Source organism: Paraburkholderia piptadeniae (assembly GCF_900007165.1).
Classification (GTDB): Bacteria; Pseudomonadota; Gammaproteobacteria; order Burkholderiales; family Burkholderiaceae; genus Paraburkholderia; species Paraburkholderia piptadeniae.
In genome coordinates, this window is record NZ_CYGY02000046.1 from 1 (window position 1) to 57,671 (window position 57,671).

At 63.3% G+C, this 57,671-nt stretch carries 43 protein-coding genes (1 of these 43 running past the window's edge); 19 read left to right on the plus strand and 24 right to left on the minus strand.

Going from position 1 to position 57,671, the window contains the following annotated elements:
- The coding region (locus tag BN2476_RS23040) for a DUF1266 domain-containing protein (RefSeq protein ID WP_087736476.1) at positions 1-1,275 on the plus strand (1,275 nt) is incomplete at its 5' end.
- Between the two features lie 526 nt (positions 1,276-1,801).
- Here the strand turns inward: BN2476_RS23040 and BN2476_RS23045 are convergent.
- The 6 genes from BN2476_RS23045 to BN2476_RS23070 all read right to left on the minus strand — a co-directional run bounded on the left by BN2476_RS23045 (position 1,802) and on the right by BN2476_RS23070 (position 6,524).
- Positions 1,802-2,092, minus strand: a complete 291-nt coding sequence (locus BN2476_RS23045) for an H-NS histone family protein (protein WP_087736477.1) — start codon at positions 2,090-2,092, stop codon at positions 1,802-1,804.
- Between the two features lie 124 nt (positions 2,093-2,216).
- The gene (locus BN2476_RS23050) at positions 2,217-3,416 is read right to left on the minus strand and encodes a serine hydrolase domain-containing protein (protein WP_087736478.1); all 1,200 of its coding nucleotides are present in this window, start codon (positions 3,414-3,416) and stop codon (positions 2,217-2,219) included.
- A gap of 64 nt (positions 3,417-3,480) precedes the next feature.
- Entirely contained in the window at positions 3,481-3,684 is a 204-nt protein-coding gene (locus BN2476_RS23055) for a hypothetical protein (protein WP_087736479.1), read from the minus strand.
- Between the two features lie 356 nt (positions 3,685-4,040).
- The gene (locus BN2476_RS23060; protein WP_087736480.1) at positions 4,041-4,319 is read right to left on the minus strand and encodes a hypothetical protein; all 279 of its coding nucleotides are present in this window, start codon (positions 4,317-4,319) and stop codon (positions 4,041-4,043) included.
- 73 nt (positions 4,320-4,392) lie between these two features.
- Complete coding sequence (locus BN2476_RS23065; RefSeq protein WP_087736650.1) at positions 4,393-4,983, minus strand: hypothetical protein; 591 nt, start codon at positions 4,981-4,983, stop codon at positions 4,393-4,395.
- Positions 4,984-5,054: 71 nt separating this feature from the next.
- On the minus strand, positions 5,055-6,524 hold the full coding sequence (locus BN2476_RS23070; RefSeq protein WP_087736482.1) for a sigma-54 interaction domain-containing protein: 1,470 nt from the start codon (positions 6,522-6,524) through the stop codon (positions 5,055-5,057).
- A 332-nt stretch (positions 6,525-6,856) separates the two neighbouring features.
- Between BN2476_RS23070 and BN2476_RS23075 the strand changes: the two genes are divergently transcribed.
- Positions 6,857-8,260, plus strand: a complete 1,404-nt coding sequence (locus BN2476_RS23075) for a GntP family permease (protein WP_087736483.1) — start codon at positions 6,857-6,859, stop codon at positions 8,258-8,260.
- A 211-nt stretch (positions 8,261-8,471) separates the two neighbouring features.
- On the opposite strand, the gene BN2476_RS23080 is transcribed toward BN2476_RS23075, so the two are convergent.
- The 3 genes from BN2476_RS23080 to BN2476_RS23090 all read right to left on the minus strand — a co-directional run bounded on the left by BN2476_RS23080 (position 8,472) and on the right by BN2476_RS23090 (position 11,179).
- Positions 8,472-8,711: a DUF2442 domain-containing protein gene (locus tag BN2476_RS23080; protein WP_087736651.1), complete on the minus strand. Its 240-nt coding sequence runs from the start codon at positions 8,709-8,711 to the stop codon at positions 8,472-8,474.
- Positions 8,712-8,812: 101 nt separating this feature from the next.
- A complete protein-coding gene (locus BN2476_RS23085) occupies positions 8,813-9,067 on the minus strand; it encodes a DUF6723 family protein (RefSeq protein ID WP_087736484.1) in 255 nt (84 codons plus the stop codon).
- 90 nt (positions 9,068-9,157) lie between these two features.
- A complete protein-coding gene (locus BN2476_RS23090) occupies positions 9,158-11,179 on the minus strand; it encodes an acyl CoA:acetate/3-ketoacid CoA transferase (protein WP_087736485.1) in 2,022 nt (673 codons plus the stop codon).
- 585 nt (positions 11,180-11,764) lie between these two features.
- On the opposite strand from BN2476_RS23090, the gene BN2476_RS23095 reads away from it, so the two are divergent.
- The gene (locus BN2476_RS23095; RefSeq protein WP_087736486.1) at positions 11,765-14,095 is read left to right on the plus strand and encodes a putative bifunctional diguanylate cyclase/phosphodiesterase; all 2,331 of its coding nucleotides are present in this window, start codon (positions 11,765-11,767) and stop codon (positions 14,093-14,095) included.
- A 39-nt stretch (positions 14,096-14,134) separates the two neighbouring features.
- Here the strand turns inward: BN2476_RS23095 and BN2476_RS23100 are convergent, their stop codons facing one another.
- Positions 14,135-15,244 (minus strand): porin, encoded by a 1,110-nt coding sequence (locus tag BN2476_RS23100; protein WP_087736487.1) that lies wholly within the window; start codon positions 15,242-15,244, stop codon positions 14,135-14,137.
- A gap of 468 nt (positions 15,245-15,712) precedes the next feature.
- Here BN2476_RS23100 and BN2476_RS23105 point away from each other — a divergent pair, with 468 nt between their 5' ends.
- Positions 15,713-17,386, plus strand: coding sequence for a methyl-accepting chemotaxis protein (locus tag BN2476_RS23105; protein ID WP_087736488.1), 1,674 nt, complete (start codon positions 15,713-15,715; stop codon positions 17,384-17,386).
- Positions 17,387-17,571: 185 nt separating this feature from the next.
- Here BN2476_RS23105 and BN2476_RS23110 read toward each other — a convergent pair whose 3' ends face one another.
- Entirely contained in the window at positions 17,572-18,093 is a 522-nt protein-coding gene (locus BN2476_RS23110) for a methylated-DNA--[protein]-cysteine S-methyltransferase (protein WP_087736489.1), read from the minus strand.
- Positions 18,094-18,581: 488 nt separating this feature from the next.
- On the opposite strand from BN2476_RS23110, the gene BN2476_RS23115 reads away from it, so the two are divergent.
- From BN2476_RS23115 to BN2476_RS23135, 5 genes are all read left to right on the plus strand, one after another.
- The gene (locus tag BN2476_RS23115; protein WP_012403560.1) at positions 18,582-18,833 is read left to right on the plus strand and encodes a hypothetical protein; all 252 of its coding nucleotides are present in this window, start codon (positions 18,582-18,584) and stop codon (positions 18,831-18,833) included.
- 303 nt (positions 18,834-19,136) lie between these two features.
- A complete protein-coding gene (locus tag BN2476_RS23120; protein ID WP_087736652.1) occupies positions 19,137-20,126 on the plus strand; it encodes a DedA family protein/thiosulfate sulfurtransferase GlpE in 990 nt (329 codons plus the stop codon).
- A gap of 60 nt (positions 20,127-20,186) precedes the next feature.
- A complete protein-coding gene (locus BN2476_RS23125; RefSeq protein WP_087736490.1) occupies positions 20,187-21,890 on the plus strand; it encodes an FAD-dependent oxidoreductase in 1,704 nt (567 codons plus the stop codon).
- Positions 21,891-22,212: 322 nt separating this feature from the next.
- Positions 22,213-22,500 (plus strand): hypothetical protein, encoded by a 288-nt coding sequence (locus BN2476_RS23130; protein ID WP_087736492.1) that lies wholly within the window; start codon positions 22,213-22,215, stop codon positions 22,498-22,500.
- A 134-nt stretch (positions 22,501-22,634) separates the two neighbouring features.
- Entirely contained in the window at positions 22,635-23,852 is a 1,218-nt protein-coding gene (locus tag BN2476_RS23135; protein ID WP_087736493.1) for a winged helix-turn-helix domain-containing protein, read from the plus strand.
- Between the two features lie 18 nt (positions 23,853-23,870).
- On the opposite strand, the gene BN2476_RS23140 is transcribed toward BN2476_RS23135, so the two are convergent.
- The 3 genes from BN2476_RS23140 to BN2476_RS23150 form a co-directional block, all read right to left on the minus strand.
- A complete protein-coding gene (locus BN2476_RS23140) occupies positions 23,871-24,482 on the minus strand; it encodes a LysE family translocator (protein WP_173819653.1) in 612 nt (203 codons plus the stop codon).
- 140 nt (positions 24,483-24,622) lie between these two features.
- A complete protein-coding gene (locus tag BN2476_RS23145) occupies positions 24,623-24,880 on the minus strand; it encodes a hypothetical protein (RefSeq protein ID WP_087736494.1) in 258 nt (85 codons plus the stop codon).
- A 226-nt stretch (positions 24,881-25,106) separates the two neighbouring features.
- A complete protein-coding gene (locus BN2476_RS23150) occupies positions 25,107-26,006 on the minus strand; it encodes a DMT family transporter (RefSeq protein ID WP_087736495.1) in 900 nt (299 codons plus the stop codon).
- Between the two features lie 163 nt (positions 26,007-26,169).
- Between BN2476_RS23150 and BN2476_RS23155 the strand changes: the two genes are divergently transcribed.
- The 7 genes from BN2476_RS23155 to BN2476_RS23185 all read left to right on the plus strand — a co-directional run bounded on the left by BN2476_RS23155 (position 26,170) and on the right by BN2476_RS23185 (position 41,275).
- Positions 26,170-27,087 carry a helix-turn-helix domain-containing protein gene (locus BN2476_RS23155; RefSeq protein ID WP_235850931.1) on the plus strand — a complete coding sequence of 306 codons (918 nt, stop codon included), beginning with the start codon at positions 26,170-26,172 and terminating at the stop codon, positions 27,085-27,087.
- Between the two features lie 232 nt (positions 27,088-27,319).
- Positions 27,320-28,444 carry an aminotransferase gene (locus BN2476_RS23160; RefSeq protein WP_087736497.1) on the plus strand — a complete coding sequence of 375 codons (1,125 nt, stop codon included), beginning with the start codon at positions 27,320-27,322 and terminating at the stop codon, positions 28,442-28,444.
- Positions 28,445-28,748: 304 nt separating this feature from the next.
- Entirely contained in the window at positions 28,749-37,658 is an 8,910-nt protein-coding gene (locus BN2476_RS23165; RefSeq protein ID WP_087736498.1) for a two-partner secretion domain-containing protein, read from the plus strand.
- Positions 37,659-37,663: 5 nt separating this feature from the next.
- On the plus strand, positions 37,664-37,933 hold the full coding sequence (locus BN2476_RS23170) for a hypothetical protein (protein ID WP_087736499.1): 270 nt from the start codon (positions 37,664-37,666) through the stop codon (positions 37,931-37,933).
- Positions 37,934-38,008: 75 nt separating this feature from the next.
- The gene (locus tag BN2476_RS23175) at positions 38,009-38,362 is read left to right on the plus strand and encodes a hypothetical protein (protein WP_087736500.1); all 354 of its coding nucleotides are present in this window, start codon (positions 38,009-38,011) and stop codon (positions 38,360-38,362) included.
- 114 nt (positions 38,363-38,476) lie between these two features.
- Positions 38,477-40,264: a ShlB/FhaC/HecB family hemolysin secretion/activation protein gene (locus tag BN2476_RS23180; RefSeq protein ID WP_087736501.1), complete on the plus strand. Its 1,788-nt coding sequence runs from the start codon at positions 38,477-38,479 to the stop codon at positions 40,262-40,264.
- 132 nt (positions 40,265-40,396) lie between these two features.
- A complete protein-coding gene (locus tag BN2476_RS23185) occupies positions 40,397-41,275 on the plus strand; it encodes a hypothetical protein (RefSeq protein ID WP_143811023.1) in 879 nt (292 codons plus the stop codon).
- Between the two features lie 295 nt (positions 41,276-41,570).
- Here the strand turns inward: BN2476_RS23185 and BN2476_RS23190 are convergent, their stop codons facing one another.
- The 4 genes from BN2476_RS23190 to BN2476_RS23205 all read right to left on the minus strand — a co-directional run bounded on the left by BN2476_RS23190 (position 41,571) and on the right by BN2476_RS23205 (position 48,180).
- A complete protein-coding gene (locus tag BN2476_RS23190) occupies positions 41,571-44,594 on the minus strand; it encodes an FAD-binding and (Fe-S)-binding domain-containing protein (protein WP_087736503.1) in 3,024 nt (1,007 codons plus the stop codon).
- A gap of 69 nt (positions 44,595-44,663) precedes the next feature.
- Positions 44,664-45,413: a 2-keto-4-pentenoate hydratase gene (locus tag BN2476_RS23195; protein WP_087736504.1), complete on the minus strand. Its 750-nt coding sequence runs from the start codon at positions 45,411-45,413 to the stop codon at positions 44,664-44,666.
- Between the two features lie 17 nt (positions 45,414-45,430).
- Positions 45,431-46,717 (minus strand): MFS transporter, encoded by a 1,287-nt coding sequence (locus BN2476_RS23200; protein WP_087736655.1) that lies wholly within the window; start codon positions 46,715-46,717, stop codon positions 45,431-45,433.
- Between the two features lie 242 nt (positions 46,718-46,959).
- Positions 46,960-48,180, minus strand: a complete 1,221-nt coding sequence (locus BN2476_RS23205; RefSeq protein ID WP_087736505.1) for a pyridoxal-phosphate-dependent aminotransferase family protein — start codon at positions 48,178-48,180, stop codon at positions 46,960-46,962.
- A gap of 142 nt (positions 48,181-48,322) precedes the next feature.
- Between BN2476_RS23205 and BN2476_RS23210 the strand changes: the two genes are divergently transcribed.
- Entirely contained in the window at positions 48,323-49,048 is a 726-nt protein-coding gene (locus BN2476_RS23210) for a GntR family transcriptional regulator (RefSeq protein ID WP_087736506.1), read from the plus strand.
- An 83-nt stretch (positions 49,049-49,131) separates the two neighbouring features.
- Here the strand turns inward: BN2476_RS23210 and BN2476_RS23215 are convergent, their stop codons facing one another.
- From BN2476_RS23215 to BN2476_RS23230, 4 genes are all read right to left on the minus strand, one after another.
- Entirely contained in the window at positions 49,132-50,475 is a 1,344-nt protein-coding gene (locus BN2476_RS23215) for an MFS transporter (RefSeq protein ID WP_087736507.1), read from the minus strand.
- Between the two features lie 70 nt (positions 50,476-50,545).
- Complete coding sequence (locus BN2476_RS23220) at positions 50,546-51,499, minus strand: hydroxymethylglutaryl-CoA lyase (RefSeq protein WP_087736508.1); 954 nt, start codon at positions 51,497-51,499, stop codon at positions 50,546-50,548.
- Positions 51,496-52,689 (minus strand): CaiB/BaiF CoA transferase family protein, encoded by a 1,194-nt coding sequence (locus BN2476_RS23225; protein WP_087736509.1) that lies wholly within the window; start codon positions 52,687-52,689, stop codon positions 51,496-51,498. The genes BN2476_RS23220 and BN2476_RS23225 overlap by 4 nt, the downstream gene beginning before the upstream one ends.
- Positions 52,690-52,799: 110 nt before the next feature.
- Positions 52,800-53,726, minus strand: a complete 927-nt coding sequence (locus tag BN2476_RS23230) for a LysR family transcriptional regulator (protein WP_087736510.1) — start codon at positions 53,724-53,726, stop codon at positions 52,800-52,802.
- Between the two features lie 201 nt (positions 53,727-53,927).
- Here BN2476_RS23230 and BN2476_RS23235 point away from each other — a divergent pair, with 201 nt between their 5' ends.
- Together BN2476_RS23235 and BN2476_RS23240 are read left to right on the plus strand one after the other, a co-directional pair.
- Entirely contained in the window at positions 53,928-54,887 is a 960-nt protein-coding gene (locus tag BN2476_RS23235; protein WP_087736511.1) for a GlxA family transcriptional regulator, read from the plus strand.
- 51 nt (positions 54,888-54,938) lie between these two features.
- Positions 54,939-55,685: an SDR family oxidoreductase gene (locus tag BN2476_RS23240; protein WP_087736512.1), complete on the plus strand. Its 747-nt coding sequence runs from the start codon at positions 54,939-54,941 to the stop codon at positions 55,683-55,685.
- Between the two features lie 297 nt (positions 55,686-55,982).
- Here the strand turns inward: BN2476_RS23240 and BN2476_RS23245 are convergent, their stop codons facing one another.
- Together BN2476_RS23245 and BN2476_RS23250 are read right to left on the minus strand one after the other, a co-directional pair.
- Positions 55,983-57,386, minus strand: a complete 1,404-nt coding sequence (locus tag BN2476_RS23245; RefSeq protein ID WP_087736513.1) for an MFS transporter — start codon at positions 57,384-57,386, stop codon at positions 55,983-55,985.
- A 27-nt stretch (positions 57,387-57,413) separates the two neighbouring features.
- Positions 57,414-57,671: the end of an NAD(P)/FAD-dependent oxidoreductase gene (locus BN2476_RS23250; RefSeq protein WP_087736514.1), read on the minus strand. The gene runs 999 nt beyond the window's last position; only the last 258 of its 1,257 coding nucleotides appear in the window; the start codon falls outside the window, past its right edge — the gene reads right to left on this strand; its stop codon occupies positions 57,414-57,416.

The window sequence follows — 57,671 nt, forward strand, 5'->3', positions numbered from 1 at the left end:
CTACTGGAACTTCGGGCTAACGACTGGGGCATTGTTGATGATGCATCGGCGCGGCAAGTCATTCAGTCCGTTATCGTGATCGGGCGAAGGGGTCGTTTCCAAAACGACTTTGAGCGCCTTCGCCAAGGCTCCCCCACACGGAAGCTCGATTCATTAGATGGCAAGGACCTTGTACGATGGGAACAGGCGAAAGCACTATGGGAAAAGCAGGGTATGGCGCCAAGTCAAACCGCTTCTCTGGCGGCATACGACTACGAGCGTATCGCCTACCTCGCCCGTTCATGCTTTTCGTTGGGGTATCTGACCGAGACGGAGCTTTGGCGGTGCCTCGCATGGGTAAGCACGCAGTCCAGGTCAGCGTTCGCCAACTGGAACGACTATGCTGCCTCGTTCATCTTTGGTCGAGCCGCAACGTTCGACGACGGCAGTGAGAAATTTACGTTGAAGGGTATCGTCGCTGCCTACACATTGCTTCATGGTCAGCAAAAGTACCTCAAGCGCCCTCATCTTTGGCAACGGTATCTTCTGGACGGGATAACCGTCCCCTCCGATATCACCATGCCTGAGTACCTTGGCGTAGCATCGACAAGTCAAGCGAACGAGCCATTGTCGGGGTTGGGCGCTTTGTCAGCGCGCGTGAATGACGAACGCTCAAACGCACTGGCGATCGGTGCCAACCGGCCTGACGAAAGTGTTAGCTGGCTGGCCAAGGCGTGGAATATAGCCGATGCAGCGACCGCTGACAGAGCAATCGAGTGGCTGTTGAAGTCAGGATCGCGCGAGCGTTACGAGAATGTATTCAGCAGAGTGGTCGATTGCGGTGAGCTGTCGCAACTGGAAGATGTCAGTGCAACCCAATTCCTCAACGTCCGGCAAACGATTGAACGGATAGTGAAAGCCGGTATAAGCGAGAACGTCGTTATCGGTTGCCGGTCCATGCTGGCTTACGATCTGGAACGCGCGGCTTATATCGTGAGAGTAGCAGCGGCAACTGGTTACATCACGGAATCTAACGCTTGGTCGTACCTGCGTCGCCTGTCCCTTCACGCACGGAGACATTTCGTTTCGTGGGAAAACTATCTGGTGTCGTTCGTGTTGGCTCAAGCTTTTCTCAACAGCAACCCCGAGATGTTGCTGAAGATAATCCAGTCAGGTGCAGGGTTACTGAAGATCGAAAGTCCATTCGATGAGTACGTGTCGCCGTGGCGGAAGTACCCTATGCACTGTTTGCCAGGTGTCTCGAAGCAGGAAGCGGGAACCTGCGAATTTGAGTAGTTGGCCCGATTCGACTCGATGTTCGCGACGTCGGCAATTTGTTTCTAAGCCCTTCAGGTGGCGTTTGTGCCCGCAGGCAACGCAGCATTAGAACGTTCGCACACGCGCAAATTGCAAGGCGCGAAAGGGAGCGGTTCGTATCGATACAACCCCTCCTCGCTTGCCCAACGTGCAATCGCCAGTTGATCGATACGAAATTTCGAGTTCACAACGGACACATCTGGAAAGAAAGCAAAAAGCTCGATCGCCGTATAGCCGTTCCAGATACAGTGGATCTGACGGATCTCTTCGGGTAGGCTGCGAGCCGCCGACGGTGCGGGGAAGTTGCTTGACGCCCTGCCGGCCTCCCGCACGTGCCATATGAGGCAATGCCGTTGGCGCGCACCCGCAGATGCTTCGCGCAACGCCTTTTAAAGCTTCGTTCGATTACTCTGACAATACCATTGCGGGACAAGAAGTAACGAGGCGAAAAACATCGACGCGCCTATGCACGCGTGTCATGCATTAGCGAATAGCGAGGCGCAACTCATTCGCCGATCAAAAACTTCTCGCGATTCTTACCCGCAAGCCAGGCAGGCGCGCGGCCGCGTCCGCTCCAGGTTTCGCCCGTCTTCGGATTGCAATACTTCGGCGGCAGCGCAGCCTTGTGCGGCGCGCGCGCCTTCGTCGAGAACCCGAGCTCTTCCGCAGTGATGCCGTACTCGGCGATCTTCTGCTTGATCTCGGCGATTGCCTGCGTGACTTCCTGCTCGCGCGCCTGTTCCATCTCCTTCTGGAGCTTTTCGAGTTGCGCGGTCAACTGTTTGTATGTGGCCATCTGGCAAGGTCTCCATGCATGTCCGTACGGCAACTGTGACCGTGCCGGAAGTAAAAAGTGCCGGGTAGGAGTGTAGTGCCGTCAGAAAAGCATCGGTAGTGCGCGTTGTCAAAACATGACGAATCTAGTCGTCGATCGCATCGTACAGGCGACGCTCGAACTCGACGACCATGTCGAACGGTTCGACGGAGCGCCGCTGGATCAGCATCTGGCCGATCATGTTCTCGACGGGATCGGCGAACCAGCTGGTGCCGAATGCGCCTGGCCATCCGAACGATCCCGTCGACCGATAGCCGAGCGGCAACTGCTGCGCCGGATCGTCGACGATCGAAAGCCCGAGGCCGAAGCCCTGCCCTGACCACTGCACGTGTCCGATCGACGGCATCCGGCGCTGGTCGCGCGCGAGAAAGTTAGTGCGCATCAGGTCGACGGAGCGATGCGACAGCAGACGCACGTCGCCTACGCGGCCACGTCCGAGCAACAGGCGAGCGAACTGGAGATAGTCTTCCGCCGTCGACACGAGCCCGCCGCCGCCGCTCTGAAAGCGCCTCGGGTTGGCCCAGCGGCTCGCCTGCGGGCGGTCTTCGACGACGCGCCGGCGCGAGTCGGGATCGATTGCGTAGGCGGTGGCGAGACGCGAAAGCTGCGCATCGGGCACGCAGAACGCCGTGTCGCGCATGCCGAGCGGCTCGAAGATGCGCGTGCGGAAGAAGTCGCCGAGCGACAGGCCGCTGATCCGGTGGATCAGCACGCCGAGCACATCGGTTGCGATGCCGTAGTGCCAGCGCGAGCCGGGATGAAACATCAGAGGCAGCGTCGCGATGCGCGCGAGCCACGCATCCGGCCCATGGCCCGAATCGAATCCGTTGAACACGGAAGCGTAGGCATCGGCTAGCGGCCCGGTCGACGTGAAGTGATATGCGAAACCCGCGCGATGCGTGAGCAGATCGAGCACCGTGATCGGCGCGCGCGACGGCTCGGTTTGATCGAGCGCGCCGGCGGGATCGCGCAGCACGCGCGGCGCGGACAGTTCCGGCAGCCACTGCCCAACGGGCGCATCGAGCGTGAGGCGGCCTTCTTCGACGAGCATCATGATCGCGGCGCTCGTCACCGGCTTCGTCATCGACGCGATGCGAAACAGCGTGTCGCGCTGCATCGGCAGACGCCCGGCTTCGTCGCGCCAGCCGCGCGCGTCGAAGAGCCCGATCTCGTCGTTGCGCCACGCGAGCGTGACGACGCCCGCCACTTCGCCGCGATCGACATAGCCTTGCATTGCATCGGTCAAGCGGGCAAGACGCGTGGCCGAGAATCCTGCTCTGTGCATCGACGGTCCTCGTGGGCAGTGGGCGAGGCGAGCATTGCGCGATAACGCGAACGCCGCAGCGCGCTCAGCGCTTGTAGCGAACTTCGAGTGCGTGCAGCGCGTCGCTGAGCTTTTGAACACGCCTGACCTGCGACGGCACCAGCGCCGCCAGCGACACCGAATTGATCCGGCTGCGCCAGTATGACAGCGGAATGCCGTCGGCAGCCGAAATGCGCGATATCACGTGTTCGAGGTGCTCGATATCCTTTTCTATCTGTTCGTGATTCATTGCCTTCCCCGTGGTCCCTCGCAAGGCGTTATCGGATAGCACGAAATATGCCGCGGAAAATCTCGTGCGACCTGGTCTCTATGTCGTTGTGCTGCTGCACGCTTTCCAAAAATCGGATGAGCCGCGTGTCTGGTATCCAGCGCTGCTGAATTCCGCCGCCTTCTTTACCAGGCAATTTATACGAAGAGATCGTTGCGTTCCGTTAGGTGCCGCACGGAAATGCCTCGCGCGGCGTGCCCGTGCGACGTTTCGAAAGAGGTGGGTGCTACGGGGAGATTGCGGGCTGCGCGCGCTGTCCCGCGTCGCGAGCGAAACCAGCTACGGTCGAGGAAAACTGAATGGGAAAGACGCGCCGCTCACTTCCCGCGGCACGCGTACAACAGACTGCGTACGCCGTTGTTGGTCGTGGTGCGCATCGTATCGAACGCGCCGCCGCACATCGCCTGCGCCTGCTGCTCGCAGTTGTCCGAGCCGGCGGGGCACTGGACAAGCGTAGTCGGCCGGCCGTCCGGCGAGAAGAGCGGCGGCGCGCTGCTGCACGCGGCGAGCGCGCCCGTCATCGCCAGCGCGGCGGCAAGCGACGCGCGGCGGACCCAATGCGCCGGGCGCGCGCCGGATGTTTGACTGCGTTTCATGGAAGACCCCGTTGGCTACTTGTTTTTCGACGAACGCGATTGTGCCATGGCCGCCTTGCGTTGCGTCATCAGGCTACTGCGGCGGTGCATCGGGCTGTGTGTCGGGCTGTCGGTCGGGCTCCGCAAGCGTCTTGTAGGGCATCGCCCCGTGCGTGCCCGTCGCGATGCGCACAAAAACCTGTTCGACATCGGGCATCGCTTCCAGTTGCTGCTGCAACGCATGCCTGTCGAACGATGCGGGCGCGCATCCTTCCGCATAGACGAAGCGCCGCTGCACCGTGATCCACAGGCTCGTGCCGTCGAACGCATGCGGATTCGTGAAGCGCGCGTGAATGGCGTCGGCGATCTCCGGGTCGTACATGTACGAGTTCGGCTTCGTGCACTTGTGCGCGAGCCAGCACGTCGTGCCGCGTTCCGCACGATAGTGCGCGTCGTCCTCCATCTGCGCGCGCGTCATCATCGGACCCAGTGGCACGGGACAATCGGCGATCGCATGCGAGAGCGCGAAGAACGGATCGTTGTACCAGTTGCGCCTTTCCGTCGATGCAGCAGCCGAAGCAGCTGAACCAGCCATTGGCGCCTGCTGCGCATGCAGCACGTCAAAAACCGCGCTCGCGATGAACAGCATGATGCCCGCGCTGATGCCTGCGCCCCGGCGTGTCATGACAGCGTCTCCTTGCGTCGTGCTTTCCGTCGAATGACGATCGTACTGCGCGGCGCCGCTCGCGGCGAGCCTCACACGTCGATGCCGTAAGCCGCGATCTTCTTGTACAGCGTCGCGCGCCCCATGCCGATGCGCGCGGCCGCTTCCGTCACGCGTCCGTTGCAGGCGCGCACCGCATCGCAGATAAAGCGCTTTTCGAACGCGGCCATTGCATCGGCCCACTGCTGCGGCGGCGCATCGTTCGACGCCGCCGTCGCGGCCGCCGCATCCGCCGAAACCGATGCGGGCGGCTCGAACGCAGCCTGTCCGCGCAGCGGCCCGATGAACGGCGCGAGCGCGCGCGCATCGATACGCTCGCTGTCCGACAGCATCACCGCGCGCTCAAGCGTATTGCGCAGTTCGCGCACGTTGCCGGGCCAGTCATACGCGCAGAGAAGGCGCAACGCGTCGTCTTGGAGTTCGAAATGACCGCCGCGCACCTGCGTCGACAGATCTTCGAGGATCGTATACGCGAGCGCTTCGATATCCGTTTGCCGCTCGCGCAGCGGCGGCGCATGGATCGTCAGCACGTTGAGGCGGTAGAAGAGGTCCGGGCGGAAACGGCCTTCGGCGACGAGAGCGGGCAGATCGGCCGACGTTGCCGCGATGATCCGCACGTCAGCGCGCACGATGCGATTCGAGCCGAGCGGCTCGAATTCGCGGTCCTGCAGCACGCGCAAGAGCTTGCCTTGCAGCGGCAACGGCATATCGCCGATCTCGTCGAGAAAGAGCGTGCCGCCGTCAGCCAGCTCGAACTTGCCGACGCGGCCCTTGCGATCCGCGCCCGTGTACGCGCCCGCCGCCGCGCCGAAGAATTCGACTTCGAGCAGCGCGTCGGGAATGGCCGCGACGTTGACGGTGACGAGCGGCTTCATCGAGCGCGCCGACGCGCCGTGTATCGCGTGCGCGAGCAGTTCCTTGCCGGTGCCCGTTTCGCCGAGCAGCAGCACGGGCGAATCGACTTGCGACGCGCGCCGCGCCTGGCGCTTCACTTCGAGGCACGCCGCGCTCGTGCCGACGAAGCTCCCGAACGTGTACTTCGCGCGCCGCGCCTGCGCGAGCGACTGGCGCGTCGCGATCAGTTCCTGCTGCACGCGCGAATAGTGCGAGAAAAGCGGCGTGAGCGCCTTCATCTCGTCGAAGAGCGCGAAGCCGACGGCGCCGACCGTCTTGCCCGCGTCGTCCTTCAACGGCAGGCGCGTGACGACGAGCGGCTCGCGATCCGTTTCGAGAATGTCGAGCAGGATCGGCTTGCCCGTCATCACGACTTCGCGCATCAGGCTGTTCGGTATCACCGCTTCGCAGTCGCGGCCGATCGCCTGCTGCGGATCGGAAAAACCGAAGCGCGCCGCGTAGCGCTTGTTGATCCACACGACGCGCGCGTCGGCATCGACGATGAACGTGCCTTCGCTGAAGTTTTCGAATGTGCGGAAAAGCGAGTCCATTGCGCGGCGCAGGACGTCACTGTAGGTCGCGGGCAAGCCCGACCAGTCGTTCATCATGTTGACGCTGTCTCCGTGTAGTCTTTATTGTGATTGTCTCAATTTGTAGACGAATTATCTCACAATCGAGACCTGCAAGAACCCCGATGAATAGAGTATGCTTCGCCGAATCGAATCCGACAGACGGAATTTCGTCTCTCATTTGAGACGATTCTGTACAATCGTTCGAATTGCCGCGCTGGAAATGCGGCCGGTGGTGCGCCTGTTTATCGCCCGTCATGCCGTCGAGCCGCGTCTGACGGGCATGGCACGGAACCTGCGTCAGCGGGCTCCGGCCGTCGCGCCGAGCTTCGCGCGCGTCCACGTAGAACAACCAAGCTTTGGAGACTCAATTGGCTTTTGTCATCGTCCTCGCCGCCCTGGCGTTCCTGATGTTGGCCGCGTATCGCGGCTACAGCGTGATTCTCGTCGCGCCCATCGCCGCGCTCGGCGCGGTGCTGTTCGTCGATCCCGCTGCCGTCGCGCCCGTGTTTACGGGCATCTTCATGGAGAAGATGGTCGTCTTCGTGAAGCTGTACTTCCCCGTGTTCCTGCTCGGCGCCGTGTTCGGCAAGGTGATCGAACTCTCGGGCTTCGCCGCGTCGATCGTGCATTCGGCGATCCGTTATATCGGCCGCTCGCGCGCGAACGCGGTGATCGTCGCGGTCTGCGCGCTGCTGACTTATGGCGGCGTATCGCTCTTCGTCGTCGTGTTCGCGGTGTATCCGTTCGCGGCCGAGCTGTATCGCCAGAGCAATATTCCGAAGCGCCTGATGCCGGGCGCGATCGCACTGGGCGCGTTCTCGTTCACGATGGATTCACTGCCGGGCACGCCGCAGATCCAGAACATCATTCCGTCGACGTTCTTCAAGACGACCGCGTGGGCCGCACCTGCACTCGGTATCGCGGGGTCGCTGTTCATCATCGTCGTCGGCCTGACGTTCCTCGAATGGCGCCGCCGCTCGGCGATGGCGAAGGGCGAGGGCTACGGCACGTCGCTCGTCAACGAGCCGGAGCGCGTCGAAACCGACCGCCTGCCGAATCCGCTGCTGGCGATTGCGCCGCTGATTCTCGTCGGCGTCGCGAACTTCATGCTCACGCGCATGATTCCCGACTGGTATGGCGCGAGCTACACCGTTGCGCCCGACGTGCTGCCGGGCAACCACGGCGTGGCCGTGACGGCGACGATCAAGTCGGTTGTCGCGATCTGGTCGGTGGAAGGCGCGCTGCTGCTCGGCATTCTGCTCGTCGTCATCACCGCGTTTGGCCGCGTGCAGGAACGCTTCGCATCGGGCACGAAGGCGGCTGTCGGCGGCGCGTTGCTGGCTTCGCTGAACACCGCGTCGGAGTATGGTTTCGGCGGCGTGATCGCGGCGCTGCCCGGCTTCCTCGTGGTCAGCGATGCGCTCAAGAGCATTCCGAATCCGCTCGTGAATGCGGCTGTGTCGGTGAGCTCGCTGGCGGGTATCACGGGATCGGCGTCGGGCGGCATGAGCATCGCGCTCGCGGCGATGTCGGATCTGTTCATCAAGGGCGCGGAGGCCGCGCATATTCCGATGGAAGTGCTGCATCGCGTGGTCGCGATGGCGAGCGGCGGCATGGATACGCTGCCCCACAACGGCGCAGTCATCACGCTGCTGGCCGTCACGGGGCTGACGCATCGCGAGTCGTACCGCGATATTTTCGCCGTCACGGTGATCAAGACGCTTGCTGTGTTCTTCGTGATCGCGCTTTACTACGCGACGGGGCTGGTTTAAGGATTTACGCCGTCAGGGCGCGTGGCTTGCGCGCCTTTCCTGTTGTCATCGAGGCGACCCTTTGGGTCGCCTTTTGTTTTTTGCAGTCAATAGCGGCTTTGCGTTCAGCGCCGCTAATGATCAGCCGCTTCCGGGGCGCTGCCGCACGCGGCGCGTCCTCGCATTCGTCACACAGCCGCGCGTTCGCGCGAAAGCGAGAAAGTCACCACGGCTAATGGCGCATCGACTCCGGCAACGACAACAGCAGCGCAGTCACGTCCATGTCCTCGTCGAGTTCGGGCCAGAAAAGCTGCTGCTTGTCGAGCGAAATGGCGAAGTGCTCGCGCTCCGCGTCGGTTGCCGCGGCGAGCGTCGGAAACCAGTTGAGGGGAAATTCGACGGCACGGCCGTCGGACAGGTCGAGAAACAGGTGTGCACTGTCGAAATGCACATCGACGGCATCAGCGCGCATGATCGTCTCCGGCAAGATCCAATCAAACGATAGTCGGGCGATGCGCGCGCTTCAAGCGCATTGCGCGGGGCCTGAACAGAATTTCGCCGGCGCCCGCGCGCTCACATTTCGGGTCGCGCGAGATCGCCTTCGACGATATGCTCGCCGTACACCTGTGCCGCCGCGAGCGCTTCCTCTTTGGTGGGAAAAGGGCCGAGATCGGGCGCGCCGTCGAAGGGAAACAGCAGACGTCCGTCCGTCTTGCGCACGACGCGCAGCACGCCGAAAAAGCGCCGGTAGCCAGCAAGCTTCGAGCCCGCGCTGACTTCGAAATCGCTCTCGCTCTTGCCGGGAACACTGGGAATGAAACCGCTCATGATGGACTTCTTGAATGCGTAATCTGTCGTGCAGAAAGCGCTATTTTCGCATGGTCATCGTGAGCGAATCATGTCGGAGCGTGAGCATGCTCAACGGTGCGTGGACGCGTCGCCCGGACGTTCGTTGATATACGGCGCGACGTTGCGCTCCTCCAGCGCGTCGCCGAGCTTCATGCGCAGGAAGCTGCTCGTCGTGTAGCGCGTCACACCCGAATAGAACGTGTTGACGAGCTTCGTCACCATCGCCGAATAAGTGCCGATCAGCTCTGGATTGATCGAGAAGTTGTCGTAGTTGACAATTGCCTGCGGCTTGATCCGAACGCCCGACAGGCGCGACTCGACCTGCTGCCGGATCGCGTCGACCTGTTCCGCCGACGTCACCTGCAAGCCCTCGAAGTTCACGAAGAACATATTCTTCTCGGCGTCGTAATTGAAGCGCTCTTCGAGCGGCAGGCACAAAAGCATCGTGCGCAAGCCCATCGGCCCGGCGCGAAAGATGTGCTCGTCCATCAGCCGCGGCGGCCGCTCGATGATCGGCGTGAAGCCCATCTGCGCAACGATGTCGTTCTGCACGTCGATGCCGGGCGCGACTTCCGTCAGTTCGAGTCCGCGCGGCGTCAGCGCGAACACGCACCGCTCGGTGATGTACAGCACCGGCTGCCCGCGCTTTGCCGCATATTCGCCGCTGAACGTGCGGTGCTCGACTTCATCGACGAACTTCTGGCACGTGCCCTCGCGATTGATTCGCAAGCGGCCGTCCGCGATCGTCACGTCGAGATTGCCCGCGTTGAACGTGCCGACGAACACGACGCGCTTCGCGCTCTGGCTGATGTTGATGAAGCCGCCCGCGCCCGCGAGCTTCGGCCCGAACTTGCTGACGTTCAGATTGCCCTGGCGATCGGCCTGCGCGAGCCCGAGAAAGGCGACGTCGAGACCGCCGCCATCGTAGAAGTCGAACTGATACGGCTGATCGATGATCGCCTGCGTATTCGTCGCCGCGCCGAAATTCAGCCCGCCCGCCGGAATGCCGCCGATCACGCCGGGCTCGGTCGTCATCGTGAAGAGGTCGATCACGCCCTCCTCGTTTGCGACGTTCGCGATGCCTTCCGGCATGCCGATGCCCAGATTCACGACGCTGTTGGCCATCAGTTCCATCGCGGCGCGGCGCGCGATGACCTTGCGCTCGGTGAGCTCCATCGCGGGCACCGAATTCGCGGGCACGCGCAGCTCGCTCGCGAACGCGGGCGAATACGGTTCGGCAAATGTCTGCCAGTGATGCTCGGGCCGCGCGACCACGACGCAATCGACCATGATTCCCGGTATCTTCACCTGGCGCGGATTGAGCGTATTCGTATCGGCGAGCCGCTCGACCTGCACGATCACGATGCCGCCCGAATTGCGCGCCGCCATCGCAATCGCGAGCGCTTCGAGCGTGAGCGCCTCGCGTTCCATCGTGACGTTGCCGCTCGCGTCGGCCGTCGTGCCGCGAATGATCGCGACGTCGATCGGAAACGTCTTGTAGAACAGATGCTCTTCGCCGCCGATCTGGATCAGCTCGACGAGGTCCTCCGTCGTCCGTGTGTTCAGCTTGCCGCCGCCACGACGCGGATCGACGAAGGTGCCGAGGCCGATCGTCGACAGATGCCCCGGCTTGCCCGCGGCGATATCGCGGAACAGATGCGAAATGACGCCTTGCGGCAGGTTGTACGCCTCGATGCGTCCGTCGATCGCAAGCTGCTGCAGCTTCGGCACCAGTCCCCAATGCCCGCCGATCACGCGGCGCACGAGCCCTTCGTGCGCGAGATGGTTCAGGCCTTTCGCCTTGCCGTCGCCCTGGCCCGCCGCGTACACGAGCGTCAGATCGAGATGCGCGTTCGACGCGTCCGGTGTGCCCAATGCGCCCGGCCCGCCCGATGTCGCCGCGTTCGCATCGAAGAAGCGTTCTTCGAGCGCGATCGCCACTTCCTCCGCAAAGCCGACGCCGACGAAACCGCCCGTCGCGACGGTGTCGCCGGGCCGGATCAGTTCGACGGCGGCGCGTGCGCTGACCACCTTGTCGCGCGCGACGCTGCGCTCGGTGACGGGGAACGGGTACTGGAATACGGCGCGCATGGGGTCTCCTTGCTGGGTCTTCTTCCGTACGACGCCGTCGCGGCCGTGGAAATGCGGAGGTTGCGCGGTTGCGGCGATCGCGGCGCAACCGCCCGCCGTCGCGGCTTTTGCGGTGCCTGAACACGCAATTTAGCAAGCTGGCGCGGGATCGTCAGCATATATCGCCGGCGACGGCACGGCCGTTCAGCGGCATGCAGTCGTGCACACACGATGCGCTCCCGTTGGCTTTCGCAAGCAGGCGCAAAAAGATTAGGTAAGCAAACGTTCTTCATCGCGCTTCGTTGCACGTGCAACGGCAGACGATGTTATGGTTTGGCCCCGTAAAAACAGGCACAATTCGACAGGCTAAACAAAAACCACGGCGCGCCGTAAACAACTAGATCAGCGCCGCGTCGCAAGCGCAGCAATAATTACCGCCAAAGCGGCTGGCTCCATGACAGGCATCTCCTTTCCCGAACCTATCGATGCAGCACCCGCCGCGCATGGGCTTGCTCACGTGCGCGGCGCAGGCTCTATTGATCGGCGCGCCGCGCCGGCGGCGATCCCGCGCGATGTTTCTCGCGTCCTCCTGAAGGCGAGTCCGAGATGACGACGAGCCTTCCGTTGAAATGGCGCCGCAATGCGGCGAAAGCGTCGCGGCAAGATCAGCACTTTCTCGCGCTCGTGCTCGACGCATGGTCGAGCCGGCACTCGGTCGGGCCTGTGAGCTTCGCGATCAGCATCGCCACGGGGATCGGCGCGGGCGCGGCGGGCGTCGCGCTGCAAATGGCCTCGCGTTGGCCGGCCGTACCGCTCGCCGTGCAGGTCGGAATCGGCGCGACAGCGGGCGTGCTCGCGATGATCGCGACGCGTCAGCGCTTCGCCTCGCAAAAGGCGCGGCATGCGGCGGCAATGGCGCTAGCCAGTTCGTTCCTCGAGGCGAGCCGCGATTGCGTCAAGCTGCTCGATCTGCAAGGGCACATGCTGCGCATCAACGACTACGGCGCCACGCTGATGGAAGCGTCGTCGCCCGTCGAACTCGAAGGCGCCGACTGGCTCGGCTTCTGGAAAGGCGACGACCACGACGCGGCGATGGCCGCGTTCAAATGCGCGCTCGGCGGCACGGCCGCGTCGTTTCGCGGCAGCTGCACGACGACAGCGGGCCAGCCGAAGTGGTGGGACTCGCAGCTCATCCCCATCAAGGACCACAACGGCAAGGTGATCGCCGTGGTGTGCGCGTCGCTCGACATTTCGAACCAGACGCGGCTGCATGCGGAACTGCGCACGAAAAGCGAGCTGATGTCGGAGATGGAAGCGCACGTGCAGCTCGCGTTCTTCTCGTACAGCGCGAATTTCGAGTACTTCCATTACATCACGGCGGGCTCCTCGAACGTGTTCGGCATCGATCGCGAGGAGTTGCTCCGCAACCCGAACGGCTGGCTCGACCTCGTGGTGCCCGAAGACCGGGTGGCGCTGCAGGCGGAAATGGGCCGCATGATGGCAGAATCGTCGGAAGGACGCGCGCAGTACCGGATCAGAAAGGCCGACGGCACGGTGCACTGGCTGCGCGGCACCGGCTACCCCGTCCTCGACGACAACGGCAACGTGCTGCGCATCGTCGGCATTGTGGAAGACGTGACGGCCGAACAGGAACGCATCGCCGAACTGGACCGGCTCGCCTATACCGATTCGCTGACGGGCCTCGCGAACCGCGCCGCGCTGCTGCGCGAAATCGAAAGCCGGTGCGCGGCGCGCAAGCCGTTCGGCCTGATGTTCGTCGACCTCGACCGCTTCAAGGTGCTCAACGACACGCTCGGCCATCTCGCCGCCGATCATCTGCTGCGCGATGTCGGCGGCGTCATCCGCGGCTCGCTGCCCGACGATGCGTATGTCGCGCGACTGGGCGGCGACGAGTTCGCGGTGCTGATCGGCGGCGTCGTCGACAAGGCCGGGCTCGAAGCGCTCGCGCAGGCACTGCTCGGCAGCCTTTCGGCGAATCGCCTGCAAGGCGGGGCGGGCGCGTTCATCACGGCGTCGATCGGCATCTCGGTCTATCCGGAACACGGCAGCGACCACGATGCGCTGCTGTCCAGCGCGGATGTCGCGATGTACACCGCGAAGAAAATGGGCCGCAACGGCTATCAGTTCGCGGGCGAGGAAGCCGCGCGCACGATCGGCGACTTCGAACTCGAACGCGACGTGCCCGAGGCGCTCACGACGAACCAGTTCTTCCTGCATTTCCAGACCATTCACGAGCCGCACTCGCTCGCGGTGCACAGCGCCGAAGCGCTGATCCGCTGGCGGCATCCCGCGCGCGGTCTGATTTCACCGAGCGATTTCATTCCGCTGCTCGAAGAGACCGGTTTCGTGTCGGATGTCGGCGTGTGGGTGCTCGACCACGCGTTGCGCCAGCTGGCCGCGTGGCGTCAGGCGAGCGCGATGAATCTGGGCATTTCGGTGAACGTGTCGGCGCGGCAATTGGGCAGCGAGCAGATCGTGCGCGACGTCGGCCGCGCGCTCAAGCAGTACGGCATTCCGCCCGGCAAGCTCGAGATCGAGCTGACCGAGACGGCGCTGATGAAGAATCCGCAGCAGGCGCAAAAGTCGATCGTCGAGCTGAAGAGGCTTGGCGTGCGCATCGCGATCGACGACTTCGGCACGGGCTATTCGAGCCTGATGTATCTCGCCGACTTCGCGCCGCACACGGTGAAGATCGACCGGCATTTCACGTCGAAGATCGAGCATGACCCGACGACGCAGACGATCGTCGAAGGCATCATCGGGCTCGCGCACAAGCTCGGCATCAAGGTGATCGCGGAAGGCGTCGAAAACGCGGCGCAGCTCGACATCCTGCGCCGCGTGAATTGCGACTACGTGCAGGGCTTCCTGCTCAGCGAGCCGCAGGCGCCCGAAGGCCTGATGAAGCAGCGCGCGTGACGGCGTGACCACCGACGACGCGCCGCGCTTGCCCGCCCGTCAGAAGCGGTGCCGCAGGCCCGCGCCGATCAGCACCTGATTGTGATTCGACGACGGATCGGCCGTATTGATGACGGCAGGCGCGCCCGACGACGCGTGCTGATAGATCGCTTCCAGATAGGTGTCGGTGCGCTTCGAGAACTGATAGTCCGCCTGCACGCCGCCGTTATGCCAATGCGCGCCCGAGCCCTTGGTGTACGTGTACGAGCCGGCGAGCGAAATGGTCGGCGTCAGCTGGTAGATGCCGTTGACTTCGTAGTTTGAAAAGCCGATGGACGGCGCCGCCTCGCCCGTATCGATCACGACGACGCCCGCGTACGTCGAGCGCGACCAGGCCGCGGCCATCGTGAAGTCGCCGATCGCGTAGCTCACGCCGACGCCATACGTGTTCTGCGTCTGCGCGCCGGCGTCGAACACATCCGTCGCGCTGGGCAGCACAACCGGGGTATAAGCACCCGCCGCCGTGTTGCCACGCCCGTTCGCATGCAGATACGCCGCGCCCGCATTGAGCGTGCCGTTCTGGTAGCTCGCGCCGAAGCTGTACGCACGGTTGTTCGCGAACTGCCCGGCGGCATTCGAGAACGCGTACATGCCGCCCAACGTGAGACCGCCGAACGACGGGCTCGCGTACTTGACCGAGTTCGCGGCCAGGTACGAGTTGTTGGCGTTGTCGTTGTCGAACGGATGGGCGAACGCAGTGCCGCCCGTGCCGCCCGTCAGCGTGAACGGCGCGAAGTAGTCGTGGATCAGGTCGTACTGATGGCCGAACGTCACCGTGCCGAACTTCTCGTTGCCAAGGCCGACGTAGTACGGGTGATCGTTGAACATCTCGCCCGTCGTCACCGAATAGCCGCGCTCGAGCCGGAAGATCGCGCGATTGCCGCCGCCCAGATCCTCGATGCCCTGCAAGCCCCAGTAGCTGCCGTCGACGAGACCCGAAGTCGATTTCCACTGCGAGTGGCCGCCGACGTTGTTGATATAGGCGAGCCCCGCGTCCAGCTCGCCGTATAGCGTGACGCTGCTCTGCGCGTTCGCGCCTGTGCTGAGCGAGAGTAGTACGGCGGCTACGGCTGCCGCTGCGGCTGTCTTGTTGATCTTGTTCGCGGACATGCTCGGCTTCCCAAGGTTGAGTCGATTCGGATTCGAAGGCGACTTTTTATAGGAACGACAGCCATATGCACAAGTGGCGCGCATCAATTGTGTTGCAGAGCAACACACGCCGCGCCGTAATATAACTTACAAAACGCGTACAGAAAGCCAATTATCGAGTTCGCGTGAATCAGAAGTAAAGCGAAAACATTCCGCCGCGCACCGCCTGTCCGAACGCCTGTCGATGGAATCCAGCGAGGCTTCGGCAAAACGGACTTTCCCCAAAGCGTACGCTCAATGCGGGCTCAAAAGCGTTGTTTCCGTGCGACGGCCGACGCTTGCCGGATTTCGAAGGCCGCGCTAATGCCGCGTTGCACGCTTACCCGACTCGAATACCAGGAATACCTCAAGCCTCGGGGGGCGCTGCCGTTAAACCATGGAGATTTAATCGGATGCGCAGGCATCCGGCAGTCCAGGGCAAACAACGCAATGCGCAACAATCAACCGGTTACACAGAACGAGTACGACTACCCTTCGTCGCAGATGCTCGTGTCCGCGACCGACCTCAAAGGCAAGATCCAGTACTGCAATCCCGCCTTCATCGCCGTGTCGGGCTATCCGCGCGAAGAGCTGATCGGCCAGCCGCACAACCTGATCCGCCATCCCGACATGCCTGCCGAAGCGTTCGCCGACATGTGGACGACGATCCGCGCGGGCCATCCGTGGTCGGCGCTCGTCAAGAACCGGCGCAAGAACGGCGATCACTACTGGGTGCGCGCGAGCGTCACGCCCGTCGTCGAGAACGGCACGCCCGTCGGCTATCTGAGCGTGCGCGTGAAGCCGGGCCGCGAAGAGGTGCACAACGCGCAGGCGCTGTACGCGAAGATGCGCGCGGGCGAAGCGCATGGCTACCGGCTGCATCGGGGCGTGGTCGTGCGCACGGGACTCGTCGGCCGGCTGCAGGTGCTGATGCGTCTGCCCGTCGCGACCCGCGCGACGATCGGCTATATGGTCGCGCCCGTCGCGCTGCTCGCGGCGGGGCTCGCGGCGTGGGGCGGACTGCCGCCGATGCCGTTCTGGATCGCGTTCGGCGTGACGGCCGCGACGAGCGCCGCCGCTGCGTATTTGCTGTCGCGCCACCTGGCTCAACCCGTCGACTCAATGTCGACGTTCGCGACGCGCATGGCCGCCGGCGATCTGACCCAGGACCTGACGATCGCCCGCCATGACGACCTCGGCGATGTGCTGCAGGCGCTCAACCAGTTGAAGGCCAATCTCGCCGCGATCGTGTTCGACGTGCGCTCGCAGATCGGCGGCATGCTCGACGCCGCGCACGAAATTTCGACGGGCAACGTCGATCTCGCGCGCCGCACCGAAATGCAGGCGGCGTCGCTCGAAGAAACGGCGGCGACGATGGAGCAGCTGACCACGACCGTTCAGGCGAACGCCGACACGACCGTGCGCGCGCTCGATCTCGCGCGCGACGCGCAGGCGGCCGCTGCGCTCGGCGGACAGGTTGCGCAGCAGGTCGAGCAGACGATGGCGGGCATCACGGAAGCATCGAAGCGCATCGCCGACATCACGGGCGTGATCGACGGCATCGCGTTCCAGACCAACATCCTCGCGCTCAACGCCGCCGTCGAGGCCGCGCGCGCAGGCGAGGCGGGCCGCTCGTTCGCGGTTGTCGCGAGCGAAGTGCGCATGCTCGCGCAGCGCTGCGCGGCATCGTCGAAGGAAATCAAGCAGGTGATCGATACGACGGTGAGCGAGGTATCGCAAGGCACCGAACTGGTCGCGCGCACGACGGCGCAAATGGCGGTGATCGACGAGGCCGTGGCGCGCGTGTCGTCGCTGATCGTCGAAGTGGCGAATGCCAGCAGCGAACAGGCCGACGGCATCAGCCAGATCAATCAGGCCGTCTCGCATCTGGACAGCGCGACGCAGCAGAACGCCGCGCTGGTCGAACAGGCCGCCGAGACGGCGCAGCGTCTCGCGGAACAGGCCGATGTGCTCGACGAAGCCGTGCGGCTCTTCACGGTGTCGGGCGCGCCCGCGTCGCGCGCTCCGCGCAAGGCGCCCACTCGCGCGGCCGCTCCGCCGCGCAGCCCGGCGACACCCGCTCACACGGTTCGCGCCGGGTCCGGAGCAGACGTTTTGGTCTGATGGATCATCGTTACTCCCATCTCGACAGCGCGCTATTGTCCGATGAAGATACGACCGTCAGCGCCCAAGATTGTGTGCGGGCCGGCTGACCCGAGTAACAACGGCGTTTATGTAGCCCGCCCATTTCGTGGGCGGGCTATTTTTTCCGCTCGTTTGCGTTCGATATCCGTCTGTGCGCCGCGCGCTCAATCCGCAGCCAGCAACTCGAGCTGCTGAGGCGCTTTCGACAGTGGGCGTTCGAGCGTCAGAAGCGCTTCTTTCCGATGCAGTCCGCCCGCGTAGCCGGTCAGATCGCCTGCGCTCGAAATCACGCGATGGCACGGCACGACGATCGAGATCGGGTTGCGCCCGTTCGCGGCGCCGACCGCGCGCGACGCCGACAGCGGCAAGCCCAGCCGCCGCGCGATGCTGCCGTAGCTGGCCGTCTCGCCGTATGGAATCTTCACGAGTTGTTCCCACACGTCGCGCTGAAATGGGCTGCCCAGCATGCGCAGCCTCAGCGTGAACTGCTGCCGCTCGCCCGCGAAAAATTCGCCAAGCTGCTCGCGCGTCTGATCCAGCACGCGTGAAGGCGTGAGCGTCGTGAGCGCGGCATCCGCGGCGGGGAAATACTTCTGGCCGAAGAAAAACACGCCCGTCAGCGCATCGTCTTCCCCGCGCAGCAGAATATCGCCGAGCGGACTCGGCATCGACATGCATTGCTTCATGAGACCCTCCTGCAAAATCACTTAAGCGGCGCTCGAACGCGGCATCGATCCGGGAATGGTGGTTCGCGATTCGCCGCGATACTGCGTTCCGACGCGGCGCTCCGGTGCTACCCAAGCTGCCTTCCAACAGTACCGACTTTAGCGCGGCACGCCGCGACGCCGCCTCCTGAAACTTGCGCTAATACACTCAAACGTCACTGCCATGACAGCGCGCGAATGCGCGCCGCAAACGGGCGCGGCGGACGCGTCTGACGCCCGGCTCGAACGCGCCGCACGCGAGCGCGCGGCCCGTGCGAAAATCGCAGCATCCCGCCGAAAGCCGCACCAGCCCTGACTCTGCGCGCGGCGCCCGGTCCCTTTGATGCGCCGCGCTCGGCTCGCCCGCATAATCGCGGGAGTGTGAGCGCCACGCGACAGACGGCGCGCGGCGCTACCCCTTACAATGCCTGTTCGGCAACGTTGTTCAATCACGCAAGAGGGAATTTTCGATGCGCACCACCGGGTCTTCCGGGGCAATGGCCCTGCTCACCGAGCACGACGACGCAACGGGTCGCGAACTACGCTCGCTGCGCCTCGAATCGACAGAAGACGGTAAAGGCATTCTTCTGATCGAGGTCGATGAACGCAAGCCGGGCATCCACCGCGAGGTGCGTTATGAAATCACGCCGGCGGAACTGATCGCAGCCATCCGTGCGCATGGCGCCGAACTACCGGGCGAGCAGCACAATCACCGGCAATAATTCTCGGCAGTCAACAGTCGCTTCACAAAGAGCGCGCGGCGTCCGTATCACGAGCGCCGCGCCTCTTGTTTTTCGCGCAGCCGCCCTCATTTCGAGTGTTCTGTCGAACGTCGCATGACGCTGCACGACGCGCGACGGGCGCGCCGGACGCTTCCTTTCGAAGCGCTCGGCGACACGAGTTTTCCGCTTTTCCGCAGTATCCTCGGCGCAGACCGCACCTCTCTTGCACGCGGTGAAAATGCGTCCATAATCGTTGAGTCCACCAAGTCGTCTTCCGGCCCAAACGGCCGCGAAAGTAAGCCGATGCTACATGATCTCGTCGAGCAGTACGGGCCTGCCATCGTATTCGCCAATGTGCTTGCCGCGTCGATCGGGCTGCCCGTGCCCGCGATGCCTTCTCTCGTGCTGTTCGGCGCGATGGCCGCCATGCATCCTGGCTCGATCGGCGTGCAGGTGCTGCCCGTGCTCGTGCTCGCCGTGTTCGCCACGCTGATCGGCGACAGCGCCTGGTTCGCGGCCGGCCGCATCTACGGCGGCAACACGCTGAAAACGCTGTGCAAGCTGTCGCTGTCGCGCGATACCTGCGTGAAGAAGACCGAGCGCTTCTTCGGCCGCTGGGGCGTGCGCGTGCTGGCCGTTGCCAAGTTCGTGCCGGGGCTGTCGATCGTCTCCATTCCGATGGCGGGCGCGATGGGCACGCCGTACCGCACGTTTCTCGCGTACGACAGCATCGGCGCGACGCTCTGGTCGGGACTCGGCCTCGTGCTCGGCGTCGTGTTCGCGCAGCAGATCGACATGCTGTTCGCGGGCGCGAGCCGCCTCGGCAAGATGACGGCCGTCGTCGTCGCGGTGCTGCTGGCAATTTACTGCGCGTATCGCTGGTATCGGCGCCGTCAGCTGATCAGGAAGCTCGCGACCGCGCGCATGGATGTCGACGAGTTGTACAACCTGATGCTCGACAAGCGTTCGCCTGTCCTGTTCGATATCCGCTCGCACGAAAAGCGCAAGCTCGATCCGTTCGTGATCCCCGGCTCGGTGTTCGCCGACGAGCGCCAGCTCAATGAAATCGTTTCGAAGTATCCGCACGACCAGAAGCTCGTGATCTATTGCTCGTGCCCGAACGAAGTGTCGGCGGCATGGATGGCGAAGCAGTTGACGGAGGCCGGCTTCAGCGACGTCCTGCCGTTGCGCGGCGGCCTCGACGCATGGCGCGACGCGGGCCGGCACCTCGAGCCGCTCGCGGAAGAACCGGAGCCGACGGTCGCCGTCGGCATCACGCCGAAAACAGTCTGAACCGACAATGGCATCGGCTGCGGCCCGACCGGGCGCGCAGCCCTGCAAGGAGCGAATCCGATGGGTGTCACGCGAGAGGGCGAAGACTCGCAGCATGTCGTCATCAATGACGCACCGTTCTCGATGCTTTCGATGCGGCGTCATCAGATGTTCCCCGAACTCCAGCCGGACGAGATCAAGCGGCTGTGCAAGTTCGGCGAAGTGCGCCGTTTCGAACCGGGCGAGATGCTGTTCCGCACGGGCGAGCGGGGGCCGGGCATGGTCGTGCTGCTGTCGGGCGCGGTCAAGATTTATCAGCGCGACGGTCTTGGGCGCGAGCTCCTGATCAACGAGCATCGCAAGGGCTCGTTCCTCGCCGAGGTCGGCCAGCTGTCGGGCAAGCCGGCGCTCGTCGACGGCATGGCGCTCGAAGCCGGCGAAGCCCTGCTGATCGCGCCGGATCGCCTGCGCGCGCTGATCGTCGCGGAAGCCGAACTGGGCGAGCGCATCATGCGCGCGCTGATCCTGCGGCGCGTCGGGCTGATCGAGAAGGGCGCAGGCGGGCCGATCATCGTCGGCAAGAGCAACGACCGGCGGCTCGTGTCGCTGCAAGGCTTCCTGTCGCGCAACGGTCATCCGCATACGGTGCTCGACGAGCGTGACGAAGACGGGCTGCGCATCATCGAGCAGTTCGCGGCGGGCCCCAACGACATGCCGCTCGTGATCTGCCCGGACGGCTCCGTGCTGCGCCATCCGAGCGACCCCGAACTGGCGACGTGCCTCGGCCTGATCCCCGATCTCGATTCGGAATTCGTGTACGACGTGGCTATCGTCGGCGCGGGTCCGGCCGGGCTGGCGACGGCCGTGTATGCGGCGTCGGAGGGCCTTTCGGTGATCGTGCTCGACGGCCGCGCGCCCGGCGGGCAGGCAGGCGCGAGCTCGCGCATCGAAAACTATCTCGGCTTTCCGACGGGCATCTCCGGACAGGCGCTTGCGGGCCGCGCGTTCGTGCAGGCGCAGAAGTTCGGCGCGCACGTCGCCATTCCCGTCAGGGTCAAGTCGCTGCATTGCGACGAGCGTCCGTACCGGCTCGAACTCGCGTGCCAGGGCAGCATCCGCGCGCACTCGATCGTCATCGCGAGCGGCGCGGTGTACCGGCGCCCGGAGATCGAAGGCATCGACCACTTCGACGGACGCGGCATCTACTACTGGGCGTCGCCCGTCGAGGCGAAGCTCTGCAAGCACGAAGAGATCGTGCTCGTCGGCGGGGGCAACTCGGCGGGCCAGGGAATCGTGTATCTCGCGTCGCACGCGAAGCACATTCACGTGCTGATCCGGCGCAGCGGTTTCGAAGCGACGATGTCGCGCTATCTGATCGACCGTATCGCGTCGCTGCCCAATGTCACCGTTTATCCGGGCACGGAAATCGGCTGGCTCGAAGGCAACGAGGCGGGGCTCGCGCAGATCGGCTTGAAGCGTCCTTGTGCGGACGGCCGCGACCGCTTCGATTCGCGGCATCTGTTCCTCTTCACGGGCGCCGATCCGAACACGGACTGGCTGCGCACGTGCGGCGTCGAACTGGACGCGAAGGGCTTCGTGATCACGGGCGCGAATTCGACCTGCGATCTGACGACGTCCGTCGAAGGCGTCTTTGCGATCGGCGACGTGCGCGCAGGATCGATAAAGCGCGTCGCGGCTGCCGTCGGCGAAGGCGCGCAGGTCGTCGCGCAAATTCATCAGATGCTCGCGGAGCGCACGGGCGAAACGGTCGCGCTCGGCGCCTGATTCTTCCTCCCTTCCTCCCCTTCTGTCCTGCACCGGGTGGCGCTTGTCATCGCGCCGGCCGGTCGCGCCTTTTGCGGCAGGCCCGCCCGCTTACCGGTCGTTACATTCGCGACCGCCTGCTTGCACCTGTGATTCTTTCTTATCCGTAAGATTTAGTTAGCGTCTCGTCAGAAACGCGCGGCCGCTTCGGGCGCCGTCGACGGGGCTTTGCGAGCGGTGCATGGGACCTGAGTAACGTGCCGAGGCACCAACTCTAGTCGAGTTTGCGTGAGACCTGAGCAAGGCGCTGAGGCGCCTACTCAGGTCGACACAGGAGGACAGGATGAGCAAACGTGCGATCGTATTGGCGGCCGTCGGTCTCGCGGCGGCGTGCGCATCGACGACGGCTGCGGCCCATGTCGGCGTCGGCGTCTATCTGGGGCCGCCCGCTCCCGTCTACGGGCCGCCGCCCGTCTACTACGCGCCACCACCGCCCGTGGTCTATGCACCGCCACCGCCTGTCTACTACGGCGGCTATCGAGGCGACTACTGGCGCGGCCCGCGCTGGTACGGGCATGATCAGTGGCGTCATCGCGGCTGGGAAAGGCATCACGGTCACGGACGCTGGTGACGCTGGTCCGTAGGCATACGGATACGGGCTGAAGATGCAAACCGCCCGTGCGTTTTCTCCGATCACGCTACAGTAGCGAAAGTCCGGCATGGCGCAAGTCCATGCTGCTACTCGGCCCGCTACGACATAAAAGTGTGATCGCTCTCCCTCTTTCCGCCGCCCGCACGCTGCATCTGGCCGCACAAGGCCTGCTCACGCCGCCGCGCCGCAAGGCGACCAAAGCCGATGTGCTCGACGCGATCCGGCAGATGGCGCAACTGCAGATCGACACGATTCATGTCGTCGCGCGCAGTCCGTATCTGGTGCTGTTCAGCCGGCTCGGGCCTTATCAGCCGCAATGGCTCGACGAACATCTCGCGGAAGGCCAACTCTTCGAATACTGGTCGCACGAGGCGTGTTTTCTGCCCATCGAGGACTACGGCCTGATGCGCCACCGGATGCTCGATCCCTCCGACATGGGCTGGAAATACGCCGCCGACTGGCACGCGCAGTACCGCGTGGACATCGACAAGCTGCTCGCGCACATCCGCGCGACGGGGCCCGTGCGCTCCGCGGATTTCGCGCGCGAGGCGGGCAAGGGCAATGGCTGGTGGGACTGGAAGCCGGAGAAGCGGCATCTCGAAGTGCTGTTCGCGATCGGCGAATTGATGGTCGCCGAGCGGCGCAATTTCCAGCGCGTCTACGATGTGACGGAGCGCGTGCTGCCGCACTGGAGCGATGCGCGCGATCTGCAGTCCGCCGATGCCGTCGCGCAAGAGCTGCGGCGGCGCAGTTGCCGCGCGCTCGGTGTCGTGCGCGCGGACTGGGTCGCCGACTATTACCGTATGCCGCGCCGCCCCTACGCCGATGCGCTCAACCGGCTGGCTGACGAAGGCGAACTGACGCCCGTGCGCGTCGACGGCTGGAAACAGGACACGTTCGTGCATCGCGACTTCGCGCCCCTCATCGACGACGCGTCGAACGGCAAGCTCGCCTCGACGGTGACGACGCTGCTCTCGCCGTTCGATCCCGTCGTCTGGGACCGTAAGCGCGTCGCCGCGCTGTTCGATTTCGACTACGTGATCGAGTGCTACGTGCCCGCTGCGAAGCGCAAATACGGCTACTACGTGCTGCCGATCCTGAATCGCGGCAAGCTGATCGGACGCGCCGATGCGAAGGCTCATCGCGCGAGCGGCGTGTTCGAAGTGAGGTCGCTGCACCTGGAGCCGGGCGTGCGCGTGAGCGGCCGGCTCACGTCGGACTTGCAGCGCGCGCTGCAACGCTGCGCGGACTGGCACGGCACGCCGCAACTGCAGATCACGTCGGCGCCCGACGGCCTCGCTCAGGCGCTCGCCGCCTCCGACGACGATTGAGCGTGGACCTTCACTGGCTCAGTGCAATGCGGCCCACGCGAGCGACAACGAAAACATCCCGAGCACGACGGACGCGGCGCGCTGCATCTTCACCGGGTCGAGCCACGTGAGCTTGCCGCTGCCGAGCGCCGCGCCGAACGCGATCCACGCGAGCGCGATCGGCGCAAGCAGGCACGCGAACAAGGCCATCGCGAACGCGTAGCCCGCGAGGCTTTCGAAGGCGATCGGCGGAAAGATCGTGCCCGCGAACAGCAAGGCTTTAGGATTGAGCAGCGTCGCGACGAAGAGCGCGCGCGGTCCGTTCGCCGGAGCCATCGAATCAGGCAACGCGACGGCCGCGCGCCACATGTCGATCGCGAGATACGCGATGTAGAGACCGCTCGCGATGCGCAGCACCGAAGGCAGCCACGGCACCGTATGCGATGCGCGAGCGAGAAAGCAGCCCCATGCGGAAATCGACACGAGATAACCGGTCAGTTCGGCGCCGATCAGCGGCAGCGAGCGGCGCGCGCCCTGGCGCAAGCCGGCGGCGGCGAGCAGCGTGTTCGTGGGGCCGGGCGTGATCAGCACGACGACGATACCGAGCGCAAGCAGCGCGGCATCGCGAAGGGAAACCAGCGAGAAAAGCATCGGGAGAAGATGGGCGGTTCGAAACGAGCGCCCTTTGTATCACAGGCGGACGACGATGCCGAAATCCTGTGACCGGATGTTGCAGACGATGCATGTGGCGCCCGCGCAGCGCCACATGCGTGCAGGTGTTAAACCAGCCGTCAGCGGTCGAGCTTGACCCGCAATTCGCGGGCCGTTTCGAGCAGACCTTCGTAGCCGGAACGCGCATGTTCCGGCAAGTCCGGATCGCCGACCAGCGCGCCCAGCGTTTCGATCAGGCTGTAGAGGATGCCGCGCGCCGCGCTCACGGCAATGTTGCCCGACGACACCATTTGATGCACATGTGTCACGGCTGCATCGAGGTGTTCGAGGTCCGGCTGTTCGCCAGTCTTCTGCTTGTCCGGATCATCGCGCGTCATGATGAATCGTCACTCCTGTTCTGACATCGTGAAGGAATCGGTAATGTCGTTATATACCCATCGCGCACAGCCGTCCATTCGCACAGACGGCATGCATCGGCGGGTATTTGTTCGACTGGCGGCGATCAACGCCGGTTCACTCCACGCTCATCGCGTCCAGCAAAACATCAGGATCTTCGCGAGATGGCCGTCGCTGCTCGCCTCGCTGCGCCTCACCGATGAAGCCTCACGCGGTACGGGCACGCCGTACGAAGAGCCGCTGCGTCACGCCGAACGCAACGAGATTGCCCGCCACGACCAGCACGAGCCCGATGACGGCAAGCGCCGACCATCGATAGCCTTCGAACACCGTCGATACCGCAAGCGCGACGAACGGAAACAGCACCGTGCAATACGCGGCGCGCTCGGGTCCGATGCGGCCGACGAGCATCAGATACGCGGTGAAGCCGATCACCGAGCCGGGCACGGCAAGATAGACAAGCGCGCCGAGATAACGCGCGTCCGCTTCGAGCGCAAAAGGCAAGCCGGCGGCGAGGCTGCCGAGCGTCAGCACGCCCGCGCCGATCAGCATCGCCCAGCTGTTCGTGACGATGGGATGCAGGCCCATCGACTGCATGCGGCTCGACAGCAGATTGCCCGCCGAGAAGCACATCGTCCCCGCGAACGCGACGGCAAGACCGAGCCATGCCGCGTGATCGCCGAGATGCCCCGCCATCTGCTGCAGCGACAGGCAGACGATGCCCGCAAGCCCGAGCACCGCGCCGACGATCGCCGTCGGCTGCAACGGGCGGCCCATGAAAAGCCGCCCGTTGAGCGAGTTCAGCAGCGGCGCCGTCGAAAACACGACGGCCACAAGACCGCTCGGCACGACGCTTTCCGCGTAGTAGAAGCACAGGAAGTTCACGCAAAAGAGCGCGAGGCCCTGTGCCGCGAGAAAGCGCCACGCGGCACGCGGCGGCCACACGGGACGGCGCATCAACTTGAGCAGCGCGAACAGCACGATTGCCGCGAGCCAGAAACGGCAAGCAATCGACACAGGCGCCGGCACGACGCCGAGCTGCCACTTGATCGCGATCCAGGTAGTGCCCCAGATCAGCACGGTCACGACATACAGGAAGAGATTCATCGCCAGTGCGTCACACAATACGGTCTACGGTTTGCCCGACTATGCGCCCGTGCGGGTCCGTTCGATTGTCCAGAATTGCGCACTTTCGAGTGGCCGGCGAAGGCGCGACGCACCAGGCCGTATACTTGTCGAACGACGCCTCATTCGTTTCCGCCTCATTCACGTGAACATTTCGTCCATCGACACGACCGACCCCGCCGATCCGCCGTTCGGCCTGCATTCGGTCTGCCAGACGCTTAGCGAGTCGAACGCGACGCTCGAGCGTTTCGCGTGGCTCGGCGACAAGCTGGCCATCGCGATCTGGACGCGCGAGACCAAAGAGGCCGAGACGGTCTACGATCAGCCCGGCCATCACACGCTGTCGTGTTATCTGGACGGCGGCTATCGCACCGAGCGTCAAAAGCTGCCGGGGCGCTACGGCGCGCCGAGCCGCCTGTGCGCGCTGCCCGGCGATCACGAGTCGCGCTGGTGGGTGCGCGGCCATATGCACTTCATGCATCTGTATTTCCTGCCCGAGCACTTCACGCAGCGCGCGATCCGCGAACTCGACCGCGAACCGCGCGAACTGACGCTGGCCGATCGCACGTACTTCGAGGACGAGCGCATTTCGAGCCTGTGCCAGTCGCTCGCAAACGACGCATGGGACGACGCCGACGGCCGCTTGCGTGCAAACGAAACGTCGCACGAAGTGTTGAGCCTGCTGCTGCGCTCGCAGGGCGTGAATCGCACGGACGCCGTGCTCAAAGGCGGCCTTGCAGTCGCGACGCGCCGCCGTCTGCGCGATTACATCGACACGAATCTGACGCAGCCGCTCACGCTCGGCGAACTGGCCGCCGTCGCGAACCTCTCCGAATTTCATCTCGCGCGGATGTTCCGCACGTCGTTCGGTCTGCCGCCACACGCGTGGATCGCGCGGCAAAGGCTTGAACGCGCGCGCACGCTGCTGCGCACGACGGCGATGCCACTCGCCGAAATCGCGACGCAATGCGGCTACGCGAACGCGAGCCACTTCAGCCACCGGTTCCGTCAAGGCACCGGCGTGTCGCCCGCCGTCTATCGCCAGGCGCTGCGCGCGGGCTGAAGCTTCGAGGCTCGCGCCACTTTCAGGCGTACTCTGTTCCCTGGCTTTCCTCGTTGAACGCGTTGAGCGCGACGTTTTCTGACGCGTGCTCATCCGTCGGGGCGGTTCGTTGGGGTCGATTGACTCAATTTGTCCATTTGAGACAAAATAGTCTATAGTCGACACGAACCGGCGCCGCGCACGCCACACTTGCCGCGCCCTATGCCACTGCTTTCACTCGAGGACAGAACTCATGCAAATCAGGGAATTTGGAGTCGAACGCTGGATGGATCTCTACGAGCACCATTGCGAACTGAATCTGGCGGAAACGTGCGTGGAATCGCTGACGGTCGGCGAACTGCTGAAGATCGCGGGCAAGGAAGATGCGCTGCTCGGCGAAATTCTTCCGATGAAGCTGACGTATGGCGCGATCGACGGCAGCGAGCGGCTGCGCAGCAATGTCGCGTCGTTGTATGAGAAACAGCGTGTGCCGAACGTGCTGATCACGCATGGCGCGATCAGCGCGAACGCACTGGTCTACGAAACGCTCGTCGAGCCCGGCGATCATGTGATCTCCGTGTTGCCCACATATCAGCAGCACTACTCGATTCCCGAGAGCTACGGCGCGAAAGTCGACGTTCTGCGTTTGCGCGAGGAAAACGCGTTCCTGCCCGATCTCGACGAACTGAAGCGCATGGTGACGCCGACGACGCGTGTCATCGCGATCAACAATCCGAACAACCCGACGGGCTCGCTTATGGACCGCGCGCTCCTCGAACAGATCGCGCAGATCGCGCGCTCATGCGGCGCCTATGTGCTCTGCGACGAGGTGTATCGCGGCACCGATCAGGACGGCAACGGCTTCACGGCATCGATCGCGGATATCTACGAGCAAGGCATCAGCACAGGCAGCATGTCGAAAACGTGGTCGCTCGCAGGCCTGCGCGTGGGCTGGATCGCCGCGCCTGTCGACATCATCGAGCGAGTGCGGATTCATCGCGACTACAACACGATCAGTGTCGGCATGCTCAACGATCTGCTCGCGTCGATCGCGCTCGAAAACCGCACGTCGATTCTCGAACGCAATCACGGCATTCTGCGCACGAATCTCGCGCTGCTCGATGCGTGGATCGCGAAAGAGCCGCTGGTGTCCTGGGTGAAGCCGAAGTCGGGCACGACGACGCTGGTGCGTGTCGATGTGGATATGCCGTCGCGTGATTTCTGCGTCGCGCTGATTGAAAAGACTGGCGTGATGTTCACGCCCGGCAGCGCGCTCGATGCGGAAGGTTATGTGCGCATCGGCTATGCGAACAATCGCGATGTGCTGGTTGCGGGGCTTGCGAAGGCGTCTGAGTTCTTGCGTGATATTGCGCGTTGAGATTTTTTATTGTTAGTTTGCTTCGCCTTTCTTCAGCATCGGCGCAGACGCATACCGGTGAAGGCGTCGCTGCATGGCCCGCCAGGTTCGCAAGTCCAGTTGATTGAACACCGCTATTCAGCCCGCCCTAACCGCGGGCTTTTTTTTCGTCTGCCCGGTAAACGGAATTTACGCGGCTAGCAATCAGAGAACATCGATTTCTTTTGAAGAGTTGCGCCCGCGCTAGCGTTTGACAAACGTTGACAGAAACGCTGCGCGCTTTCGATTAGGTTTACGACCTTGTTTAATTCGTAAACCAAAATAAATGAACAATAATAATTACCGGCTTGTATTCAGCCGGATTCGCGGGATGCTCGTGGCCGTCGAGGAGACCGCAACCGCTACGGGAAAATCCGGCGAGACGCGGGCGGGCCGCGCGTCGGGCGTACAGGCGACGGGCTTGTCGCTGCGCAGTCTGGTCGCGCTGCTGATGGCCGTCGCGCCTCTGCTTGCGTTTGCGCAGATCGTGCCGGGCGGCGCGCATTCGCCTGGCGTCATCACAACGCAGAACGGTATCCCGCAGGTGAACATCAACAAACCCTCGGGCTCGGGCGTGTCGATGAACACCTACAACCAGTTCGACGTGTCGAACCGGGGCGCGATACTGAACAACTCGCCGACGATCACGAACACGCAGCTTGCGGGCTACGTGAATGGCAATCCGAACTACGGCCCAAACGACTCGGCACGCGTGATCGTCAACCAGGTCAACAGCAATTCGCCGTCTCAACTGCGCGGCTATCTCGAAGTAGCAGGCCACAGCGCCGAGGTCATCGTCGCGAATCCGAATGGGCTGCTTCTGGACGGCGCGGGTTTCATCAATACTTCGCGCGCGACCCTGACCACCGGCACGCCGAACTTCGCGCCGGACTGCTCAGTGTCGGGGTTCAACGTGACCCAGGGCAACATCACCGTACAGGGCGCGGGGTTCAACGCGTCGAACGTCGATCAGGTTGATCTGTTGGCGCGTGCCGTACAGGTCAACGCCGCGATCTACGCGAAGAACCTGAACGTCATCACGGGCGCGAACAGCATCGACCACGACACGCTCAACGCGACGCCGATTGCGGGCAACGGTCCCGCTCCCGGCGTGTCGATCGACGTGAGCAACCTGGGCGGGATGTACGCAAACCGTATCTGGTTGGTGGGCACGGAGAACGGCGTCGGCGTCTCGAACAGAGGCGTGCTCGCAGCACAGGCGGGCGACCTGACCCTGACGACACAGGGCAAGCTCGTCTTTGCGGGACAGACGAACGCAAGCGGTAACATCACGGCGAGCGCGCGCGATGGCATCGACAACAGCGGCACGACCTACGCGCAGCAGAACGTCAGCGCGAACACGTCGGGTGCGCTCACCAACAGCGGCACCCTCGCCGCACAGCAGAATACGACCGTCAGCGCGGGCAGCGTCGCGTCGACGGGCACGCTCGGCGCGGGCGTGAACAGCGACGGCACGATTGCGAGCGCGGGCGACCTGTCGGTTTCATCCAGAGGTGCAGTCACGGCAAGCGGCCGCAACGAAGGTGGCGGCAACACGACGATACGGGGCACGTCGGTCAGTCTTGCTGGCAGCAACACGTCGGCGAACGGTGCGCTTGTATTGACGGCAAGCGGCGGCGACCTGAACCTGGCGGTCGCGACGACGACGGCAGGCGGCACACTCAACGCGAACGCAGCGGGCACGCTGACGAACGACACAGCCAAGCTGTCGAGCGGCGCAGCGATGCAGGTATCGGCGGCGAATGTCTCGAATGCGGCCGGTCAGATGGTGTCAGGCTCGACGCTCGCGCTGAACACGGCGGGCGCGCTCGGCAATGCTCAGGGTGTCATTCAGTCGGCGGGCGGCGCGACCATCAACGCGGGCTCACTCGACGACACAGCGGGCCGCATCGTGTCGCTCAACGGCGACGGGATGAACGTCACGACCACGGGCGCGCTCGTCAATGGCGTGGGCGGCACGATCGGCACGAACGGCGAGCTGAACGTGAATGCGGGCACGCTTGCGAACCAGGGGCAAGTGAGCGCAGCGGGCGATGCAACCGTACGCGCGCAATCCATCGACAATCACGCGGGCGGCATGACGGCGGGCGGCGCGCTCAATGTTTCGTCAGGCGGCGCGCTGAACAATGTGGGCGGCGTGATTTCCGGTTCCGCGACAGCCGTCTCGGGCTCGTCGATTGACAACACAACCGGCCACATCGAGGGCGATACGGTCAATGTCGCAACGCCTGGCGACCTCGTCAATCGCGGCGGCAACATCACGCAGTACGGCACGGCGGGCCAGACCGTGAGCGCGGGCGGCGCGCTCGACAACACGGGCGGCACGATCGCATCAAACGCGACGAACCTGACGGTATCCACGAATGGCCTCGCCAACGATAACGGCGCAATCCAGCACGCGGGCACAGGCGCGCTCAATGTCAGCAGCACAGGCGCGATGTCGAACGCGTCGGGCCAGATCGTCACGAACGGCGCACTGAACGCAACGGCCGCAAGCCTGAACAACACCAGCGGCACGATGTCGGCGCAGCAGACAGCCCAGGTCATTGCGGCCTCGGGCATCGTGAACCGCAGCGGCGTGGTGTACGGCGGCAACGGCCTGACCGTCACCACCCAGGGCGACATCGACAACACAGACGGCTCGATGCAGACGGCGGGCGAGCTGTCCGTTTCAGGTCACATGGTGTCGAACGTCCACGGCACGATGGCGGCTAACGGCGCGCATGGCGCGGTCGACGTATCGGCGGCGAGCCTCGACAACTCGGCGGGCAAGCTGACCAACGCGGGCGATGGCGCGACAACCGTATCGTCCCTGTCGTCCGTGTTCAACAACGGCGGCACGCTCGGCGGCAACGGCGACGTGACGCTCTCGGGCAGCGATCTTGAGAACGTGGGCGGTGTGGTCGTCGCGGGCGGCGCGGCCAACCTGAACACCTTGCGCGTCACCAACGTCAACGGCACGCTCTACGGCGGCACGGCGCTGAACCTGAACCAGCCGAATGCGGTGGTGAACAACAACAACGGCGCGATCCTCGGCGGACAGGACGTGTCGGTCAATGTGGGGACGCTCCTGAACCCCGGCGGCTCGATCCGCGCTAACCGCGATGTCACAGTGAGCGGCGCGGTCACTGGCTCGGGCGAGATGATCGCGGGGCGCAACCTGTCGCTGGCCGTCAACGGCGACTACACGAACGACGCGGCGAACAACCTGCACGCGGACGGCGACATGTCGGTGTCGGCCACCGGCACGTTCACCAATACGGGTGTACTGGCGGCGAATGGTGCGCTCACGGCAACCGGCGCGAACGTCGTCAACACGACAACGGGCGACATCAATTCGTCGAACACGACCGTCAACGCAGCGGGCACGCTCAATAACGACGGGCGTATCGAAGGCGATACCGTCACGACGAACAGCACCGCATTCAACAATACGGGCGCGGTGATCGGCAACGACGTAACCGTGAACGCGACGGACGTGCAGAACACGGGCGCCGCAGCGGTGATCGCAGGCGCGAACAGCGTCCGCATCTACGCGCAGAACTCCGTCATGAACGCGGACGGCGCGCTGATCTACAGCGCACGCAATCTGGAAATCGGCAAGGACGGCACGCGTGACAGTTCGGGCATGCTCGCGAACCAGACGGGCACGCTCACGAACAGCGCGGCGACCATCGAGGCGGACGGCGATATCGACATCGCCGCGAACACGGTCAACAACCTGCGGACCGGCGTGCAGACGCAGGCGGGCACGCCGCAGGATGCAGGCTCGACCACGCTGACGGTCTGGACGGCCGGCCTGCCCATCGACAGCATGGGGGTCTACTACAGCCAGCTTCATCCCGAATGGCGATGGAGCGATGGCGGTGGCCTGGGCTATGGCGTCGTGGGCCACCTGATGCACCCGATTACCGTCACCGTGCCGAAGGACCAGGTCACGAACCTGGACACGACAGCTCAGACCTTCTCGCTGACCACGCCGATCACCGACACCTACGGCGACCCGATCAGCTTCGCCGGTCAACCGCAGACGCCGCCGCAGACGCGCACCATCACGAACAACCCGAAGCAGTGGTACAACAGCCTCACCGACAACGGCGACGGCACGTATTCGATTGTTTTCTGGCCGGACTTCGACCCGAACAAAAACATCCGGCCGGACCAGGTCCAGACGCGCAACGGCCTGAACAATGACGGCACGCACGATTACGCCGAAATCTCGCGCACGACCAGCACGATGACCACGACCGACCGGCTCGTGAGCGCGGGTAATGCGGCGACGATCCAGGCGCAAGGGGCAATCCGCATCAACGCGAATAACGGCAGCATCAACAACCAGTCGTCGACGATGGCGGCGGGCGGCGACCTGGTACGGCGCGCCAATGGCGGCAGCGTCAACGATACGGGCACCGTGCTCCAGCAGACGGTCGAGCAGGATACGAGTTCGATCTTCTACTGGCACCAGAAAACAGGCGGCAGCAATTTCACCACCCCGCCGATATCGGATGGCATCACGCAGTCGACGACCACCGTCGATGCGCTACCTGCAATCGCCACGTCGAACCAGAACGTCCAGACCGACGCGCAGACGATCGCGATCAACTCCGTGAACCGCCAGGGGCAGACGGTGGCCGGGTCGGGTGTGACGGGCGGCAGCGCGGACGGCACGCAGACGGGCACCATCAGCGGCCAGTCGTCACGTCCGCAGACAGTCGGCGGCGCGACGGGCGGCATACCGAACCTGAAACTGCCGACGAGCGGCCTGTACAGCTATAACACCGCGCCCGGTGCCACGTACCTGGTCGCGACCGATCCTCGTTTCACGCAGTACACGAATTTCATTTCGAGCGACTACATGCTCGGACAGCTTGGCCTCAATCCGATGGAAGTCGAGAAGCGCCTCGGCGACGGGCTCTATGAGGAAACGCTGATCCGCAACCAGGTCACGCAACTGACGGGCCGCACGTTCCTCGCGGGCTTCACCGACAACCTCGACGAATACACGGCGCTGATGAACAGCGGCGTCGCGTATGCGAAGGCGTTCGGGCTGGAGCCTGGCATTGCGCTGACGCCCGCTCAAATGTCGCAACTGACAACCGATATGGTGTGGCTCGTCTCCCAGGATGTGACGCTGCCGGACGGCTCGCATCAGACGGTCCTCGTGCCACAGGTGTATCTCGCGCAGTCGGGCACGGTCGACCTCACGCACAGCGGCGCGCTCGTCGCGGGCAATGCGATCAATCTGAATGCGAGCGGCGACGTGAACAACAGCGGCCACGTGTCGAGCAATCTCGCGACGACCGTGATCGGCAACAACATCACGAACAGCGGCATCATCGGCAGCGCGGGCACGACGGCCGTTGCAGCCGTTCAGGACGTGCGCAACACGAGCGGTCGCATCGGCGGCGGCGATGTCATCGTGCAGGCCGGTCGCGATGTCATCAACGAAACGCAGACGACCCAGGCATCGAAGACGTACAGCGCGGGCAAGCTGACGGGCAGCGTGACGAGTACGGGCGTCGATGCCATCGGCACGATTTCTGCGACGAACAGCGCGACCGTCATCGCGGGCCGCGATGTGGAGCTGAACGGCGCACTGGTTCAGGCGGGCGGCAATGCGGCCGTTGCTGCGGGCCGGAATATCAACGCGGGCACGACGACGCTCACCACCACCAACGACCTGACCAGCCATGACGACCAGTTCGGCTATCACGACTCTGTCAAGCAGAACCTGGGGAGCGCCATCGTTGCGGGTGGCAGTGTGACGACCGTATCGGGGCGCGATACGACACTCACGGATGCGACGGTTCGCTCGGGCGGCGACACGGCGATGATCGCGGGCGGCAACCTGACCGTCACGGCGGCGAAGGACACGTACACGCACAGCGAGAAGTCGCTTGCCGACAGCACGAGTCAGTACACGAGTTCGAGCTATGACGAAGCGGTACAGGGTTCGAACGTCAGCGCAGGCGGCAACATCACGCTTGCAGCCGGTCAGAACGGCGGTGGCAATCTGGCCGTGCTCGGTTCGACCGTCGCGACGGATGCGAACGGCGGCGGCGTCAGACTCGTCTCAACGGGGGACGTGACGATTGGCAGTGTGAGCGAGACGCACGATGCGCAACGCTGGTCGCATGACGAGCATTCGGGGTTTATGTCGAAAGACACGACAACGGATGCGGCCAGTTCGCATCAGGTCATCGCTAACGGCTCGACGGTATCGGGCGATACGGTCACGGGCGCGGCCGGTCACGACATGACCATCAGCGGGTCGACGGTCGCGGCGACGAACGATGTCACCCTCGCGGCGGCGAACAACCTGACGGTCAACACCACGCAGGACACGAGCGAGTCGAGTCACTTCCACCAGGACGTCAAGACGGGCCTCGGCAGTTCGGGCGGCGTCGGGATTTCCTACGGCAAGGTGGACCAGAAGGACACGACGCACGACAGTTCGGTGACGAACAATGCGAGTCTGATTGGCAGCACGGACGGCAGTGTTCACCTGTCGGCGGGTGCGGATTTGCACGTTACGGGGAGCGACCTGATTGCGGCGCAGAACGTCACGGGCACGGGCGCGAACGTGACGATTGACGCAGCCAGGGATACGGCCCACCACGACGAAACGCAGGAAGTATCAAAGAGCGGATTCACGCTCGCGGTGAAAGCGCCCGTTCTCGAGGCGCTTTCGAACACGATCGACCAAGCGCACGCGGCGGGCCACAGCCAGGAAGATCGCGCGGCAGCGCTCCACGGCATTGCGGCGGCGAGCGGCGCATACGATTCCGCTGTTACTGGAGCGGCGGCAATGAATCAACTCGCCAGCGGCAAGACGCCCGACGCGAAGATCGAACTCAGTTACGGCAGCAGTCACAGCACGAACACATTCAGCGAGGACAGCACGACGAACCGGGGTTCGAACGTGACAGCGGGCGGCACAGCCGCGTTCGTCGCCACAGGCGACGGGCAGGCCGGAAGCGGCAACGTGACGGTTGCCGGTTCGGACGTGAACGCCAACGACGCGATTCTCGCGGCAAAGAACCAGGTGAATCTCGTTAATACGGCCGATACCGACTCAACGCGCAGCACGAACCAGTCGAGCAGCGCGAGTGTCGGCGTGTCGTATGGCACGCAGGGCTTTGGTGTCGATGCGTCGGCGTCGAAAGCGCACGGCAACGCGAACAGCGACGCGGCGATGCAGAACAACACGCACGTCAATGGCGCGCAGAGCGTGACCATCGTGTCGGGTGGCGATACCAACATCATCGGCGCGAATGTGAACGGCAAGGAGGTAACGGCCGACGTTGGCGGCAATCTGAACGTCGCGAGCGTGCAGGACACGATGACGAGCAGCGCGCATCAGCAGAGCGCGGGCGGAGGGTTCAGCGTCAGTCAGGGCGGCGGCAGCGCGAGCTTCAGCGCACAGAACGGCAACGCGAGCGGCAGCTACGCGGGCGTGAACGAACAGGCCGGGATTCACGCGGGTTTGGGCGGGTTCGACATCAACGTGAAGGGCAACACGGACCTGAAAGGCGCGACGATTGCAAGCGACGCGGACGCATCGAAGAACACGCTGACGACGGGCACACTAACCTGGTCGGACGTAGAGAACCATTCGGAATACAGCGCACACAACGCGGGTATCAGCGCAGGCGCGGGCGTGGGTGACGGCGGCAATAACTACGCGACGCACGGCCCAACGTCAGGCAAGAACACGGGCGGCGCGCTCCCCGTATTCGCGAACGACAGTGGCCGCGAAAGCGCGACGACGCGAAGCGGAATCAGCGCGGGCACGGTCAATGTAACGGACGGCGCGCACCAGACGCAGGACATCGCGAGCCTGAACCGTGACACGTCGGCCACCAACGGCACGGTTGCGAAGACGCCGGATCTGAATAATGTGCTGGCGAACCAGTCCGACCTGATGGACGCGACGACGGCCGCAGGCGAAGCCGTGGCACGACGCATTGGCGACATTGCTGATTCACAGCAGAAGGCGGCGCAGGCGCAGGCCGACGCAGCGAAGCGCGCGGGCGACATGGACGCATACAACAAGTATCAGGCAGAAGCGGATTCCTGGGGCGAAGGCGGGTCGAACCGGATTGCATTGCACGTCGCGGGCGGCGCGCTCACGGGAGGCCTCAGCGGCATGAGCGCTATTGGCGGAGCTGTCGGTGCAGGCGTTGCGGCAAAGATGGCGGGCCAGCTCGACGAACTGGCGCATACGTTCAGCAACGGACAGGACATCGATCCGGGCCTGGCTGCCGGGAACCTCGCGACCAATATCGTTGCGGGCACAGTCGGGGGACTCGTGGGCGGCGGTGCCGGAGCGGTGACGGCGGCCAATGTGGATCGTTACAACCGGCAATTGCGTCCACAGGAAAAGACGCTTGCGAAACAGATCGCTGACAAGAGCGGTGGAAAATACACGCAGGACCAGGTCGAAGACCAGCTGCGAATCATGGGAATGTGTTCAAACGGCACGTGCCAATCGGGCGCACCCGATACGCTGATCGGTCAGGAACCAACAGATTCGGGCGCAAAATGGGCATATGCTGGAACCACGTCGGACGGGAAACCAATCCGGACCCAACTGACGGTCGCCGTTGATCCGCAATTGCAGTCGTTCATCATGGCGAGTTACAACACTGTGGCACCTGGGAACGCCCCGAGTGCAATGACATACATTCCTTCTCCTATACAGCAGAAAACCGGACCGCAAGGTACTACCATGAACACTGCCGGTTCGATCTGTCCTAAAGGTGATTGCGGAGTAGCGAATTCAACAGTGGGCGCACCCTCGCGACAACAAATTGCCGATGCTGCCGGTTTTGGTGCAGCGCAAGCCGATCGTGTTTCGGCTATGGCGACCGCGCTTGCTGCTTCTGGAACACCAATTCCCTATGTCTCGGTGCCTGCGGAATCGGTTGCAATTGGTGCATCCGCAACCTCCTGGCTATTGAATGGTGTTCAACAAATCGCGACTCCCGATGTTGGCAGCTACTCTATATCGAACGCCATTAGCCAAGTAACGGGTGCGATGATGTCAGCGTATCCGTTGGCTGCCCCAATAATCAATGAATTTGGCAGCATCACTAGCAACAGTGGAGCAGCTCAAAGTGCGCAGGATTGGGTTAACGCAGTCTGGGCGAAGGTCGCCAAGAAATTTCACTGAGGAAAATGAAAATTAAATTCATTGACGACGGAAACATTGCGGGTTGGGCGAGACTGAGCCTCATAGGGCTGGGTCTTGCTATGTTCTTTGGTGGGTTGGCGATCGAGTCTCTACCAAAGTACGTAGCTCTTGTGCTGATCGTCCTTGGAATTCCCGTGTCGGCGATCGGTGGCTACGCGTCACGCGCGAAGGCGTTGGGCTTAAAACCGTTTGACAACAGCTACAGAAAGGCCCGCGACAGCTATAAGGCTAAGGACGACGAAGAGAAGAAATAGCTCTCTCGCGGCAGGGGCAGTGACCGCTTGCCCCATCCTTCGGATTTGCCCCCCGAAAAACTATGGAAACTATATATGTTTAAAAAAATATCAACCGTGATTCTTATCGCCGCACTGTCAGGTTGTGCCTTCAGTTCTGGTGAAAGGAGCGGCAATATGAAACTTGAGAACGCGACCCAGGAATCATTGGCTAGTCAGTTCAAACCGGACGTCGCAACACGAGATGACGTCGTCAACCAGTTCGGCCCACCCGACAAAAAGATAACGGCCGGTTCCTTGGAGGTCTGGACGTACTCGTATGCTTCCAGCGCCTATGTAATGGTGGCATTTGCTGCTGTCCCGACGGGTGCCAAGAAGGTCGCAAATTTTTACTTCGACGATAAAACGGGGGTGTTGAAGAAGGTCGAACTCGACACACATCGGGGATAAGGCATTGCGGCTGGAGCGATAACTGTTGCATCGCTCCAGTTTCTTGACGAATTGACGCGACAGATTGCAGCGCAAACGGCAGTACGACAAGCAGAATCAGGGACGAAATCAATAATGAGGATTACAAAAAAACTGGCGGCTTTGCCGCTCACAGCCCTGGTAACACTCGCGTCCGCGCAGCGCGCGCCGACGCCAGCAGACGATGCCGCAGCCGCTCGCGCGAACGCGGAACAGAACCAGCAACTACAGCAGCAACGCGACGCGCAGCAGCGCGCGCAGACGGTCAATGCGCCCGCCGTGCGCTCCACGGCACCGAAGGCCGAAGGCTTTCCCGTACTGCCCAATGAGTCGCCTTGTTTCCGTATCGACACGTTCGCGCTCGACGTGCCGTCGACGCTACCCGATGCGATCCGCAAGCGCGGCGCGTCCACGCTGCCGCTCGACCCGTTCGCCTTCGCGCGCGAATGGCTCGACCACTACAAGGGCCAATGGATCGGCAAGGCCGGACTCGACACGCTCACGAAGGGTCTCCAACAGGTCATTCTCTCGCGCGGCTACGTGACGACGCGTGTCCTGCTGCCCGAACAGGACGTATCGACGGGCACGCTGAAAGTCGCGCTCGTGCCTGGCGTCGTTCGACATTTGCGCTTTGCCGATCCAGAAACACGCGGCACATGGAAGTCGGCGTTTCCCGCACGCGACGGCGACCTGCTGAACCTGCGCGATCTTGAGCAGGGTCTGGAGCAGATGAAGCGCGTCGCATCGCAGGATGTGGACATGAAGATCGAGCCAACCGAAGCGCCAGGCGAAAGCGATGTCGTCATTGCGGTCAAGCGCGTGAAGCCCTGGAGCTTCGTCGCATCGGTCGACAACTCCGGCACGAAAGCAACGGGCAAGTGGCAAGGCAATATCAGTGTCGGCCTCGACAATCCGCTCGGTCTGAACGACGTGCTGACGCTCGGCGCAAACCAGGACCTGTCGTTTGGCAACAAGACGCTTGGCTCGCACGGCTTCAACGGCTCGTATTCCGTGCCGTGGGGCTACTGGACCGCGACACTGTCGGGCAACACGAACACCTACTATCAACCGCTGGCAGGCGTGAACCAGACGTTCGTGTCGAGCGGCAACGCGCAAACGGCCGCGCTGCGACTCGCGCGCGTGCTCTCGCGCAGCCAGAACGATGTGTTCGGCGTGGAGTTCCAGCTCTCGAAGCGCTTCGGCGAGAGCTTCCTTGACGGCACGACGATCCCGATTCAGGACCGCAACAACACGTTCATCGAAGCGGGCGTGACTGACCGCCATTACTTCGGCGCGGCACAGTTCGACGGCACGCTCGCGTACCGACAGGGCACTCACGGTCTTGGCGCAACAGGCGACCCTGACCCGAACCTATATGCGCCCACAGACGACGGCAAGCCTCGCACGCTTCCGACATACCTGTACAAAATGATCGTGCTCGACGCGAACCTGTCGATACCTTTCGCTGTCGCTTCACAGAACTTCCGTTATGTGACGACAGTTCACGGCCAGTTCACCAACGACACGCTGTTCTTCATCGACGACTTGACCATCGGCAGCCGCTACACGGTCCGCGGCTTCGACGGCGAAACGATGCTCGCCGCAGAAAAAGGCTTTTACTGGCGCAACGAATTGCAATGGCCAATAGGACAGACGGGACAGGCTCTGTATGCGGGGATCGACTACGGGCGCGTGTTCGGGCCGACCACGGCGTTTCTGGCGGGCACGCAACTGGCGGGCGCGGTCATTGGCATTCGCGGCAGCGTGCCGGCGAAGTATGCGGGGCTTTCGTATGACCTCTTTGCGGGAACGCCCATTTACAAACCGGCCGGGTTTCCCACGGCACGCGTGACGGTCGGGGCCCAGGCAACGGTGCAGTTCTGACTGCGCAGAAAACCAACGGACTGTCCTGTGTTTATTACACAGGACTCCACATTTAAAGGAGAAAGAAGGATGCTGTATCGATGGAACCTGAGACACGGAATAGCACGTAAGGGCGCTGCGTCCGCAGCATTAATGGTCGCAGTCGCGCTGAGTGCGTGCGGCGGTGCCAGCAGCGACAATCCGTCGTCAAATTCGAACGCTTCGAGTGCTTCGTCGTCAGCACCATCAGCGACGCCATCAACAAACGCCAGTTTCTTCGACGGCGTCTTTATGGATGGCAGCGGGACTGGCTACTATGAGTTTGGTGCGAACATGCCTCCTGCTGGAGGACTGCATCCCACAGGGACTGGACGAATCCGCTACTACGTGAAAGGCGATACTGATTCGAACTTCAGCGTGTCGCCTGAAACCATACTCGGCACATACGCCGCGGATGTCGATACGGGCTATATCACGGCTGAAGGGTTGTTCATGTCGCGCAATCCCAACTTCGGCGACATCGGCAGCAATTCCCGGATTTTCCAGCGGCTATCGCAGGGCTACCAGTTAGGTATGAACGGCATGTCCGCGCCGCTGTACGAGATTACGCTGACGGTTCAGGACGTGTCGGGCCAGCCAGTCAACAAGGTAGTCGGAATCGACGAGGCGGGAGGCAACGCCTTGAGCTTCCTGCTTGGCAATGACACTACGCCGATGCCAGCAGGCGCGCAGACCTATCGGCAGACAGCGAAGGTGCTGGTTCCACACCTGATGTTTGACCTCAGTGGCAACAACACGGGGTTCGGTTCGCTGGAACAGGCGCAGGCTCGCGTTGGCGGCACGATCCAGACCCTCGGCGGGTACAGGTATCTTTCACGGAATGGCACAGCGGGTGCCTATGTCGAGTACAACAGCGCAGTCTATTTCGCGACGGTGTATGGCGCGGGTGACATACGCGATGCAATGCCCCAGGGCTACAACCGGTTAGCGGCCGATTTGCTCGCCACGGACGAGCAGAAAACAGGGCTGTGAGCCGTGCAATTCAGCGTCATCTGACAGGCGCCGTGCAGGATGACTGCGCCTGTCCTCGCAAGTAGGGGGAACTTCGTGACATGCTGGAGTGGAGTTCTGGCACGAACGCCACTGTCACCGCTTTAGCGCGGGACCGGCCCTGTCCTAGCTGACACCAGTGACACGTCACAATGCCCTGGCTGTCGGACTTCATCACGCGCGCGTCGGTGTCATGGCGATCACGCAGTGCCGGATTGCGCAGAAAATTGAACGTGCAGAAATGGGCCGCACCCGAAGCCCGTTAGCGCCGCAACCACTACCCCAACGCCCGCGCCAACACCCGCGCGACATGCAACGCATCGACACCCGCGCCGTCGTGAATCTGATGACGGCAGCTCGTCCCGTCGGCGACCATCACCGTATTCGCGTCGATCTTGCGCACGGCGGGCAGCAACGACAACTCGGCCATCGCCATCGACGCGTCGTAGTGCTCCGCTTCATACCCGAAGCTGCCCGCCATTCCACAGCACGACGATTCGACCGTCGACACCTTCAACTCCGGAATCCACTTCAGCACCGTTTGCACGGGCGAAAACGCATCGAACGCCTTCTGATGGCAATGACCATGCACAAGCGCCTGATTCACGCCACCGTCTAGCGGTTTCAATTCGAGCTTCAGGCGTCCAGCCTTCTGTTCGCTGACGAGAAACTCCTCGAACAGCATCGCGCGCTTCGAAAGACGCTCCGCTTCTTCGCCGAAGCCATATTGCAGAAACTCGTCACGCAACGACAGCAGACATGACGGCTCCAGTCCGACCACGAACACGCCGCGCTCGACGAACGGCCTGAACGCATCGAGCATTCTGCGCGCCTCGCGCTTCGCTTCGTCGACGAGACCCGCTGCGAGGAACGTACGCCCACAACACAGAGGACGCTCCCCTGCGCGCGTATTGAAGTGCACCGTATAACCCGCCGCTTCGAGCACCCGTTGCGCGGCGCGCGCGTTCTCCGGCTCGATGCTGTTATTGAACGTATCGACGAATAGAAGCACTTCTTTCTGCGCTTCTTTCGACGCATTCAAAGATGCAGCCTTCACATCGGCGTTGCTCAGAAACGGCTTGACGAAGCGTGGCAACGAACGCTGCGGTGCAAAGCCCAACGCGCGCTTGACCCACCGCGAGTTCGCAGCGAATGTGAACGCGCCCGGCATGCTGGCCGCCATCGCAGCATAACGCGGCATGAACGCGATCATCTTCTCGCGCAAGCGCAGGCCGTGCTTTTGCGCCCATGCAGCGCGTGCCTCGATCTTGAACTTCGCCATGTCGATGCCCGTCGGGCAATCGCGCTTGCAGCCCTTGCACGACACGCACAGATCGAGCGTATCCTTCACGTCCTCGCTCGCAAGTCCTTCCGCGCCGAGCTGCCCCGACAGCGCGAGCCGCAGCGTATTCGCGCGCCCACGCGTCACATGCTGCTCGTCCTTCGTCACGCGATAGCTCGGACACATCGTGCCAGCATCGAACTTGCGGCAATGTCCATTGTTGTTGCACATCTCGACGGCTTTCGCGAGGCCACCCGCCAGATCGCTGCCCGTTCCCGGCGCCGTTTCCACGCCCGTCAGCGGATCGCGTTCGACATTCCACGTCGACCAGTCAAGCGCCGGCGTCAACGGATGCACCTTATATCCGGGCGCAAAGCGGAAGTTGCGCGCGTCGTCCATCTTCGGCGGACGCACGATCTTGTCGGGATTCATCCGGTTGTCGGGATCGAACAGCGCCTTGATCTCGCCGAACGCCTGATTGATGCGCGGACCGTACTGCCACGCGACCCATTCGCCGCGGCACAGTCCGTCGCCATGCTCGCCCGAATACGCGCCCTTGTATTCGCGCACGAGCGCGGCCGCTTCTTCCGCGATGGCGCGCATCTTCTTCGCGCCGTCGCGGCGCATGTCGAGAATGGGCCGCACGTGCAGCGTGCCGACGCTCGCGTGCGCATACCACGTCCCTTCCGTGCCGTTGCGATGAAACACGTCCGTGAGCCGGCTCGTGTATTCGGCGAGATGTTCGAGCGGCACCGCGCAATCTTCGATGAACGACACGGGCTTGCCGTCACCCTTCATGCTCATCATGATGTTCAAGCCCGCCTTGCGCACTTCCCACAGCGCTTTCTGTTCGGCGGCTTCGGGCATCTGCACGACGGAATCAGGCAAACCAAGATCGGCCATCAGCTCCGTCAACTGCTTGAGCGACGCAAGCTGCTCATCGCGATCCTCGCCCGCGAACTCGACGAGCAGAATCGCTTCCGGCCTTCCGACCAGCGCCTTTTCGATCACCGGCCTGAACGACGGGTTGCTCATCGCGAGCTCGATCATCGTGCGATCGACCAGTTCGACGGCAACGGGCTTGAGCTTCACGATGTGCTGCGTCAGTTCCATCGCCTGCCAGAACGTCGGGAAGTTCACCACGCCCAGCGTCTTGTGCGCGGGCAGTGGCGCGAGCTTTAGCGTCAACTGGCGGCTGAACGCAAGCGTGCCCTCCGAGCCGACGAGCAGATGCGCGAGATTTGCAAAGCCATCGTCGGTATAGGCACGCGGATTCTGGCAGTCGAACAGATCGATGTTGTAGCCCGCGACGCGCCGCAGCACCTTCGGCACCTGCGCGACGATCTCATCGCGCTCGCGCAGCGCAATTGCCTTCACGCCCTCGAGAATCTGCTGCAAACGCATGCCCTGCGGCGCGTTGCGCAGCGAAGCGAAATGCGCTTCTGTGCCGTCCGCGAGAATCGCGTCGATCGCTTCGACGTTGTGGACCATGTTGCCGTATTCGATCGAGCGCGAACCGCACGAGTTGTTGCCCGCCATCCCGCCGATCGTGCATTGCGCCGCCGTCGACACATCGACGGGAAACCAAAGACCATGCGGCTTCAGCCATGCATTCAGATGATCGAGCACGATGCCGGGCTCGACTGTCACCGTGCGCTTCTCCTTGTCGAAGTCGATGACCTGATTAAGCCATTTGCTCGTATCGACGACGAGCGCCTCGCCCACCGTCTGCCCGCACTGGCTCGAACCCGCGCCGCGCGCGAGCAGCGGCACATGCTCGCTGCGCGCGATGTCCAGCGCGACACGCAGATCGTCCTGATCGCGCGGCACGACGACACCGATCGGCGTGATCTGATAGATCGATGCATCCGTCGAATAACGGCCACGGCTTGCGGCATCGAACAGCACGTCGCCGCGCAATTCCTTGCGCAGCCGGTTCGCGAGCGGCGTGCCCATGCGCGCCGACGATGGCACGAGATGGATCGGTTTGACGAGCAGAGTGGAGTTGGCGTTCGACATGTGCTTCGGCCTGTGAGAATGCCTGGAAGGCGAGGCGTATAGGCGATAGGCGAGCCCTGAAAAACGGGACTATTCGAGCGTGACGCTGATGGGCGCAAGCCCTTCGATATGTCCGCGCGCGGTGCCCGCCTCCTGCGGAAAGAACATGCCCGTATAAGAGCCCGTCGTCACGATCATGTCGGGCGTCACGGCAATGCCGCGATGCTGCGTGCAGTGATTGACGAGCCACGTCAACAGGCGCCGCGGGTCGCCGCATGGATTCGATGGCGCCGCCTTCATGACGTCGCGCCCCTCGAACGTGAAGGCGAGTGTCGGCGCGACGAACGGAAAATCGCGCCCGTACTTCACGAACTCGCCGACGATCAACGCGCCGTGATTCTGCAAGTCCGCGAGTTGCGCGAGCTTGTCGACGTTGGGCCATTGCTCGAAGCGGCTCGCGACGATTTCGATCGTGGCCGCCATCGAGTCGATTGCGTCGAGCACTTCAACTTCATGATACGCGTCCTCAGCCGGTTCGAAACGCCGGTTGAAGCGGAGCGCGATTTCCAGTTCGAGGCCGAGCGGCTTGTAGCGAGCGCGCGGCAGACGCGCGCCGTCCGCATGCAGATCGGTCAATGGCAGCGGCGCGCCCTGAATCGCGCCCTCCGCGGATTTCGCGCCGATTTTCCAGCCGCCGATGCGCGCGCCGCGCAATGCCAGCAGCTCGTGCTGGATCGCGTAAGCGGCGCTTGCGTCGGCGGGAATCAGTTCGTTTGGGAGCGACGCGAGCGTCGTGTGATCGGCGCGCGCCTCAGCGAGTTGTCGGCTCAGCATGTTCATTCAGACGTTAGCAAGGTTCACGAGTTGAAGCGCGTGACAGGTTGCGCGCTCGGCTCTGCGCCGACTGCGAAACGGCTTTCCGGTTGCATGCGGAAAGCGAGCACGACGCCGATTGCCATCAACAGCATGCTGCCCACGAAAGGCAGTTCCCAGTTGCCGAACGAATCGATCAAATAGCCCGACAACACGGGCGAGATGATCGCCGCGAGCGCCGAGCCCGTATTCATCATGCCGCTCGCGGTGCCCGAGTGTTCCGGCGCGATGTCCATCGGGATCGCCCACATCGGCCCGATCGTCATCTCGGCAAAGAAGAATCCCGACGACAGACACGCCATCGACACATACACGTTGTGCGTGAGCATCAACGGCACCAGCGATGCGAGCGTAAGCAGCATGCAGATCGACACCATCCAGCTGCGTGCGCGCTTGAGGCTGCCCGTGCGCTCGAAGAGCTTGTCGGTGACGATGCCGCCCAGCGTATCGCCGATCACGCCCGCGAAAAACACCGCCGAAGCGAACACGGCCGACTTCTTTAGATCGAGGTGATAGCTGTGCAGGAAGTACTGCGGAATCCAGCTCAAGAAGAGCCACAACGTCCAGCCATAGCAGAAGTACACGACGGTCACGGGCGCCATGCGCTTGAAGAGCGCTTTCCACGGCACGTTCGCGGTTTTGGCTTTCGGCGCGGGCAGCACGTCGAGTTCCGCCTGCGTGATACGGCGATGTTCTTTCGGATGCTCGGTGAACGTCAGCGCCCACACGACAACCCAAAGCAAGCTGAACGCGCCGCAGATATAAAACGATTCGCGCCAGCCCCACGTCGTCATCACGAGCACGACCACACCGGGTGCAACGGCATTGCCGATGCGCGCCGCCGCGTGCGTGATGCCCTGCGCAAAACCGCGCTTTTCTTTCGCGACCCAGCGCGACATCGCAGCCGTCGCGGCAGGAAACGTTGCGCCTTCGCCGAAGCCGAGCAGCACACGCGCGACGAGCAGCGAGATCAGGCCGCCCGCGAAGCCCGTCAACAGCGTGGCGACGGCCCAGACCGCGCCGCACGCGAGCAGCGTGCGCTTCGCGCCGAAGCGATCGCTGACCCAGCCGCCGATGATCTGGAACACGAGATACGGATATGCAAAGGCCGAAAAGACGAGGCCGACTTCCGTATGCGAAAGATGAAACTCCTTGCCGAAGCCCGCAGCCGCCGTACTGACGTTGACGCGGTCAAGGTAGGTGATGAAGTACATGATGCATAGCATCAGTAAAACGATACTGGTCGCACTGTTCACACGAAATCGCTTCATCGTCTGTCTCCGTTGCTTGCGACGGCGCGCTCGCGCGGCTTGTTCAGCCGTGATGCCGTGCGAGCCGCCGTCTGCGTGGTCTGCCGTTTGCGTTGATCGCGTCTGTGGTGCTGTTCGCTTGCGTGCTTCTTTCTTGTCGTTGTGTGTCGCGCTGACGAGGCGCGTGGGGTCACTACGCCATCGTCTTCGAATGAAGGAAGCGGTGTGGTTCGCTTCCTTCATCGCTGATGCTTATCGGCGAATCACGCGGCCGCCTTGAGTTTCGGGGTGTTCGGCTGCGACATCAGGAACTGCATCGCGGCGGGCAGACCGCTCGCCGCCACGGGCACGCGCGCGAGTTGGAGGCCCATTTCGACGCCTGCGAGCGTGGCCATCAGCGTGAGGTCGTTGCAGTCGCCCAGATGGCCGATGCGGAACATGCGCCCCTTCATCTTGCCGAGGCCCGTGCCGAGCGACATGTCGAAGCGCTCGTAGATGACCTTGCGCACAGCATCGGCATCGATGCCGTCCGGCATCATCACGCCCGTCAGCACGGGGCTGTAGAGAGACGGATCGACGCATTGAATCTCGAGGCCCCACGCGCGCACTGCGCGTCGGCATGCCTCGGCAAGACGGTCGTGACGCGCGAACACGTTGTCGAGCCCTTCGCCGAGAATCATGTCGAGCGCTTCCGAGAGCCCGTACAGCAGGTTCGTGTTCGGCGTGTAAGGCCAGTAGCCGCTCTTGTTCATTTCGATGATTTCGGCCCAGTCCCAGAACGCGCGCGGCAGCTTCGCGTGTTTGCTAGCCTCGATCGCCTTCTGCGAAACCGCGTTGAAGCTGATGCCAGGCGGCAGCATCAAGCCCTTCTGCGAGCCGGACACGGTCACGTCCACGCCCCATTCGTCGTGGCGATAGTCGGCGCACGCGAGGCCCGAGATCGTATCGACGAGCAGCAGCGCCGGATGGGCCGCCGCATCGATCGCGCGGCGCACGGCGGCGATGTCGGACGTGACGCCCGTCGACGTTTCGTTGTGCACGACGCACACGGCCTTGATCGCATGCTGCGTGTCCTCGCGCAGACGCGCTTCGATCATCTGCGGCTGCACGCCGCGCCGCCAGCCCTCGATACCCGGCAGGCCGAGGAACTCCGGCTTCAGGCCGAGGTTGTCGGCCATCTTCTTCCATAGGGTCGCGAAGTGGCCCGTCTCGTACATCAGCACGTGATCGCCGGGGCTCAGCGTGTTCGACAGCGCTGCCTCCCACGCGCCCGTGCCCGACGCCGGATAGATCACGACGGGCTGCTGCGTCTTGAAGATCTTCTTGATGCCTTCGAGCACTTTCAGGCCCAGCGCGCCGAACTCCGGACCGCGATGGTCGATGGTCGGATAGCTCATCGCCCGCAGGATGCGGTCGGGCACCGGGCTCGGACCCGGTATCTGCAAAAAGTGGCGGCCTGCGGGATGAAAGTCGAGCTTCCGCATCGGTCGATTTCCTAGATTGAATTTTGCATGCAAAAAACTATAGCAACGGATCGTAGTCGCCCCAAGGCAGTGTTTACCCGCGTATTTCCTCGGAAGGGCTTGCATGATTTAAAATCGGCGCATATCGCGTGAGGATTTTTGTATGCAAAATTCGGACATTGACGCAGGCGTGACAGCGCCTCCCCTGATGCCGAAGGTCGAACGCCAGCGTCTGCACGACACAGTGGTCGAACACATCCGGCGCTTCATCGTCGAAGGCGTGCTGGAGCCGGGCAAGAAGTTGAACGAACGCGAGTTGTGCGAGACGCTCGGCATTTCGCGCACGCCGCTGCGCGAGGCGCTGAAGGTGCTCGCGGCGGAAGGGCTGATCGATATCGAGCCGAATCGCGGCGCGTCGGTGTCGAAGATGTCGGAAGCGGAGATACGCGAGACGTTCGAGTTGATGAGCGGGCTCGAAGCGTTTTCAGGCGAGCTGGCCGCGGAGCGCATGACGGCTGCGGAGCTGACGGAAATCAAGGCGCTGCATTATGCGATGCTCGCGTGCCGCACGCAGAACGATCTGCCCGGCTACTACAGCCGCAATCAGGCGATTCACGACAAGATCAACGAGGCCGCGCGCAATTCGGCGCTGCGTCAGACGTATGTCGCGGTGAATCGCAGATTGCAGGCGCTGCGCTTTCGCTCGAACTTTCAGACCCCGAAGTGGGATCGCGCGATTCACGATCACGATGAAATGCTGAAGGCACTGGAAGCGCGCGACGGCAAGCGTCTTAGCGCGATCTTGCGGCAGCATCTGCTGGATAAGCGAGATGCCGTGTTGCAGATGCAGTCGCGGGAGGATGCGGCAGCGGGGAAGTTGAAGGCTTGATTTGAACGCTTGAAATGCAGGCTTGCAATGAAGAACGCACGGCGTGTTGCCGTGCGTTTTTTTATCCTCGGATCACGAACGCATCACCCGTTTGCCTGCCCCGTATGATCCTTCTGACGCAGCGACTGCGGCAGACCATACAGAACGATCAACGCGCAGATCAGGCTCAACGCGCCGATCACATACAACGCAGGCGTCGTGCTTCCCGTCACGTCGCGCACGCGCCCCACCATCACCGGGCTCACGATGCCGCCCAACTGTCCCAGCGTATTGATTAGCGCGATGCCGCCCGCCGCGCCCGCGCCCGTCACGAGCTTCGGCGGCAGCGCCCAGAACGCGGGAATCGAAGCGATCACGCCCGCGCCGAGCACGGCGAGCGCCACCACGAGCATCACGGTCTGCTTGTCGAAGAAGCCCGCGGCAAAGAACCCGACGGCCGCCATCACCAGCAGCGCGCTCACGAACTTGCGGCGCTCGCCCGACGCGTCCGACATCCGCCCGACCACCACCATGCAGATCGCGCCGCAGATATACGGCACGGCCGTCAGCAGACCGATGATCGTCGGGCTTTGCGTGCCCGCGCTGCGGATCAGATGCGGCGCCCAGAAATTGAGGCCGTAAGACGCGATCTGAATGAGGAAATAGACGAGGCCCAGCGTCAGAAAACCAGGCGTGCGGATCGCGCCGAGCAGCGAGTGACCGTGCGCCGTCGGCTGCGCCTGCTGCGCGACCTGAGCCGACAGGTACGTCTTCTCGGTGGGCGACAGCCAGCCTGCATCGTCGATGCGATCCTTCAGCACTTTCAGTACGAGAATGCCGAGCACGACGCACGGCAAGCCGCCCAGCATGAAGAGCCAGTGCCAGCCGCGAATGCCGAACACGCCGTCCATCTGACCGAGCACGAGCCCTGAAATCGGTGCGCCGACCAGACCCGAAAACGCCGATGCAAGAAACAGCAGCGACGTGATACGTCCGCGATAGCTCGCCGGAAACCACAGCGTCAGATAGTAGAGCACGCCCGGTGCAAAGCCCGCTTCCATCGCGCCGATCACGAAGCGCAGTCCATAGAACTGCCATTCGTTCGTGACGAAGACCATCGCCGCCGTCGCGAGACCCCATGAAATCATGATCCGCGCGATCCACTTGCGCGCGCCGACCTTGTACAGCAGCATGTTGCTCGGCACTTCAAAGAGCACATAGCCGATCACGAAGAGACTCGCGCCAAGACCATACGCGGTATCGGAAAAGCCGAGATCGCTTTGCAACTGGAACTTCGCGAAGCTGATGTTGATGCGGTCGAAGAATGCGAACAGGTAGCAGATCATGATGAGCGGCATCAACCGCCACGCTACCTTCTTGATGATGTCGGCTGTCGCCGATAGTTTGTCGTCGCGGCTGTCGGCCGCTACTGCGCCTGGTGTGCTCATGCTTGTCTCCACGCCGGATTCGGCGATGCCGTCCGGTCGTCAGTGTTGTTGTCGAAGTAAATGAAATGCTTCAGATGGCGCGCACGTAATCGGGCACGGGATGCACGTCGCAATTGCGGCCGGCCTTCATCAGTTGCCCCGGCACGTCGTGACCGAGCAATGCGGGCAGCGTGCGCGACAACGCGATCAGCTTCTGCAAGTCGATGTCCGTCGGAATGCCCATTTCGTCGCACATGTTGACGAGGTCTTCCGTGCAGATGTTGCCCGACGCGCCCGGCGCGAACGGGCATCCGCCAAGCCCGCCGAGCGCCGCGTCGAAACGGCGCGCGCCCGCTTCGTACGCAGCCAGCACGTTCGCGAGACCAAGACCGCGCGTGTTGTGAAAATGCAGCGTGAGCGCGTCGGCAGACACGCGTTGCAATACGCGCTTGACTAGCCGCGCGACCTGGCGCGGATTCGCCATGCCCGTCGTATCGGCGAGCGTGATGCCGTTGATGCCCATTTCACGGTACGTGTCGACGATCGACACCACGCGGTCTTCGTCGATCGCGCCTTCGAACGGACAGCCAAATGCCGTCGCGACCGTCGCGTTCAGCGACACAGTGAAGTGCCGCGCGAGCCGCACGATATCGCCGAACCCATCGAGCGACGCTTCGCAACTCATGCGCATGTTCGCGCGGTTATGCGTCTGGCTCGCGGACATCACGAGGTTCAACTCGTCGGCGCGAGCAGCGAGCGCGCGCTCGGCGCCCGTCACGTTCGGCACGAGTGCAACGAAGATCACGTCTTCGCGTCGCTGGATCTGCGTGAAGACCGCTTCGCCGTCGCGCAGCGCGGGAATCGCTTTCGGCGAAACGAACGAGCCTGCCTCGACGCGCGTAAAGCCCGCCGTCGACAGCTGATCGATCAGCGCGATCTTGTCGGCAGTTTCGACCCATGTCGGCTCGATCTGCAAGCCGTCGCGCGGCGCGACTTCCTGCACGATCAGCTTGTCGAACCGAATATCGTCGTTGTCAAAGTTCATTGCACGGCTCCTTCGCGGCGCAGCCGCTCGATTTCGCTTTGTCCATAGCCGAGATCGGCCAGCACGCTCGACGTGTGCTCGCCGAGCGTCGGCCCTTGCCAGCGCACCTCGCCCGGCGTCTCCGAAAGCTTCGGCACGATGCCCGGCATCTTCACCGATGCGCCGCCCGGCAAGTCGGCCTTCAGCAACATCTCGCGCGCCTCGTAGTGCGGATCGGCGACGATGTCGGCAACGGAGTAGATGCGGCCCGACGGCACTTCGGCGCTTTCGAGCGCGGCCAGCACGTCGTCGATCGAATGATGCGACGTCCACGCGGTGATCGCGGCATCGAGCATCGCGGTCTGCGCGACGCGGCCATCGTTGCGGGCAAGCGTGGGATCGTTGGCGAGATCGGGGCGGCCGATCACATGCATCAGCCGCTTGAAGATGGGGTCGCTGTTGCCCGCGATCACGACGAAGCCGCCGTCCTCCGTTCGATACGTGTTCGACGGCGCAATGCCCGGCAGCGCGCCGCCGCTGCGTTCGCGCACATGGCCGAGCAGATCGAATTCGGGCACGAGGCTTTCCATCAGGTTGAACACGCTCTCGACGAGCGACACGTCCACCACCTGTCCGTCACCCTGCCCCGTCTTCACGCGCAGCACCGACATCAACGCGCCGATCACGCCATGCAGCGACGCGAGCGAATCGCCGAGGCTCACGCCGACGCGCGCCGGTGCGCCATCGACATCGCCCGTCGTGTAGCGGATGCCGCCCATCGCTTCGCCGATCGCGCCAAAGCCCGGACGATCTCGATACGGGCCCGTCTGCCCGTAGCCGGAAATGCGGACCATCGTGAGCTTCGGGTTGATCGCGTGCAGCACGTCCCAGCCGAGGCCGAGCTTTTCGAGCGCGCCAGGGCGCAGGTTTTCGATGACGATGTCGGCGTCGGCGGCGAGACGCTTGACGACGTCGGCGCCTTCCGCCGACTTGAGATTCACGCAGATCGACTTCTTGTTGCGCGATTGCAGATACCACCAGAGCGATGTGCCCTCATGCAGCTTGCGCCATTTGCGCAGCGGGTCGCCCGTTTCGGGTGCTTCGATCTTGATGACTTCCGCGCCGAACTCGGCGAGCAGCCGCGCGGCGAACGGCGCCGCGATCAGCGTGCCGATTTCGACGACGCGGATGCCCTGCAACGGACCACTCATGATGTTGTCTCCAATCTGAATTCATGTTGGAGACAAGGTTAGAAGCGCGGCCGCCAGAGCGTCCAACCGCATTTCGCCAACGACCGTTCGCGGTTCGCGAACGGTCGGCGCTAAGCCTTGCCGGACAAGGCTTCGACGGAACGCAGATGGTCGAACAGGAGCATTGCGACGGGCGAAAGACGCGCCGCGTTGCGCGTGACGATGATGAGGTCGCGCTCGGCCCAGTCGTCCTCGAGCGCGACGCTGACGAGGCCCAGAGGCCGCCCCATGATGCGGTAGACGTTGATCGGCAGCACGCCGACGCCCATGCCCGCCTGGATCATCCGGCACACGGCGTCGAAGCCCGGCACGTGGATGCGCAGCCTGAGCGGCTTGCCCGCCTGGCGCGCGGCCATGTGCGTGCGCGCGTTGATCGAACTGGCCGAATGCAGGCCGACGTGATCGCTGTCGAGCGTTTCCGCGAACGCGACGCTCGTGCGTTCCGCGAGGGGATGATCGTCGCGCATCACGACACACAGTGCGTCGTGCCGATAGTGCGTCGCTTCGAGGCCGCGCGCGTCCGCTTCACCGGAACAGATGCCGAGATCCGCGAGACTGTCAGCGACCGCTTCGACGACGCCGCCGCTCGGCCGCTCTTCGAGATCGATCTTCACGCGGTCGTTGACGGCAAGAAACGCGCGCAAATCTTCAGGCAAGAATTCGACGATCGCAGAGAGGTTCGCCATCATCCGCACATAGCCGCGCACGCCGCTCGCATGTCCCGCGAGCTCGATGCCAATGTTCTCGATGCCGCGCATCACGCGGCGCGCGTGATGCAGCAGCGTTTCGCCCGCAGGCGTGAGCGTCATGCCGCGCGCGTTGCGCTGAAAGAGCGTCGCGCCGACGGCCTGCTCGAGTTCGAGCAGACGCTTGCTCGCCGCGGATACGGCGATGGCCTCGCGTTCCGCGGCGCGCGTCAGCGTGCCTTCCTCATAGACGGCGATGAAGAGTTGCAAGGTCGTGAGGTCGAGGCGGCGGTGGAGGTTCTTCAGGGTCATGGCGAATACGATGACGCGCAGTGTCGAGGCTGCAATGCGTGATATTGTGCCGCGAATTGTGCCGTGACCCCGCTTCGAATGCTCACGATGGAAACCTATCCGCTCTTCGCGCCGCGCGGCATGGCCGCCTGCGAGTCGGCCTGAAAAGCGGATTTGCTATCCTGTGCGCTCTTTTCAACGCGTTGCCTGCGAGGTCATCGAATGCCGAGCGTCGCCATAGCGATCTTTCCAGGCGTCCAGGCGCTGGATGTCGCCGGTCCCGTCGATGTCTTCTCCGAAGCGAACGGTTTCATCGACGGCAACGGCCGCTATCAAGTGACGCTGCTCGCCGCCGACAGCAAGCCGTTGCGCGCATCGAACGGCATCACGTTCATCGCCGACGAAACGTTCGACCAGAAGCGCCCAGACTTCGATCTCGCGCTGATCGCCGGCGGCCCCGCGTTGCCCGAGAGCGCGCCCGATCCACGCCTGACGGACTGGCTTGCGAACGTCGCATCGCGATGCAGGCGCTATGGCTCGATCTGCACGGGTGCGTTCGCGTTGGGCCACGCGGGCCTGCTCGATGAGCGCAACGTGACGACGCACTGGCAGCACGCGCAACAACTCGCGACGCAATTCCCGAAAGCGCGCGTCGACTTCGATCGCATCTATCTGCGCGACGACCGGCTCGTGACGTCGGCGGGCGTGACGGCGGGCATCGATCTCGCGCTGGCGCTCGTCGCCGAGGACCACGGCCCGCAAACCGCGCTGAAAGTGGCGAAACGTCTCGTCGTGTTCTCGCAGCGGCAAGGCGGGCAATCGCAGTTCAGCCCTTACCTCACTGCGCCCGCCGACGAAACCTCGCCCGTCGCAAAGGTGCAGGCGCACGTGATGGCGCACATCCGCGAGAACTTCACGGTCAAACAGTTGGCTGACGTCGCGGGAATGAGCGCGCGCCATTTCGCGCGGATCTTCGTGCAGGATACGGGCGTGACGCCGCATGAGTTCGTCGAGCGCGCGCGGATGGACGCGGCACGCAAGCTGCTGGAAAGCAGCGGCGTGGCACTCAAGACCATTGCGTACGATTGTGGCTTCGGCACGGCGGACCGCATGCGCATCGTGTTCACGAAGCGCATTGGCGCGACGCCGAAGCAATACCGCGAGCGCTTCCGGCAAGAGTGAGTGCCGCGTGAGAAAATGTTTGGCACATCCACGGCTCTTTATAATCTCGACATGAACGCTACCACTTCCGTTCGCGCCATCGTCACCGGTCATACGCGCGGCCTCGGCGCGGCGCTCGCCGAACAACTGCTCGCGCAAGGCATCGCCGTGCTCGGCATTTCGCGCTCGCGCAATGACGCACTCATCGGGCGGCAAGATTTCGAACAGGTCGAAGTCGATCTGTCGAATGCCGAACACCTCACGCAATTCCTCTCCGGCGACACGTTGCGCAACTTCCTGAAAGGCGCGCAAACGGCGCTGCTGTTCAACAACGCAGGCACGGTGCAACCGATCGGTCCCGTCGAAGTGCTGGACGTCGCTGCGATCGCGCAAGCCGTCACGCTGAATGTTTCCGCGCCGTTGATGCTCGCAAGCGCATTCGCCGCCGCGAGTCCCGATGCCGGCGACCGCCGGATCGTCCACATTTCCAGCGGCGCCGCGCGTCATCCGTACTCGGGCTGGAGCATCTACTGCGCGACGAAGTCCGCGCTCGATCATCACGCGCGCTCCGTCGCGCTCGACGAGAACCGGGCGCTGCGCATTTGCAGCGTCGCGCCGGGCGTCGTCGATACGAACATGCAGGCGGAAATTCGCGGCACAGGGCTCGACAAGTTCCCGATGCGCGAGAAGTTCGAGGACCTGAAGCGCAGCGGCAAACTGTCGACGCCGGAAGAGTCGGCGGCCAAGCTGATCAGCTACGCGTTGAGCGATACGTTCGGCGCCGTGGCGACTGCGGATGTGCGGGAGTTGCCGCAGTAAGCGCAGTCGCGTCGCGAAAAAGCGAAGTCCCGAAAAGCCTCACCTTTGCGTGAGGCACGCGTCGTTCGTGGCGCTTGTTGTCCGCTTGTTGTCCGCTTGCCCTGCTTCAAAGAAGCGTGAAATGGCCTTCAAATAGGGGCTTTTTCACGCTTTTTTCGTTTTGCCACCTCGCTTGAGGTGCGGGAGAAGCGCATTGGAAAGCTCACTCCCGAATACGCTCACCTTAAAACGACTTGGGCCACGATTCGCAAACCAGCCGCGAACCGTGGCCCGACACTCCACTTCCGCAAGAGAAGCTCAAGCCTCCAACTGCTCCAACACCTTCCCCTTCGTCTCGATCCCCAGAAACTGCACGGTCAGCGCAGCGAGAAACGGGACCGCAGCGAGCAGATAAAACGCCACATCGAGATTGCCGCCGACCATCGTCTTCGAAACGAGCGTCGGCGCAAAGATCGCCGCGAGCTTCAGCCACGCGCCGCCGACACCACACCCGAACGCGCGGATGCTCGTCGGATACAACTCGGGCGTATACACATAAGCGGTGATGAAACCGCACGCGAGCCAGCCGAGCGCAAAAGCACAGCACGTCGCCACGACATACACGGAAGCGTTGTGCAACACACCCGCCAGCGCCAGCGACAACGCGCACAGCATGAACGACCAGTTGATGATCGGCTTGCGGCCCACCTTGTCGACGAGCACAGCGCACAGCAGCGAGCCGAGCACGCCAAGCACAGAAGCCGCGACGGCGAGATTCAGCGCGAGTTGCAACGGCGCGTGATAGACGGTGCGATAGATCGTCGGCAGCCACGTCGAGAGGCCGTACTGAATCACGCCGCACGTCATCCACAGCATCGCGACAGCCGCCGAGCGCTTCCAGTAGGCCTTGCCGAACAGATCGCGCATCTTGCGCTTCGGGTGACGCGCGGCCATCGCTTCGAAGTCTGCCGGGTCGGCCATCGGCGGTAGCACGCCCTTCGCCGTGCGCTCGAAAGCGTGCACGGCATCGGCGGCTTCGCTCATGCGGCCGCGTTCGGCGAGCCAGCGCGGCGATTCCGGCACGAGCTTGCGCAGCACGAAGAACAGGATCAACGGCGTACCGCCGATAAAGTACATCGCTTCCCAACCGAAGCGCGGCACGATCCACGCGCCCAGCGCATTCGATGCAAGCAGACCGACGGGGAACACGATCTCGTACAGCAGCACGAAACGCCCTCGCCCATGCGCGCGGCAGATTTCGTTGATGTACGTCGCGGCCACCGGCAGCTCGCCGCCAAGGCCGATGCCCTGCACGATGCGCAACACGAAGAACACGGCAAACGTCGGCGCGAAACCGCACGCAATGCTGGTGATGCCGATCACGCCCGAGCTGAGCGCAATCGCCTTCACGCGGCCATGACGCTCCGCGTACCACGGGAACAGAAACGCGCCGATCAGCTGGCCGACCGAACTCGCGCCGATCATCAGGCCCACGTCCCAAGGCGTCAGATGCCATTTGCCGATCAGGATGGGCAGCGTCGCCGCAATCGCGATGACGTCGAAACCATCGAAAAACGTCGCGAGGCCAATCAGGATTCGCGCGCGCACCAGCAGTGCGTTCGCGGGCAATCGTTCGAGCCGCGCAATGATCGATCCGCGCGTCGCGGGACCCGAGACACCGGCGCTGCTCCGTGCCTCAAACGTGTTGTCGATAGTGCTCATGCGTCGTTTCTCCGCCGCGTAGTGTGGTTAGGCAAGCGCCTTGCCGGCATCGGCCAGGGCCGCGACATCGACCGTGCGTCCCTGGCTCATCCATTTGCGCGCGAGCTTCAGGTCGCGCGGCGTGTTGATCGCGATCACGCCGCGCACCGCACCGTCCGCGACATGAAAGAGCGTCGCGCGACGCGCGCTCACGTCGCCGCGCACGACGAGTTGCGCATCGGCGGGAATGTCGCCGAGAATTTGCAGGTTCACGTCGTACTGATCCGACCAGAACCACAGAATCTC

Excerpts from the sequence above, each read along its gene's own strand:
- BN2476_RS23190 (WP_087736503.1), bottom strand. The coding sequence starts at position 44,594 with ATGTCGAACGCCAACTCCACTCTGCTCGTCAAACCGATCCATCTCGTG.
- BN2476_RS23195 (WP_087736504.1), bottom strand. The coding sequence starts at position 45,413 with ATGAACATGCTGAGCCGACAACTCGCTGAGGCGCGCGCCGATCACACG.
- BN2476_RS23080 (WP_087736651.1), bottom strand. The coding sequence starts at position 8,711 with ATGCGCGCTGATGCCGTCGATGTGCATTTCGACAGTGCACACCTGTTT.
- BN2476_RS23060 (WP_087736480.1), bottom strand. The coding sequence starts at position 4,319 with ATGAAACGCAGTCAAACATCCGGCGCGCGCCCGGCGCATTGGGTCCGC.
- BN2476_RS23215 (WP_087736507.1), bottom strand. The coding sequence starts at position 50,475 with ATGAGCACACCAGGCGCAGTAGCGGCCGACAGCCGCGACGACAAACTA.
- BN2476_RS23145 (WP_087736494.1), bottom strand. The coding sequence starts at position 24,880 with ATGACGCGCGATGATCCGGACAAGCAGAAGACTGGCGAACAGCCGGAC.
- BN2476_RS23185 (WP_143811023.1), top strand. The coding sequence starts at position 40,397 with ATGGTCGCAGTCGCGCTGAGTGCGTGCGGCGGTGCCAGCAGCGACAAT.
- BN2476_RS23110 (WP_087736489.1), bottom strand. The coding sequence starts at position 18,093 with ATGAAGCAATGCATGTCGATGCCGAGTCCGCTCGGCGATATTCTGCTG.
- BN2476_RS23200 (WP_087736655.1), bottom strand. The coding sequence starts at position 46,717 with ATGAAGCGATTTCGTGTGAACAGTGCGACCAGTATCGTTTTACTGATG.
- BN2476_RS23115 (WP_012403560.1), top strand. The coding sequence starts at position 18,582 with ATGCGCACCACCGGGTCTTCCGGGGCAATGGCCCTGCTCACCGAGCAC.
- BN2476_RS23140 (WP_173819653.1), bottom strand. The coding sequence starts at position 24,482 with ATGCTTTTCTCGCTGGTTTCCCTTCGCGATGCCGCGCTGCTTGCGCTC.
- BN2476_RS23180 (WP_087736501.1), top strand. The coding sequence starts at position 38,477 with ATGAGGATTACAAAAAAACTGGCGGCTTTGCCGCTCACAGCCCTGGTA.
- BN2476_RS23125 (WP_087736490.1), top strand. The coding sequence starts at position 20,187 with ATGGGTGTCACGCGAGAGGGCGAAGACTCGCAGCATGTCGTCATCAAT.
- BN2476_RS23105 (WP_087736488.1), top strand. The coding sequence starts at position 15,713 with ATGCGCAACAATCAACCGGTTACACAGAACGAGTACGACTACCCTTCG.
- BN2476_RS23220 (WP_087736508.1), bottom strand. The coding sequence starts at position 51,499 with ATGAACTTTGACAACGACGATATTCGGTTCGACAAGCTGATCGTGCAG.
- BN2476_RS23090 (WP_087736485.1), bottom strand. The coding sequence starts at position 11,179 with ATGCGCGCCGTATTCCAGTACCCGTTCCCCGTCACCGAGCGCAGCGTC.
- BN2476_RS23065 (WP_087736650.1), bottom strand. The coding sequence starts at position 4,983 with ATGACACGCCGGGGCGCAGGCATCAGCGCGGGCATCATGCTGTTCATC.
- BN2476_RS23100 (WP_087736487.1), bottom strand. The coding sequence starts at position 15,244 with ATGTCCGCGAACAAGATCAACAAGACAGCCGCAGCGGCAGCCGTAGCC.
- BN2476_RS23240 (WP_087736512.1), top strand. The coding sequence starts at position 54,939 with ATGAACGCTACCACTTCCGTTCGCGCCATCGTCACCGGTCATACGCGC.
- BN2476_RS23160 (WP_087736497.1), top strand. The coding sequence starts at position 27,320 with ATGCAAATCAGGGAATTTGGAGTCGAACGCTGGATGGATCTCTACGAG.
- BN2476_RS23205 (WP_087736505.1), bottom strand. The coding sequence starts at position 48,180 with ATGCGGAAGCTCGACTTTCATCCCGCAGGCCGCCACTTTTTGCAGATA.
- BN2476_RS23230 (WP_087736510.1), bottom strand. The coding sequence starts at position 53,726 with ATGACCCTGAAGAACCTCCACCGCCGCCTCGACCTCACGACCTTGCAA.
- BN2476_RS23210 (WP_087736506.1), top strand. The coding sequence starts at position 48,323 with ATGCAAAATTCGGACATTGACGCAGGCGTGACAGCGCCTCCCCTGATG.
- BN2476_RS23095 (WP_087736486.1), top strand. The coding sequence starts at position 11,765 with ATGACGACGAGCCTTCCGTTGAAATGGCGCCGCAATGCGGCGAAAGCG.
- BN2476_RS23130 (WP_087736492.1), top strand. The coding sequence starts at position 22,213 with ATGAGCAAACGTGCGATCGTATTGGCGGCCGTCGGTCTCGCGGCGGCG.
- BN2476_RS23055 (WP_087736479.1), bottom strand. The coding sequence starts at position 3,684 with ATGAATCACGAACAGATAGAAAAGGATATCGAGCACCTCGAACACGTG.
- BN2476_RS23235 (WP_087736511.1), top strand. The coding sequence starts at position 53,928 with ATGCCGAGCGTCGCCATAGCGATCTTTCCAGGCGTCCAGGCGCTGGAT.
- BN2476_RS23070 (WP_087736482.1), bottom strand. The coding sequence starts at position 6,524 with ATGATGAACGACTGGTCGGGCTTGCCCGCGACCTACAGTGACGTCCTG.
- BN2476_RS23165 (WP_087736498.1), top strand. The coding sequence starts at position 28,749 with ATGAACAATAATAATTACCGGCTTGTATTCAGCCGGATTCGCGGGATG.
- BN2476_RS23120 (WP_087736652.1), top strand. The coding sequence starts at position 19,137 with ATGCTACATGATCTCGTCGAGCAGTACGGGCCTGCCATCGTATTCGCC.
- BN2476_RS23245 (WP_087736513.1), bottom strand. The coding sequence starts at position 57,386 with ATGAGCACTATCGACAACACGTTTGAGGCACGGAGCAGCGCCGGTGTC.
- BN2476_RS23170 (WP_087736499.1), top strand. The coding sequence starts at position 37,664 with ATGAAAATTAAATTCATTGACGACGGAAACATTGCGGGTTGGGCGAGA.
- BN2476_RS23050 (WP_087736478.1), bottom strand. The coding sequence starts at position 3,416 with ATGCACAGAGCAGGATTCTCGGCCACGCGTCTTGCCCGCTTGACCGAT.
- BN2476_RS23045 (WP_087736477.1), bottom strand. The coding sequence starts at position 2,092 with ATGGCCACATACAAACAGTTGACCGCGCAACTCGAAAAGCTCCAGAAG.
- BN2476_RS23085 (WP_087736484.1), bottom strand. The coding sequence starts at position 9,067 with ATGAGCGGTTTCATTCCCAGTGTTCCCGGCAAGAGCGAGAGCGATTTC.
- BN2476_RS23150 (WP_087736495.1), bottom strand. The coding sequence starts at position 26,006 with ATGAATCTCTTCCTGTATGTCGTGACCGTGCTGATCTGGGGCACTACC.
- BN2476_RS23175 (WP_087736500.1), top strand. The coding sequence starts at position 38,009 with ATGTTTAAAAAAATATCAACCGTGATTCTTATCGCCGCACTGTCAGGT.
- BN2476_RS23225 (WP_087736509.1), bottom strand. The coding sequence starts at position 52,689 with ATGAGTGGTCCGTTGCAGGGCATCCGCGTCGTCGAAATCGGCACGCTG.